This is a genomic window from Chitinophaga sp., from assembly GCF_035538455.1.
In the GTDB taxonomy this organism is placed as follows: Bacteria; Bacteroidota; Bacteroidia; order Chitinophagales; family Chitinophagaceae; genus Chitinophaga.
Genome location: NZ_DATLKJ010000023.1, coordinates 1 through 48025, shown reverse-complemented (window position 1 = coordinate 48025; position 48025 = coordinate 1). Strand labels below are relative to the sequence as shown.

The 48025-nt window shown below is 45.4% G+C and carries 38 protein-coding genes; 19 read left to right on the top strand and 19 right to left on the bottom strand.

The window, feature by feature from the left end:
- The 7 genes from VM802_RS02380 to lptB all read right to left on the bottom strand — a co-directional run.
- A partial coding sequence (locus VM802_RS02380) for a RagB/SusD family nutrient uptake outer membrane protein (protein ID WP_325527576.1) occupies positions 1 to 579 on the bottom strand: 579 nt, incomplete at its 3' end.
- A 24-nt stretch (positions 580 to 603) separates the two neighbouring features.
- Positions 604 to 3831 carry a TonB-dependent receptor gene (locus VM802_RS02375; RefSeq protein ID WP_325527574.1) on the bottom strand — a complete coding sequence of 1076 codons (3228 nt, stop codon included), beginning with the start codon at positions 3829 to 3831 and terminating at the stop codon, positions 604 to 606.
- Between the two features lie 188 nt (positions 3832 to 4019).
- Positions 4020 to 5132, bottom strand: coding sequence for a FecR domain-containing protein (locus VM802_RS02370; RefSeq protein WP_325527572.1), 1113 nt, complete (start codon positions 5130 to 5132; stop codon positions 4020 to 4022).
- Between the two features lie 117 nt (positions 5133 to 5249).
- Positions 5250 to 5807, bottom strand: coding sequence for an RNA polymerase sigma-70 factor (locus VM802_RS02365; RefSeq protein WP_325527570.1), 558 nt, complete (start codon positions 5805 to 5807; stop codon positions 5250 to 5252).
- A 202-nt stretch (positions 5808 to 6009) separates the two neighbouring features.
- Entirely contained in the window at positions 6010 to 6759 is a 750-nt protein-coding gene (fabG, locus tag VM802_RS02360; protein ID WP_325527567.1) for a 3-oxoacyl-[acyl-carrier-protein] reductase, read from the bottom strand.
- Between the two features lie 17 nt (positions 6760 to 6776).
- On the bottom strand, positions 6777 to 8312 hold the full coding sequence (locus VM802_RS02355) for a GH3 auxin-responsive promoter family protein (protein WP_325527565.1): 1536 nt from the start codon (positions 8310 to 8312) through the stop codon (positions 6777 to 6779).
- A gap of 22 nt (positions 8313 to 8334) precedes the next feature.
- Positions 8335 to 9096, bottom strand: a complete 762-nt coding sequence (lptB, locus tag VM802_RS02350; RefSeq protein WP_325527563.1) for an LPS export ABC transporter ATP-binding protein — start codon at positions 9094 to 9096, stop codon at positions 8335 to 8337.
- A 175-nt stretch (positions 9097 to 9271) separates the two neighbouring features.
- Here lptB and metF point away from each other — a divergent pair, with 175 nt between their 5' ends.
- On the top strand, positions 9272 to 10225 hold the full coding sequence (gene metF, locus VM802_RS02345) for a methylenetetrahydrofolate reductase [NAD(P)H] (RefSeq protein WP_325527561.1): 954 nt from the start codon (positions 9272 to 9274) through the stop codon (positions 10223 to 10225).
- 290 nt (positions 10226 to 10515) lie between these two features.
- Here metF and VM802_RS02340 read toward each other — a convergent pair whose 3' ends face one another.
- From VM802_RS02340 to VM802_RS02325, 4 genes are all read right to left on the bottom strand, one after another.
- Entirely contained in the window at positions 10516 to 11205 is a 690-nt protein-coding gene (locus VM802_RS02340) for an outer membrane beta-barrel protein (protein WP_325527559.1), read from the bottom strand.
- Between the two features lie 191 nt (positions 11206 to 11396).
- Complete coding sequence (locus VM802_RS02335; protein ID WP_325527557.1) at positions 11397 to 12017, bottom strand: porin family protein; 621 nt, start codon at positions 12015 to 12017, stop codon at positions 11397 to 11399.
- A gap of 162 nt (positions 12018 to 12179) precedes the next feature.
- Positions 12180 to 12893, bottom strand: coding sequence for a porin family protein (locus VM802_RS02330; RefSeq protein ID WP_325527555.1), 714 nt, complete (start codon positions 12891 to 12893; stop codon positions 12180 to 12182).
- Positions 12894 to 12998: 105 nt separating this feature from the next.
- Positions 12999 to 14411, bottom strand: a complete 1413-nt coding sequence (locus VM802_RS02325; RefSeq protein ID WP_325527553.1) for a redoxin domain-containing protein — start codon at positions 14409 to 14411, stop codon at positions 12999 to 13001.
- 85 nt (positions 14412 to 14496) lie between these two features.
- Between VM802_RS02325 and rlmD the strand changes: the two genes are divergently transcribed.
- From rlmD to VM802_RS02270, 11 genes are all read left to right on the top strand, one after another.
- The gene (rlmD, locus tag VM802_RS02320) at positions 14497 to 15912 is read left to right on the top strand and encodes a 23S rRNA (uracil(1939)-C(5))-methyltransferase RlmD (protein WP_325527551.1); all 1416 of its coding nucleotides are present in this window, start codon (positions 14497 to 14499) and stop codon (positions 15910 to 15912) included.
- 5 nt (positions 15913 to 15917) lie between these two features.
- The gene (locus VM802_RS02315) at positions 15918 to 16751 is read left to right on the top strand and encodes a rhomboid family intramembrane serine protease (protein ID WP_325527549.1); all 834 of its coding nucleotides are present in this window, start codon (positions 15918 to 15920) and stop codon (positions 16749 to 16751) included.
- 47 nt (positions 16752 to 16798) lie between these two features.
- On the top strand, positions 16799 to 17725 hold the full coding sequence (locus VM802_RS02310; protein ID WP_325527548.1) for a rhomboid family intramembrane serine protease: 927 nt from the start codon (positions 16799 to 16801) through the stop codon (positions 17723 to 17725).
- A 118-nt stretch (positions 17726 to 17843) separates the two neighbouring features.
- Complete coding sequence (locus VM802_RS02305; protein ID WP_325527546.1) at positions 17844 to 18911, top strand: endonuclease/exonuclease/phosphatase family protein; 1068 nt, start codon at positions 17844 to 17846, stop codon at positions 18909 to 18911.
- A 65-nt stretch (positions 18912 to 18976) separates the two neighbouring features.
- Positions 18977 to 20083: an endonuclease/exonuclease/phosphatase family protein gene (locus VM802_RS02300; protein ID WP_325527544.1), complete on the top strand. Its 1107-nt coding sequence runs from the start codon at positions 18977 to 18979 to the stop codon at positions 20081 to 20083.
- Between the two features lie 160 nt (positions 20084 to 20243).
- Positions 20244 to 21740, top strand: coding sequence for a cysteine--tRNA ligase (gene cysS / locus VM802_RS02295; RefSeq protein WP_325527542.1), 1497 nt, complete (start codon positions 20244 to 20246; stop codon positions 21738 to 21740).
- A 24-nt stretch (positions 21741 to 21764) separates the two neighbouring features.
- Positions 21765 to 22757, top strand: a complete 993-nt coding sequence (locus VM802_RS02290; protein ID WP_325527540.1) for a M28 family peptidase — start codon at positions 21765 to 21767, stop codon at positions 22755 to 22757.
- Between the two features lie 42 nt (positions 22758 to 22799).
- Positions 22800 to 23429, top strand: a complete 630-nt coding sequence (locus tag VM802_RS02285) for a DNA-3-methyladenine glycosylase family protein (protein WP_325527538.1) — start codon at positions 22800 to 22802, stop codon at positions 23427 to 23429.
- Between the two features lie 42 nt (positions 23430 to 23471).
- A complete protein-coding gene (locus VM802_RS02280) occupies positions 23472 to 24092 on the top strand; it encodes an alpha-ketoglutarate-dependent dioxygenase AlkB family protein (protein WP_325527536.1) in 621 nt (206 codons plus the stop codon).
- Between the two features lie 14 nt (positions 24093 to 24106).
- Entirely contained in the window at positions 24107 to 25006 is a 900-nt protein-coding gene (locus VM802_RS02275; protein ID WP_325527534.1) for a hypothetical protein, read from the top strand.
- Positions 25007 to 25109: 103 nt separating this feature from the next.
- Positions 25110 to 25808, top strand: coding sequence for a DUF4377 domain-containing protein (locus VM802_RS02270; protein WP_325527532.1), 699 nt, complete (start codon positions 25110 to 25112; stop codon positions 25806 to 25808).
- A gap of 92 nt (positions 25809 to 25900) precedes the next feature.
- On the opposite strand, the gene VM802_RS02265 is transcribed toward VM802_RS02270, so the two are convergent.
- From VM802_RS02265 to VM802_RS02250, 4 genes are all read right to left on the bottom strand, one after another.
- Positions 25901 to 26275 (bottom strand): IPT/TIG domain-containing protein, encoded by a 375-nt coding sequence (locus tag VM802_RS02265; RefSeq protein ID WP_325527530.1) that lies wholly within the window; start codon positions 26273 to 26275, stop codon positions 25901 to 25903.
- A gap of 227 nt (positions 26276 to 26502) precedes the next feature.
- Complete coding sequence (locus VM802_RS02260) at positions 26503 to 27933, bottom strand: anion permease (RefSeq protein WP_325527528.1); 1431 nt, start codon at positions 27931 to 27933, stop codon at positions 26503 to 26505.
- A gap of 15 nt (positions 27934 to 27948) precedes the next feature.
- Entirely contained in the window at positions 27949 to 29112 is a 1164-nt protein-coding gene (locus VM802_RS02255) for a porin (RefSeq protein ID WP_325527526.1), read from the bottom strand.
- 142 nt (positions 29113 to 29254) lie between these two features.
- Positions 29255 to 31417 (bottom strand): S46 family peptidase, encoded by a 2163-nt coding sequence (locus VM802_RS02250; RefSeq protein WP_325527524.1) that lies wholly within the window; start codon positions 31415 to 31417, stop codon positions 29255 to 29257.
- 217 nt (positions 31418 to 31634) lie between these two features.
- Here VM802_RS02250 and VM802_RS02245 point away from each other — a divergent pair, with 217 nt between their 5' ends.
- From VM802_RS02245 to VM802_RS02220, 6 genes are all read left to right on the top strand, one after another.
- Positions 31635 to 32075: a hypothetical protein gene (locus VM802_RS02245; RefSeq protein ID WP_325527522.1), complete on the top strand. Its 441-nt coding sequence runs from the start codon at positions 31635 to 31637 to the stop codon at positions 32073 to 32075.
- Between the two features lie 75 nt (positions 32076 to 32150).
- Positions 32151 to 32753, top strand: a complete 603-nt coding sequence (rnhB, locus tag VM802_RS02240; protein WP_325527520.1) for a ribonuclease HII — start codon at positions 32151 to 32153, stop codon at positions 32751 to 32753.
- 101 nt (positions 32754 to 32854) lie between these two features.
- Positions 32855 to 34351: an RNA polymerase factor sigma-54 gene (gene rpoN, locus VM802_RS02235; protein WP_325527518.1), complete on the top strand. Its 1497-nt coding sequence runs from the start codon at positions 32855 to 32857 to the stop codon at positions 34349 to 34351.
- A gap of 49 nt (positions 34352 to 34400) precedes the next feature.
- Positions 34401 to 35054: a hypothetical protein gene (locus VM802_RS02230; protein WP_325527516.1), complete on the top strand. Its 654-nt coding sequence runs from the start codon at positions 34401 to 34403 to the stop codon at positions 35052 to 35054.
- Positions 35055 to 35947: 893 nt separating this feature from the next.
- Positions 35948 to 36958: a recombinase RecA gene (recA, locus tag VM802_RS02225; RefSeq protein WP_325527513.1), complete on the top strand. Its 1011-nt coding sequence runs from the start codon at positions 35948 to 35950 to the stop codon at positions 36956 to 36958.
- Positions 36959 to 37564: 606 nt separating this feature from the next.
- On the top strand, positions 37565 to 38866 hold the full coding sequence (locus VM802_RS02220; RefSeq protein ID WP_325527511.1) for a GNAT family N-acetyltransferase: 1302 nt from the start codon (positions 37565 to 37567) through the stop codon (positions 38864 to 38866).
- 66 nt (positions 38867 to 38932) lie between these two features.
- On the opposite strand, the gene typA is transcribed toward VM802_RS02220, so the two are convergent.
- From typA to VM802_RS02205, 3 genes are all read right to left on the bottom strand, one after another.
- Positions 38933 to 40741 (bottom strand): translational GTPase TypA, encoded by a 1809-nt coding sequence (gene typA / locus VM802_RS02215; RefSeq protein ID WP_325527509.1) that lies wholly within the window; start codon positions 40739 to 40741, stop codon positions 38933 to 38935.
- A gap of 185 nt (positions 40742 to 40926) precedes the next feature.
- Positions 40927 to 43164, bottom strand: coding sequence for a patatin-like phospholipase family protein (locus VM802_RS02210; protein WP_325527507.1), 2238 nt, complete (start codon positions 43162 to 43164; stop codon positions 40927 to 40929).
- A 33-nt stretch (positions 43165 to 43197) separates the two neighbouring features.
- Entirely contained in the window at positions 43198 to 44256 is a 1059-nt protein-coding gene (locus tag VM802_RS02205; RefSeq protein WP_325527505.1) for a COX15/CtaA family protein, read from the bottom strand.
- A 199-nt stretch (positions 44257 to 44455) separates the two neighbouring features.
- Between VM802_RS02205 and VM802_RS02200 the strand changes: the two genes are divergently transcribed.
- On the top strand, positions 44456 to 44902 hold the full coding sequence (locus tag VM802_RS02200) for a hypothetical protein (protein WP_325527503.1): 447 nt from the start codon (positions 44456 to 44458) through the stop codon (positions 44900 to 44902).
- A 124-nt stretch (positions 44903 to 45026) separates the two neighbouring features.
- Here the strand turns inward: VM802_RS02200 and VM802_RS02195 are convergent, their stop codons facing one another.
- The gene (locus tag VM802_RS02195; RefSeq protein ID WP_325527501.1) at positions 45027 to 47972 is read right to left on the bottom strand and encodes a serine hydrolase domain-containing protein; all 2946 of its coding nucleotides are present in this window, start codon (positions 47970 to 47972) and stop codon (positions 45027 to 45029) included.
- Between the last annotated feature and the right edge of the window lie 53 nt (positions 47973 to 48025).

Sequence of the window (48025 nt, the reverse complement as noted above, 5' to 3'; positions counted from 1 at the left end):
CTTCTTGAGATCAGCAATGATCTGTGCATATACTTCCTTCACCGTATTACGTTTTGGCATGGCCGTTACATCATACTTCGTGATGATAGGTACCCCCAGGTTCGTTTCCGGGCTTTGTGTATATGGGCGGCCAAAACTTCTCACCAGCGAAAAATGTACAAATGCACGGATAAAAAGGTTTTGCCCTATCAGCTCATCTGTTGCCGCTGATTTCCCTGCCGGCATTACTTCCAGCAGGCGGTTACAGCCATTAACCGCTTTATACGCCATGCGCCACAGCTGCCAGGCATTGCCCTGGTTAGTGATATGACCATATGTATACGAGAAGAATAAAGGATCGGTAGTGGTTCCGCTCAGTGATACATCATCACTGGGAAACTCTCCCATTTGAAAATAATTACGGGTAAAATTCTCCTCTTTCAGTAAAGCATAGTTACCCGCGGTGGATGGTCCCCATTTGGATTCATCCTTCAGAACACCATCGTCAGGGATCGCGCTGTACGGCTCTTTCTTCAGTGAACAGGACGTTGCCAGCAACACCAGTGACAAACCGGCGAAATACTTTGATATATGTTTCATAATGATTTTCCTTTTTAGCACCTGTTAGAAATTGATTTCAAGACCAGCATACCATTTGGTACTGTATGGATATTTGGTTCCATTGATACCACGGTCGTCCACTTCAGGGTCAATACCCGCAAACTTGGTAGCAGTCCACAGGTTATCACCACCCACTGAAACCCTTACGTTGTTCACACGGATGTGATCCAGCCATTGCTTAGGCAGGGCATAACTCAGGTTCACGTTTCTGAGACGCAGGTAGCTGCCATTTTCCAGGAAACGGGAAGATGGTCTGTGCGAGTTCTTATTCCCTCTGATTACATATTTCGGATGCGTGGCATTGTCGCCGGGCTTCTGCCAGCGGTTCCACTGTTTGTCGAGCGCCATCATGTTGTAAGTGTTGTAGGCGCCGTCGTTGTCCATCAGCTCACGGGTGCTGTTATACACATCGTTGCCGGAAACGAATGCCAGGAAAGCACTCAGCTGGAAGCCTTTATAAGACCAGGAGTTACGCATACCGCCGAAGAACTTAGGCGTTGCAGAACCAACAATCTGTAAGCTTGCTTCATTATAGTTGTTGGTGGTAGTGCGGCCGGTTACTTTACCGTCTGCATCAGTAATCAGTTTTTCCCACAGCGGATCACCGTTTGCAGGATCTACGCCCACCCATTTACGCATATAGAAGCTACGCATGTCCTGGCCTTTCTGCAGAATGAAGTAGCCGCTCAGCGGATCTGTGATGTGATCTTTTCCACCATACAGGTCCATTACTGTATTCTTGTTGAAGCCAATGTTGAAATCTGTACTCCATTTGAATTCGCCTACGAGGTTGTCGGTACTCAGATTAATCTCAATACCCTTGTTACGAACGCTTCCTACGTTACGTGTAATGAAGCCGTAACCAGCGGTAGCAGGCAGCGGTACATTGAACAACAGGTCTTTGTTATCTTTCTGATAGATTTCTACTGTCAGATTAATTCTGTTGAACAGTCCGATGTCCACACCGATGTTCGTATTGTAAGCTTTCTCCCAGGACAGGTTAGGTACATCATAAACGCTGGGGTAAGCACCCGGGAAACCATTGTACTGGGTATTGATCGCATAGGCACCAATAGCACCATAGTCGCCGATTTCAGCATTACCGGTAGTACCATAGCTGGCACGTACTTTCAGATTGCTGATCGCCTTTATGCGCTTGATGAAATTCTCTTCAGATGCGGCCCAGGATACACCGAATGCATAGAAGTTACCATACAGCTGGTTCCTGCCAAATTTGGAAGAGCCATCTCTTCTGAAAGAAGAAGTAAAGTAATACTTGTAATTGTAGTTATAGTTCGCCTGTATGAAGTAAGAATTGAATGCCCTTTGCGTCTTGCCGCCGCCGATAGACATTGGCTGGGAAGCCGCGCCCAATACATCTTTACCAGGCAGGATACCCTTACCTTTTGCACTGATATCGCCTAGTTCCACTTGCTGGAACTCAGCGCCCGCCAGTCCGTCAATATTATGTACTTTATTGATGGTGTACCTTGCCTTCAACAGGTTAGAGCTGATGTAAGCGGTAGTATCCTGGTAGTAGTTATAGAGATTACCCTGATCATCAGCACCAGCAGAAGTTCTTACGTCACCGTTACTTTCTTCACGAATATGATAGTATTGTGCACGGTTGGTAGAACTGAACGACAACCATTTGGTGATGTCATACTCCAGTTTGAATAATCCTTCCAGTGCCTGCTTTTTGAATTTATCATAGTTATACTGCTGGTCGTACAGAAAGTTGCTCTTATCCCTGCCACGCCAGTTGCTTACATTCACCGGATTTACAGGTCTGCCCTGCGCATCGTACGGATTATCCCAGGGGAGATTAGTATAATACTGATAGAGTGATCCACCGGAATTATCCCGGTTGGTAGACTGTACACCTGCGATATTAACACCGATACGGAGTTTTTCATTGATGCTGTGATCAATATTCAGGCGGGCGCTGAAACGCTCCACACCAGTACCTTTCAGGATACCGTCTTCTTTATAGTAATTACCGCCAAGGTAGAATCTCGTTTTTTCAGATCCTCCACTGGCAGACAGTTCGTAGTTCTGCGTGGAAGCATTCTGGAAAGCCAGTTTCTGCCAGTTGGTATTTGTATTGCGGTAGGCAGGATCCAGTTTGGCTCCTGCAGCGGTTTGCAGATCATAATAGCTGGGGCCGTCCATCAGATGGAAACGACCGGTATTCAGTTTTGCAGTACCTACGTTAGTACGGAAGTTGATCTGTGTTTTACCGGCTTTACCTCTCTTGGTAGTGATAACCATTACGCCATTGGCAGCACGCGCACCATACAGCGTAGTAGCCGCAGCATCTTTCAGTACAGTAACGCTCTCAATATCACTAGGGTTAGGTAATCCGCCGATGATACCATCTACCACTACCAATGGAGCGTTACCTGCTGTAAGCGTACCATTACCGCGGATACGGATCACAGGCGCCGCAGCAGGATCGCCGGAGCTATTGCCCACAAATACACCGCTCACCTTACCCTGCAGCATTTTATCCACGCTGGTAGCCTGCACATCTTTCAGCTTTACAGCACTTACTGACTGGGCGGCGCCGGTGAGGTTTTTCGTGGTAGTGGTGGTATAACCCATTACCACTACTTCTTCCAGTTTCTTGGTGTCAGCTTCCAGTTTAATATTGATTTCAGAACGGTTGCCTGCAACAACCTTCTGGGGTATATATCCAATGAATGAGAAGACCAGCACACTGCTCTCGGAAGGGACCTGCAACGTATATTTACCGTTGGCGTCAGTAACGGCGCCAATGGTGGTGCCTTCCACAGCCACCGTAACACCCGGCAACGGATCATTATTACCCGCATCGGTAATACGGCCCGTGATTTTTACCTGCTGCGCACTTACCGGCGTAATCACCACCAGGTTGTTCTCGAGCACGCGATAAGTAACATTGGAGCTGGAAAAGAGCATCCCCAGCACATCATTGATCTTTTTATTCTTCACATCGATACTCACCGACTTGTTCAAATCGGCGAAATTCTCATTGTAAAAAAAGCGGTAATTACTGGAGTTCTCAATCAGTTTGAAAACTTCCCTTACGCTTTTATTTTCTGCATGCAGCTCGCTGATTCTGTCCTGGGCGTAGGCGGTGGCGGAAGCCTGAAGAATACTTCCACAGATCAGGAGTCCCGTCATTTTCATCATGAGCAATAATTTTCGCCTGGGGGCAAGAAATTCCGCCAGGTTTACAGTGGATTTCATAAACTTGTATAGATTTTAGTTAAACGGATAATTACGGTGAAAGCCCGTCGCAAAGGCTGTTCACCAACAAGTGATTTTCGTTGGATTGGGGTAAGTTGCATTACCCCAATTTTTTTAGTTGTTCATATCGTGCATGAATCTGTTGGTTTTACAGGTTTTAAAAGATGATTCATTGACATATTCCCCGTTTATTTACGGGCGTGCAAGGCATTCGCGTATTTTTCTTTCAGTTCTTTGTCCACGCTGAGCATTACTTCACCTTTATCTATGGTATAGGATAATGGTGCGGTAAGCTTTAGAATGTTTAATATCTGCTCCAGTGTCTCCTGTCGGAAAGTGCCGCTGAAGCGGTAAGTGCGCAGCTCGGTGTCTTTAAACACCACTTTTACATTAAAGCGTCTTTCCATGGTCACGGCCAGTTCATCCAGCGTTTGCGCCGATACGATCCAATTGCCGTCTTTCCAGGCTGTGTATATTTCTGTATTGTTCACTTCTCTGCTCTCAATAGGCACAGTGGCACTGCTGTCATCCGTTTTCTTTACGGCTGCAATCCCGGCATGCTCACCTTCTCCGGCCGGTTGCTTTTTATATATTACGTGTTGATGCGGCTTCAGCATCAGGTTGAAAGGACTCGCAGTCTGACTGCCATCAATCTTTACTTCACCATCCACCAGCGTAGTCACCACTGTTTTATCTTCGGGGTATGCCTTTACGTTAAAAGACGTTCCCAATGCCAGTATGTTCAGGTCAGAAGCATTGACAGTAAAGGGTTTCCGGGGGTTGGTCTGTACCCTGAAAAATGCCTCTCCTTCCAGCTTCACTTCTCTGCGTTGTTCATTATATGATTGAGCGTATTGTAATTTACTGTCGGCATTCAGCCACACTTCCGTACCATCAGGCAACTCAATCTTCGTGGTCGCTCCTTTGGGACTTGTTACGGTTACCAGTCCCTGACTACCTTTCTCCCCCTGCATCTTCCACCCATATACCAGAGCGCCACCCAGCGCAAATGGCAATAGGAAGGAGGCTGCTGCACGCAGGTAATTCCTCCACCGTCCCGTTTTTGCTACGGACGCGCCGGGAAGCTGTTGTACCAGCTTCTCCCAGGCTGCCGTATCATCATACACGCCTGATTTCGCAGTTGCCAACCAGGCATCACGCAGCCGCAAAAAATATTGCCGGTTGCCGGAATCCGCTGAAACCCAATGTTCCAGCTGCTTTTGCTCTTCCGGTGTCGCATTGCCTGACAGGAATTGCGTAATCAGGTTATCTATCTGCTCGTTGGAATAGTTAGGCCACATACTCTTTAAACATCTGGTAAGACAATTTTTTTTATCTGATAGGGTGACAAGCCAGGAAAAAAAATTTTACTTTTTTTTAATCTCTGTCCCAAACCCGCTCCTGTTAAGGATGTATTATTATTTCAATAATGGAAGCAGTTCGTCCCGCAGTTTTTGCAGTGCACGGGTCATTTGTGTTTTTACTGTATTGATGGAAATACCAAGATGACGGGAAATTTCGGGATAACTTAACTGTTCAAAACGACTGAGCCTGAATATATCCTGGCATTGCTGCGGTAGCCGGCTTACTGCCTTCTCTGTTATCATCTCCAGCTCAGCGCGCACAAGCTGCTCTACCGGCGAAGGCGCCTCTCCCAAAGTAAGCAAAGCGATACGGGATTCCAGCTGCTCCATTTGTTCACTGCCATATTGCACCTTTTCCCTGTTGCGCTTTATAAAGTTGAGACAGTTATTCTGTACAGCCCTGTAGAGATACGCTTTCTCAGACACCTGTATATTCAACTCACCATAACGTTCCCATATCTTCATGAAGGTATCCTGCACAATTTCTTCAGCTAGGTCATGCCTGTTTACAAAATCGTATGCAAAAGTGCACAGCGCAGCATAATGGCTCTTGAATAGCAGCTCAAAAGCAGACAGTTGATGGCGACTTATATTTATGGTTACTTCTTCCAAAGTATTCAGGCTCCTGCTGCGATATGGTATGGGCCAATAACACAGCCATTGTTCACTAAATATTCAGCAGCATTACTGGCCACAGACAACGAAAAGATACGACAACTTCATATCAATAAAAAACGCGGAAGAAAATAGCTTTTAGTTCATAGATAGCTAAAAGCCGTTTTCTTCCGCGTTCAATATTTTTTCCCAAACGGGCCTAAATGCACAAGCCTCCGCAGGCACTGATAGTCTGACCGGTAACGTAGCTGCTCATGTCTGATGCCAGAAACAGGCAAACGTTGGCGATATCCTCAGTTGTACCAAAGCGGCCCAGCGGGATCTGCTGTATATAATTGCCAGCGCCCTCACCTTCTTTCAGGTAATGCGTCATATCTGTTTCAATAAAACCTGGTGCCACAGCGTTGCAGCGGATGTTACGGCTGCCCAACTCCTTGGCAATAGATTTGGAAAATCCGATGATACCGGCTTTGGATGCGGCATAGCTGCTCTGGCCGGCGTTCCCCATAATACCAATCACGGAACTCATGTTGATGATACTGCCACTCTTAGCTTTCATCATGGGGCGGATCACCTGCTTGGTCATGTTGTATACGCTTTTCAGGTTGACGTTCATCACATCATCCCACTGGTCAGGGCTCATGCGGAGTAACAGATTATCTTTGGAAATACCGGCGTTGTTTACGCAGATATCTATCTTTCCGAACTCTTTCATTACTTCATTTACCAACACTTCACTTTCTTCAAAAATACCGGCGTTAGATTTATATGCTTTTGCCTTCACGCCCAATGCACTGAGTTTTTCTTCCAGAGCTTTTGCTTTTTCATCTGAGCTTACATATGTAAAGGCAACATTAGCTCCTTGAGCTGCAAATTTTAGTGCTATTGCTTCACCAATACCACGACTAGCGCCAGTTACAATCGCTACTTTGTTCTCCAGTAATTTCATGTTATAGTTGATAGGTTTTAAGCGTTCTTGTTATAGTTGGCCGCAAATTTCAGGATTTCCTCCAGGTAGTTACGGTCGTTATTTAATCTTGGTACCTTATGCTGTCCGCCCAGTTTGCCTTTGCTTTTCAGGAATTCGCAGAAAGTGCCTTCTGGCATCACTCTTACAACTGGAGCATGCAGGGCAATGTCTTTGTGCCTTTTCGCCTCATAATCGGAGTTAATGGATTTCAGCGTGTTGTCCATGATAGTTACAAAACGGCTCAGATCATCAGGGGCCTTTTCAAACTCAATGAGCCACTCATGACCACCATTACCTTTATCACTGAAATACACGGGCGCAGCAGTGTAATCATTTACCACAGCACCCGTTGCTTCACTGGCCTTTGCGATGGCAGTATCAGCATTCTCCACAATCACTTCCTCCCCAAACGCATTAATGAACGATTTAGTTCTTCCACTCACCTTGATACGGAAAGGAGTTAAAGATACAAACTGGATCGTATCTCCTACCAGATAACGCCACAAGCCCCCATTGGTACTGATAATAAGCGCATAGTTCTTCCCGGTTTCCACTTCCTGCAACTGCAGTGTACGCGGATTCTCCTTTCCCAGCTCCTCCATCGGCATAAACTCATAGAATATGCCGTGGTTCAGGAATAATAACAACCCTTCTTCTCCTATCACATCCTGCGCCGCAAAAAATCCTTCTGAAGCATTATAGGTTTCCTGATAGTGCATCAGCGGTTTGCGGATCAGTTTTGAAAACTGTTCGCGATAAGGCGTGAAGCTCACACCACCATGCATATACAGCTCCAGGTTAGGCCATACATCAGCCAGGTTATCTTTACCTGTAAGCTCGAAGATGCGTTTTATCAGTACGATTGTCCAGGTAGGCACACCGGCGATAGAGGTCACGTTTTCATGTATAACAGCATTGGCCATCCGCTCTATCTTTTCCTCCCATTCGTCCATCAGGGCTATTTCCAGGTCAGGTGTACGGATCATGTTGCCGTAGAAAGGCATGTTCTGCAACATTACTGCACTGAGATCCCCACAGTAAGAGTCACCATCTTCAGACAATTTATTCACCTGATGGCTGCCGCCGATGATCAGCGACTTACCTGTAAATACATCTGAGTCCGGGAAATTATTATAATAAAGAGAAATTACATCGCGGCCGGAACGGTAGTGGCATTCATCCAGGCTCTCAACAGTAACCGGGATAAATTTGCTTTTATCGGCAGTAGTACCGCTCGACTTGGCAAACCATTTAATAGGCGTATTCCACAGCACATTTTGCTGCCCTTCCATTGTACGCTGAATATAGGGCTTGATAGTATCGTATGTGTGTACAGGTACACGCTCTTTATACTCGTCTATCTTGTAAATCTTTGAAAAGCCGTGCTGCTTGCCAAACTCAGTATACTGAGCGGCGCTGATAAGGTTCTGGAATACCTGCTGCTGCACCTGCACAGGATATTGCATGAAATATGCAATGCGCCCCATGCGCAATCTTGCCAGTTGTGATATTGCAGGACTTAAAATTCTCATATAGGATGCTATAGAAATGGTTTTATTGTTTAGCTGCTTCGTCCAGGTAATTTTTCCGGCGCAGAATGAAATTCTGGCCAAGATACACTTTTCTCACCTGTTCATCCTCCGCCAGTTCTTCTGCTGTACCTGATTTCAGAATTTTCCCTTCAAACAATAAATAAGCCCGGTCCGTAATAGAGAGGGTTTCCTGCACATTATGGTCAGTAATCAGAATGCCGATGTTCTTGTATTTCAGTTTGGCAACAATTGATTGAATGTCTTCCACCGCAATAGGGTCTATACCTGCGAAAGGCTCATCCAGCAATATGAATTTGGGGTCCACAGCCAGGGCGCGGGCTATTTCAGTACGACGGCGCTCTCCACCACTCAATACATCTCCGGGGCTTTTACGCACATGCTGCAGCCTGAATTCACTCAGCAGGGATTCCAGCTTCTCCCGCTGCTCCGCCTTTTTGAGCTTGGTCATCTCCAGTACAGCGGCAATGTTATCTTCCACACTCAGCTTCCGGAACACGGAGGCTTCCTGCGGCAGATAGCCAATACCCATCTTCGCCCTTTTGTACATGGGCAATTTGGTAATGTTCTGGTCGTCCAGGTATACATTACCTTCATCCGGCTTGATAAGCCCCACCACCATATAGAAGGAAGTGGTCTTACCCGCTCCGTTAGGGCCCAACAGGCCGACTATCTCTCCCTGTGAGACCTCTACAGACACGTGGTTTACCACCGTTCTGTTGCCGTAACGCTTTACCAGCTGGTCTGTATGTATTCTTAATGCCATATGATCAAACTTAGCAAAAATAAACATTTCATTCACTTAGCCTAGTTATAGTTATCTTAAGATCAAAATTGATCTGATAATTGACCGGGGGATATATTATTTTTGCCCGCATAATTTTCATAGCAGGAATCTGGTTGAAACCAAACTACCAACATTCCACAAAGCCTAACCATTTATGAAAGTAATAGAACATATAGCTCAGGCAAAAGATACCCTGATCTCATTTGAAATCCTGCCCCCGCTCAAAGGTAAGAGCATTGACTCCATCTATGACCACCTTGACCCACTGATGGCATTCAAGCCGGCATTTATCAATGTTACCTATCACCGCAGCGAGCATATGTTCAAAAAGAAGGCTGACGGCTCATTTGAGAAGGTAGAGATCCGCAAGCGCCCAGGCACAGTAGGCATTTGCGCGGCCATCATGAACCACTACAATGTCGATGCCGTACCACACCTGATCTGCGGTGGCTTCAGCCGTGAGGAAACAGAAAACGCCCTGATTGACCTCGCCTTCCTGGGAATAGACAACGTGCTGGTACTGCGCGGAGACGCTCCCAAAAATGAAACTTTCTTCGAAGCAGACCCCCATGGTCATGGCTACGCCATAGAACTGCTGGACCAGGTTGTGCATATGAATAACGGTGTATACCTCGAAGACGACCTGCAGGGTGGGGTTAAAACCAATTTCTGCATCGGTGTTGCCGGCTATCCGGAAAAACACTTCGAGGCCCCCAACATGCAAACCGACCTCGGACACCTGAAAAGAAAAGTGGAAAACGGTGCGGATTACATCGTTACCCAGATGTTCTTTGATAACCAAAAGTTTTTTGACTTCGTAAACAAATGCCGGGAAATGGGTATTACCGTTCCGATCATACCCGGACTGAAGCCCATCACTTCCAAAAAACAGATGAGCATGCTGCCCCGCATTTTTCATGTAGATTTACCTACAGAACTCTCCAGCGAGATCCTGAAATGCAAAACAGATAAGGAAGTAGAACAAGTAGGTACGGAATGGCTGATACAGCAGTCTAAAGAGCTGAAAGCCTTTGGCGTGCCAGTGCTGCATTATTATACCCTGGGTAAACCGGGTGTAGTGAGAAAAGCAGTGGAAGCTATTTCGTAAGAATAAGAAGTACTTTTTCCAGGGATATGAAAGGGAAGGACAAAAGTCTTTCCCTTTTTTTGTTTTTGCTTTCTTTCATATAAATAAAAATGCCATCACGTAGAGACGTAGTGGCATATCCCTATAACTGTCACACTTTTAAATTAACTGTCCAATGATAATTATCTCCTTGAGGAGGCAACTTTCATAAATATGACGCACCCCAAAAAAATCTCCCCTACGTCTCCTCAAAAAAATAAAAAAGATCTTCCCGAAGGAAGATCTTTCATTATAAATAAATAATATGTTTCTCACCAATCCTCTCGATTGAACAGTATTCCCAGATTCACTCCCAGGTACCTGTTCTTAACATTATCCGTTCCTTTATCAATATCCATCAGCCCCAGACTGTAGTTAACCCCGAATGTCAGGTAACTGTTCAACTCCAGGCCGGCGGTAAAATTAAAACCCGCATCCCAGCGCCTGAGCTCCATATTGGTAGAAAAAATGTTGGGAGACCGCCTGAAGTCCAGCTGCTGTGTATTGCTCTGCAGGGTTTTATCTCCATTATATACAGACAATTCATAATCCCCCCTGATACTATAGGCAGCATAAGGCCCTGCTCCCAGCGCTACCCGGCCAAACCCCACCGGGATCTTGTAGATAAAATTCACAGGCAGTTCTATATATTGGAGCTTTATCTGCGACACCCCCGAATAAATAGCGCTGCCTGTCTGCTCCTTATCATATTTGATATTGGCTCCTTTCACAATGTAACTAACACCTGGCTGTATGTACCCCTGGGGAAAAACCGGGATATCCAGGTAAAAACCAGCCTGCCAACTGTTCAGATGAGAGGTATGGGACCGCTGGTAACCACTTCCAGCCGGCTTAGCATCCAGTAAAGCATTCACATAGCCTCCACGCAATCCAAAACTCACCTGGGCATTAACTATCGTAGCGAAAAACAACGCAAACGAAACAAGCATTAAACGTTTCATGATCCGACTCTAATGGGATTATTATTGTATACAGACAATTCAAAAGTTGGGACTATTATATCATCGTACATTCACAATGTTATATCACAATGGCTACTAACGGCGAAGCTAAAGAAAAGGTTTGTGAAAAAAATAAAAAAGACTACCCGTAAATACAGGTAGTCTTTCCATTAAAAAATATTTCTCAGCGGTTATTTTCCACCAAATTTATAGCCGACAGACACGCCAAAAGACGTGTTCTTAAAGCTACGGCTGTTACTGGTGTTATCAAACGCGTTAATAAGTCCCAGATCAGTATTCAGACCGAAATAAAGACCCTGCGGAAGTTCATAGCCGATGTTGATGTTTGCACCAGCATCAAAACGTTTCAGTTTCATCAGACCAGCTTCATCATCAAAAGCCTTTGCTTCGCCAGGAATATCTTTATACTTACCGCCAAGCCCGTAAGCTATATACGGACCTGCTGCCAGCACCAGGCGGCCACTTCCAACTTCAGGTTTGAACATAAAGTTGATAGGCAATTCGAGATAAGACAAGCTCAATTTTGTATTGGAGTTTTTGAATTTAGCACCCTTACCGGAGTATAACAGACCCGTTCCTATGTAAAATTCGTCAGCCAGCGGAATATCTACGGTAATACCCGCTCTTACATTGGTAATAAGTTTTGAGGTTTCTTTACCGGAACCCGATCCCAGAAGGTTCTTAACGGTTACACTGGAAAACTGCGGACCTGCAACGATACCCCATTTTGCCTGACCAAAGGAAAGGCTGGCTATCAATAAAGCCACAACAGATAATAATACCTTTTTCATGTGATGTGATGTATTTGAAGGATGAGAACCTGACGTTAACCAGGCAATAACGTCAGGTCCATAATGGTTTCAAGTCTAACTATAAATTCGCCTGTTTTTTTACTTGCCAGTAATTAAAACACTAAGGAAATTTCATTTGTTTAATACCCGGTCAGTATCTGATTATCTGCCTCCAAACAGATAACCTACTGATACACTGAATACACGGTTTTTATCCTTGTTGTCAGTGCTGTTATCCTGTCCGGAACGGATCTTGGCAAAACCAATTCCGTACTGTGCACTGATCAGGAAATTTTTGATCTCTGCACCTACCTGCACGTTACCGCCCCAGTCAAAGCGCTTGAACTTGTCCAAAGCCTTGTTAGGATCTCCACCGTTAAACGGGGTATCATCATCCCACTTGATATTAGTGGATGTGGTCACCGTTGTAACGCCGTTGTATACCTCATTTTTGAATTTACCGCCCACACCATAAGCAAAATACGGGCCGGCGCCGGCAAACAGCTTAACGGAAGGCCCTACAGGCAGTTTAGCCACAAAGTTCAGGGGAACTTCAATGTAGGAAGGATTCACACTTGTTTTAAGATAAGGGCTTGTTGGAGTTGCTCCACTCTTGGTTCCCGCATCTATTTTACTACCCTTTGTTGTATAAAAAACACCTGGCTGGAAAGACAAAATCTTAGGCACTAATGGCAAGTCTACAATAGCCCCCACATTAAAACCGGACAAACTACGGCTGTCTTTTGTGCCGCCAGAGTTATCAGTTGTAATGTTAGATAAATTCCAACCCCCTTTAATACCAACGCGAGCCTGAGACATAGCAGCAAATGACATGGTCAGCGCGGCGAACGATAATAAGATTGTCTTTTTAGTCATAAACATTTTTTTGGTCCGCAACCCTAAAGTCAAAGAGCATGCCAAAAGAATGTTAAACCCAATTACATATCTGATTATCAATAAGTAATATAAATGTTAATCTGATTATTTTTGCACCTTCGATGCAGTTTTCTTCGTTTCAGCGTGCTCAAGAAAATCTTGTAATTGTTCCACAGCAAGCCGCTTGGCCACTATCTTTTTCTTCTCATCCAACAAGTATATCACCGGAGTACTGTAAACATCATACAGCCGGCGGTAATTACTGGTAGATGCAGGGTCCCAGGCATGCACCCAGCCGGAAAGCTTATTTTCCTTAATAAATGCCAGCCATTGCTCATGTGTCCCCTCCGTTTTCACTCCGATCATAGCCACCCCTTTGCTCTTCCAGCTGGCTTTGTATGCTGAATCAAGCCGGGGAATCTCCGTTTTACAATGCCCGCAGGTAGGATCCCAGAATACCAATACCGTATACTTAGCCTGGGTTTTATACAGAGATACCGGTTTTGAAGCGGTGTCTTTCAGCTCCAGCGGCGCTGCCTGCTGGCCTATCAGGTTGGGCGCCAGTGCATAAGCCCGGCTCACAATCTTATTCAGTTGTTCGTCTGTAAGCCAATAAGCTTCTCCTGGAACATAATATTTCTCTACCAGGTGCACAAACACTGCATCCATACCCATATAGGGAGAGCTTTCATAATTGTAAGTAAGCCACCATAGCACATATTTAAACACTTCTTTATCCTTGCGGGTACGGGCTATAAGGGCGTCGCAGTCTGTGTTGATAGAATCCGGGTAGTTTACCACCAGCTGGGTGAAATACTTCTTCAGCTTGCCCTCCAGGATGGGAGTTCTCACAAGACGGGCACTGCTCAAATCCACGTCATCCCAGTAGTGGGCCTTAAAATACCGGTACGCAAAAGTAGAGTCTTCTCCAACTGGCTGCTTCGGAACCTCTGGCTCTTTCATCGCCCTGAAAATTGTAGCCAGTATGGTAGATGGATGTTTAGCGATAAAATCATTCCGGTAATCCTGTACCTTTTTACCCAGTTCGCGCTGCAGCGGCTGTACTTTAGCCGAGTCTTCTGCCGTACGGGCAGCCTTCAGCTGCTCCATAATCCCGGATGAAAGCGACTCCTGCGATGCTAGGAACTTGTTGTACTCCAGGAACAGATCATTATCCGCTGAATTTTTATACGCCGTTTTGCCGATCAGGTCAGCAGTATCAATAGATACCGCAAATACCTGTTGCTTGTCTATCAGTGTTTCTATATACCGTTGTTTTCCAGGCAGTACAATCAGATAGATACCTGGCAACAGTGGCTGTTTTCCCTTCAGCACAGCTTCCCCTGACGCGTTCACATCAGCAGAATCAGTGAGATAGGTGTTCTTACCCATGTAATTGCCCAGGAACAGCTTACCACTGTTATAATTCTTTAACCTGACTGTCAGTTGATAACCCTGCGCATGCAGGTGGAGCTGGATAACTAAAACTGCTATAAGCAGGAAAAATATTTTACGCATAGGATTTGGTAGCAATATGTAAAAATAAGGGGAAAAAAGATAATCAGTATATCCATTAACGCTAAATCCAGTTACCTTTGCAGCCGTGAGGAAAAAAAATGTTGTTTTAGAAAAAGTGCCTGTGTCCGGTTATGCTGCGGAAGGCAAGGCCCTGGCCCGTCAGGAAGGTAAAGTCATCTTCATTGAAGGCGGCGTAATACCGGGTGATGTGGTCGATGTTCGCCTGGGTAAAAACAAAAAAGACTGGGCTGAGGGCAAAGCGATTCATTTCCATAGTTATTCGGACAAACGCGTCCCCTCCTTTTGTGAGCATTTCGGCGTTTGTGGCGGCTGCAAATGGCAGATGATGCCCTATAGCCTGCAGCTTGAATACAAACAGCAACAGGTAACCGACCACCTGCAACGCATCGGCAAATTGAAACTGCCGGAAACCAGCCCTATAATGGGTTCTGCACATACAGTGCATTATCGCAACAAGCTGGAATTTACTTTCAGCAACAAAGCATACCTCACTAATGAAGAAATAAAGGCCAACAACGGGGAAATCCCGGTAAAGCCGGCATTAGGCTTTCATGTGCCCAAGTTGTTCGACAAAGTGCTCGACATCAACACCTGTTACCTCATGCAGGAACCAGTAAACCTGATCCGCAACACCATCAGAGAATATGCCCTCCGGCATGAACTTTCCTTTTACGATATCCGTTCACAGGAAGGCTGGCTGCGCAATCTGGTAGTGCGCCTCTGCACAACCGGCGAGATCATGGTGAACCTGGTGATACATCACGAAGACAAAGCCAACAGAGTGGCCTTGCTGGATCACCTGTTAAAAACAGTTCCGGCTATTACCACAGTACTGTACACCATCAATCCTAAGAAAAATGACTCCATATTTGATCTCGAACCCAAAACATATTCCGGCAAGGGATATGCAGAGGAAAAACTGGAAGATTTTGTTTTTAAGATAGGGCCTAAGTCTTTTTTTCAAACCAATACTTACCAGGGAGAAGCGTTATACCGGGTAACCAGAGAATTTGCAGGGTTGACAGGTACAGAAACAGTGTATGACCTATATTGTGGTACCGGCAGCATTGGTATTTTTGTGTCAAAGCAGGCCGGGAAAGTGATAGGTATTGAGCTCATCAAAGAAGCTATTGATGATGCCAAAGAAAATGCGGCCAGAAATAATATCAGTAACGCTGAATTTTTTGCAGGCGATGTTGTAGATATTTGTAATGATGCGTTTTTTGCACACCATGGGCAACCGGATGTGATTATTACAGATCCCCCACGGGCAGGCATGCACGAAAAGCTGGTGAATAAATTACTTGAAATTGCTGCACCCAAAATAGTTTATGTAAGCTGTAATCCCGCCACCCAGGCCCGAGACCTTGCTTTGCTGGACGAGTTATATACTGTGGAAAAGGTGCAGCCGGTAGATATGTTCCCACACACACACCATATAGAAAATGTGGTGCTGTTGAAGAAAAGAGTTAATAATTAGTAACGATGAACGAGTACAGGCCCGGAAAATTTCAGTTTTTACCCCTGGTGATCAAAAATCTGATGATCATTAACGGATTGGTTTGGTTGGTTCAGATGACCCTGCTGAAAAGATACGGATATGATATGAACGATCTTTTCGCCCTGCACTACTGGGGCTCAGAGCTCTTCAAACCACATCAGTTCATCACGCATCTGTTCATGCACTCCACTTCCAGTATCTGGCACCTGTTCTTTAACATGTTCACGCTCTGGATGTTTGGCGCCACCCTTGAAAACCTCTGGGGGCCTAAAAGATTTCTCATCTTCTACGTGATATGCGGACTTGGCGCGGCACTGTGCTACATGGGTGTACTCACCTATGAGAACATGACGCTCACCAAATATGCCAATGCATTCCTGCATGACCCCACCTATCAGAACTTTATACTGCTGGATAAGAAAATAGGATTGAGCGACGAAAGCACCAGTATTGAAGGACTAAAAGCAGCTTTCTCTTCACATCCGGATAATCCGGAAATAATAGAGATTTGCAAGATCTATGTCAAAGAATATGCAATCAGATACAGAAATATCCCTACAGTAGGGGCTTCCGGCGCTATATACGGTATTCTCTTCGGTTTCGGTTATCTGTTTCCGAATACTATTATCCTGTTTTCTTTCTTCTTCCCGGTGAAAGCAAAATATTTCGTCGGGTTCCTCATCCTCACAGAGCTTTGGGGTGGTATCCAGAATGCGCCCGGCGACAATGTGGCCCACTTCGCTCACCTGGGTGGTGCGCTTTTTGCATACCTGCTGCTGAAGGCCTGGAACAAGAAGAACCGCGCAGATTTTTATTAACGCGCTAGTGTATTAAGGCGTAAATTTGTATTGAAAATTATTGTACCATGCATGCGCTGGAAAAAGAGAAACTGCCTCACCTCTCTTTAGGAGAAGGACGAAATATGGTTACACAATTAATTGTTGTTAACCTGACTATTTTTGTTTTCCTGTTGTTCACGCTTGTTATTTACAAGATGGAAAACGTAGGAGAGCCCCGCTTCTATGAGGATATCATGTCCAGGCTCAGAATCCCGGCTGATCCTTCCCGGCTGCTCGTACGCCCATGGACACTGATCACCGCACTCTTTACGCATGTAGAAGTATGGCAGACCTTTACCAACATGGTATGGCTCTGGTGCTTCGGTACATTTCTTCAGCACATAGCCGGCTATCAGCGCATATTGCCGGTATATCTCTTCGGCGGTTTTATTGGTAACGTGTTCTATGTTGCAGGTATACAGGCTATACCAGCCCTGCACACCCTGATCCCGGCAGGAACCATCAGTGGCTCTTCTCCCAGTATCATGGCAATGGCTGCGGGCGCAACACTGATCGCCCCAAGGTACCGTATATTCCCGTTACTGGCCGGCGGTATCCCTTTATGGATCATCACGATTTTATATGTAGGCCTTTCTATAGGCACCAGCGTTTCTTCCTTAAATGGCGCAGCTTACCTGCTGCAGCTGGTCGGTGGTGCACTCGCCGGATTGCTGTTTATGTGGCAATGGAAAAAAGGCAACGACTGGGGCGCAGCCTTCAACAGACTGACCTTTAAATTAACACATGTTTTTCATCCCGCCTCCCAACAGATAAACCCCGATGATCTTACCAAAAATCTGGCAGGGGCAGGAGAATCCCATCCATTTAAACGCATTGGCAAAGTACCAGAACAACGCCTGAACGAAATACTGGATAAAATAAATGAAAACGGTCTTTCTTCTCTTACTCCGGAAGAAAAAGAAACGCTGTTGCGAGCCAGCAGTACAGATTGAAGGAAATATTAATGCCCGTATTTTGTTAAATACAGGTCATGTTTCATAACATACCTGCCAACACAGCTTCCACTGCATTTATAATCCCTAATTTCCGGTTCTCAAACCAGGAAACCCCATGTACAAAGGCATTTGCATACTATTGATTGTACTGTTGCTGCTAAGCGCTTACCTCCCCGTGCTCAATCCAGGTCAATACTGGCTCTCCGGATTTGCGTCTATGGCATTCCCTTTTATATTCCTGGCCTGCCTGGTTACAGTACCCCTTTGTTGGTTCTTCAGCAAAAGATATGCGTTACTCACATTAATTGCCGTGTTGCTTTGTTTGAAGCCAGCTACCTATACCTGGGGAACACATCTTTTTCACAATAATGCAATACCAGCCAGCAGCGGCGTTTTCAGCATTATGACCTACAATACCAGCAGTATGGGGTTATCAGCATATAAAACGGATACTGTTGTCCGCGCTGCCGTATTTGATGTCGTAGCTGGCGCCAACCCGGATATTCTTTGCCTGCAGGAATTCTATACCAATGATGATCCCGGGAAAAGATCCCATCATATCGACAGCCTGAGGCAAATAGGGAAATACCCTTATCACTACTTTACCTGCGACTGGGTTAACTGGAATACCTGGTATTACGGACTTATCCTGTTTTCCCGCTACCCGATTGCAGCGGCAACAACAATCCCTTGTAATGAAACCGCTGTAGGCAGTGGCAAAAGCTTTCTTCAGGCAGATCTGGTAGTACATGGGGATACGATAAGGGTACTGACAGCTCAATTTATCTCGTACATGTTCTCCCGCGATGATATAGATAACTTGCTGCATCTCCGGTCGTGGGAGATACTGACTAAAATGCGGCAGACTTTTATCCACAGATCGCACCAGGCCGTGCAGCTGGCTGCGCTGGCAGCTGCAAGCCCATACCCTGTAATTATCTGCGGGGATCTCAATGATACACCGGCATCCTTTACCTACATGACCGTGAGCCGGGGCCTACAGGATGCCTTTCTGGTAGCGGGTGCCGGCTGGGGGCGAACCCTGTCATACCTCTCCCCCTCCCTTCGCATAGATTATATACTTCCCAATCCTTCTTTCCGGATACATTCCTGCGAGGTGCCACAACCACAACGTTCCGAGCATTTCCCTGTTATGGCCCGTCTGTCATTGAAAAAACATTAACTTTATTCATTCAACAAAGAGGATACACGTTGCGATTTTTAAGATTATTTACGAAAGGCTTTTTTGTGATCATTAACTTCGCCGTGGTATTACTTTTTCTGGCAGCATGCACGGCGCCTTATATTTCGCCTGCATGGTTTTGGCCCATCAGTTTTATCACGCTGGCATTTCCGTTCCTGCTGTTGATATTGGTGATCTTCCTGATAGGATGGCTGTTTTTCAATTATCGCTATGCCTTATTATCGCTGATCGCTATTCTCCTGGGATGGAAGTCCATTAGTGCTTTCGTGGCTTTCCATATGCCTTCCGGTAACATCCCTGCCACTACAGCGGAGAGCATTACCGTAATGAGCTATAATGTAAGCCAGTTTGGGCTCTATAGAGAAAGAGACAGTAAGTATACCCGGCAGGCTATGTTCGCCTTGATAAAAAAACAGGAACTGGATATCGCTTGTTTTCAGGATTATTATACCTCTGAAAAGAAAAATGATTTTAATAACCGGGAAGATATTTCCAGGGAGATGAAACTGCCTTACCGCTTCTTCTCCAGCGATTTCAACCGGGATGGGATGCAGCATTGGGGATCAATTATCTATTCCCGCTATCCTATCATTGCATCCGATAAGGTGAAGATGAGTGATGGCCCGCTCAGTGAAAGTCTCATATACGCCGACGTTGTGAAAGGCGATGATACTATCCGGGTGGTCAACATGCATCTGGAATCTTACCGCTTCAATGAAAAAGACTATAAAGCCATCCGGAAGATAAAGAACCAGGAAGATACCGGCCTTATTGCCACCAAGAGCATCATGCAAAAAATGCGGGAAGCATACATCCGCCGCAGTCAGCAGGCGGATATTGTGGGCGGTTTTATCCGCCAGAGTCCCTATCCTGTAATAGTTTGTGGCGATTTCAACGATACGCCGGCATCATACACCTATTTCACGATCAAAGGCAACCTGCAGGACGCCTTCCTCCAGAAAGGACTGGGCGTAGGACGTACCTTTTCCGGCCTTGCACCTACGCTGAGAATTGATTATATTTTTGTCAGCAAGGACTTTAAAGTAAACAGCTTCCGGAGAATAAGCTCCGATCTGTCTGACCACTATCCTGTAATCGCAAATATAAGCCTTGTAGGCAGCGGCCTTACAGAAGTACAAGTAAATAAATAACTGTAATTATTATGAAAATATTAAATACCTTCTTCTCTGACCGATGTTGTTGCCCGACTTTTAATGTACGTCTGAAACAATATTTATATTTGCCTTCCACCAATAAAAAAACGGATGTTCCGTAGAGGTGAAAGTCCCACGGCCATTCTAATTACAGCATATGTCAGAACTTAAAATATACAACTCATTACATCGTCAGAAAGAAGTATTTAAATCACTGCATCCCGGCCATGTAGGCATGTATGTGTGCGGACCTACTGTTTCCGGAGAATCCCACCTGGGCCATGCCCGTCCTTATATAACCTTTGACGTAGTATACAGATACCTGCAATTCCTCGGTTATAAAGTACGCTATGTGCGCAACATCACCGATGCCGGCCACTTTGAAGAAGAAGGCCGCGCAGCAGAAGATAAGATCTCCAAAGGCGCCGTACTCGAAAAACTGGAGCCAATGGAGCTGGTACAGAAATACACGAATCTGTATCACTGGGCCATGCTGCAATTCGGTAATATTGAACCAAGTATAGAACCTACCGCTACCGGTCATATCATTGAGCAGATCGAGATGATCAAAAACATCATGGAAAAAGGATATGCCTATGAGGTAGACGGCAGTGTGTACTTTGATGTGAAAAAATACGCCGCAAATTATGACTATGGCATCCTGAGCGGCCGTGTACTGGAAGACATGCTTGAAACCACTCGCGAACTGGAAGGACAGGATGAGAAACACAACAAAGCGGATTTTGCACTTTGGAAAAAAGCCCCCCCCGAGCATATCATGCGCTGGCCCAGCCCATGGGGTGAAGGCTTCCCCGGATGGCATATCGAATGCTCTGCCATGAGCGCAAAATACCTCGGCACCCAGTTCGATATACACGGTGGCGGTATGGACCTCCAATTTCCCCATCACGAATGCGAAATCGCCCAAAGCGAAATTGCGCACGGCGAACTAATGGCCCGCTACTGGATGCACAACAATATGATCACCATCAACGGACGTAAGATGGGTAAGTCTTATGGCAACACCATCAAGCTCACCGAAATGTTTACCGGTGATAATCCACAGCTGGAAAAAGGCTATAGCCCAATGACCATCCGCTTCTTTGTTCTGCAAACACACTACCGTGGTACACTCGACTTCTCCAACGAAGCACTGCAAGCCACAGAGAAAGGCCTTCAACGTTTGTGGGCAGCATATGAAACCCTTCAGAAACTGACCTACAGCAGCAATGGCCAGCCGGTTAATGATGAATTGGACAAACAGGTGCAGACGTGGTGCCTGGAATGCCCCGAATTCATGAACGACGATTTCAATACAGCCAAAGTACTAGCCAACCTGTTTGAGCTGGTACCGGTTATCAATTCGCTGAAAGGCGGACAGATAAAGATGCATGAGATCAGTGAAACCAGTTTCCTCCTCCTGCAACAGACCTGGAAAACATACCTGATAGACATACTGGGCATACAACAACCAGCCGCAACAGGCGATGATGATAAACTAAACGGCGTATTGGAAATGCTGATCAGTATGCGCAAGGAAGCAAAGAACCGTAAGGATTACGCTACCTCCGACAAAATCCGGAATGAGCTGTTATCCATCGGCATACAGCTGAAAGACGAGAAAGACGGAAGTGTCTCCTACAGCATTCAATAATTTCAAAAATATTCAGGAAAAATAATGCGTAACGCTTTTATGATGCTGACAGCGCTGGCCCTGGTGGCCAGCGCCTGCCAGCAGGGCAGCAACACAACGGAAAATAACGCCGATAGCACCGGCGCCAGTAAAGTAGCAAAAGTGGAGGTCCCCGTACCCGCATTTAATGCCGACTCCGCCTACGCCTATACGGAAAAACAGGTAAGCTTCGGCCCCAGGATTCCCAATACACCAGCACAGACAAAATGTGCCGAATGGATGATTGGCAAACTACGCTCCTGGGCAGACACCGTATATGTGCAACGTACCACTGTCACCGGCCCCAAAAAAGTACAGCTGCCATGTATCAACGTTATCGCCAGCTTCAATCCCCAGGCCAAACAACGTGTTTTATTGCTGGCTCACTGGGATACCCGCCCCTGGGCGGACGAAGATGCGTTTGACAAAACCGGAAAGCTGGACGGCGCTGACGATGGCGCCAGCGGGGTAGCCGTATTAATGGAGACAGCTCGCCAGTTCCATCAGCAAAAACCGGAAGCCGGTATCGATATTCTGCTGGTAGATGTAGAAGATTATGGTGTGAAGGAAGATGAAAACTCCTTCTGCCTGGGTACACAATACTGGGCAAAGAACCCGCATGTAAACGGCTATAAAGCTAATTACGGCATCCTCCTGGATATGGTGGGCGGCCGTGGCTCCCAGTTCTATATGGAAGGATCTTCCCAACAGTATGCCGCAGGACCACTGAAAATGTTCTGGGACGTAGCCAACAAACTAGGCTATTCCGATTTCTTCAGATATGAGAAGAATGGCGGCTATATCACAGACGACCACATTTACGTAAACACAATTGCCAATATTCCCACTTTCGATGTCATTGCATTCCAGACCAATGGCGACTTTGCTCCGCACTGGCATACGCAGAACGACAATATGAGCGTAATCGATAAAGGTACGCTCAAAGCCGTAGGACAAACCATCCTGCAGGTCGTTTACGCGCAACCGTTTAATTACTAACGGCTGACGTAAGGGAGTATCAACCAAGCAAAACCTCAGTTTATGCCCAAACTATCGGCTGTCCCCGTGGATTACCACGCACATCTCAGCAGGGATAAGAAACTGCAGAAGATCATGAATGGCAGATTAACGGAACTGCCAATACGAAAAAACATCTGCCTCAAACTGATCGGTTCTATCATGAGCCAGCAGCTGTCAACTAAGGTAGCAGACGTTATCTACAGCCGTTTTCTACAGCTGTACAACGGCAAGGAGCCAACTCCCAGACAGATCCTGGATACGCCGGCTACCACCCTTCGCGGCATTGGCCTTTCCAATGCCAAGGTAACCTACGTACAAAACGTGGCCACCTTTGTACTGGCTGAAAAGATCACAGACAGCAGATTGATGAAAATGCATGATGAAGAAATCATCACCTATCTCACCCAGATCAAAGGAGTAGGACGATGGACCGTAGAGATGCTGCTGATGTTTTATCTGGGTAGAGAAGATGTGTTTGCAGTAGATGACTGGGGCTTGCAACAGGCCATGATAAAGATTTACAGACTTGATCCCACCGACAAAAAGCAACTCAGGCTAAAACTGAAGGAGATCTCCGGCAAGTGGTCCCCTTTCCGCACGCATGCATGCCGCTACCTGTGGGCATGGAAAGATAATGAACCGAATCCATAAACATTGCATGTACATTGCGTACCTCTTTCCTAACTTTGTATCATGAGCATGCAGGGAAGTTTTTTTGAAGAGCCTTCTTCTGGGAAAGAGATTATTTTGAAAGATGGAGAACTGGCTTACTATCCGCAGTTTATCAATGCGGAGGAAAGCGATTTTCTGATGCAAACTTTGTTAAACACTATCAACTGGAAACAGGAATCCCTGGTCATGTACGGAAAAAAAGTACCGTTTCCCAGATTGATGGCTTGGTATGGTGATTCCGTCGCCCCTTACAGCTTCTCGGGTAACACATTCATTCCGCAACCCTGGACCCGGGAACTGCTGCAGATCAAAAACCGAATCGAACCTGTTGCTGGTCAGACTTTTAACAGCGTATTGTTGAACCTGTATCGCAGTGGCAATGACTCTATGGGGTGGCACGCAGACGACGAACAAGAACTTGGCCCAAATCCTGTTATCGCTTCCATGAATTTCGGTGCAACCCGCCGCTTTCTCTTACGTTATAAAACCGATCATCACCTGAAGTATGAAATCGCACTGCAACACGGATCCCTCCTCATTATGAAGGGCACATTGCAGCAATACTGGGAACACCAGGTACCCAAAACCGCCATACAGCTATCCGGGAGGGTGAACCTCACCTTCCGTTTTATTCACCCGTAAACCATATACCTGCTATGAACACCCTTGTTTTATTAATCGGAAATGACATCAATAACATTTCCAGCGGACAAAGCTGGAAGGACTTGCTGCAGGATATTATAACCTTTTGCCATACCGGAGATAGCGTGGTAATAGATGATAAAAAACCATTCCCACTCCTGTACGAAGAAATATTCCTGACCGCCATCAGAAGAGGGAAGCTCAGGGAAAAAGACCTGAAAGCATTTATTGCCATCAAAGCCGCAGAAATAAAAGGCAATGAAATACACACAGCCATTCGTGCGCTGAAACCCGCACATATACTCACAACCAACTATGAGTTCACCCTTGAAGGGAGAACGCCATACGAAAATACCAGTGTCATCACTGAAAAATTCTACAGTATCTTCAGAAGATACAAACTGGATGACATCACCTACTGGCATATTCATGGCGACTGCCTCAACCCAATGAGCATCAATCTCGGTTTTGAGCACTATGGCGGCCAGTTACAGCTGATGCGGAACTACGTGGTTAGCGGCACTTTCTATTCCAGCAAAGAGGTACCCAAGGCCTCCTTACTAAGACGTATACACGCCAAACAAGTGTACAACCACTCGTGGATTGACCTGTTCTTTACTCAGGACGTCCATATATTCGGACTTTCACTCGACTTTGTGGAAACAGACCTCTGGTGGCTGCTCACCTATCGTGCCCGCCAGAAATTTCATCACAAAAACATTCCCGTACCCAATAATATCTATTATTACATACCGGAAGAATATATGCTCAGCGCCAAATTCAAACTGGACCTACTGGCTGCAAACGATGTAAACATAATAAGTCTTCCCGGCAAGGATAAATTGAGTTATTACAAAAAAATCATTCAAAGCCTCGACAAACAAACTGATCGCTCATCACAGAAAAAAATGTAAAATCTGTAACATTCCTCATACTGGCAGCGTTTTTGCAAACATAATCTTCAAACAGACGTAAACCACTACGGTCCCTCTGTTGTTATTAAACTAAATTGATATTATGTTTTTAGAATTAGCATTATCGCTGGTTACAGCCTTTACAACACCTGTACAGAAAAAGCAAACACCCAAAACGCAGACTATTTATATAAAAGAATCAAAGGAACCGTGCACAGGGGTGGCGCCAATGGAATGCCTGCAGATAAAGGGGATCAAGGATTCTGCCTGGTCAAACTTTTACACCAACATTGAAGGATTTAAATACACTCCCGGTTATCGATACAAATTGGTAGTAAGGATCACTACCATTAAAAATCCCCCTGCCGACGGTTCTTCCTTAAAATACACGCTGAAGAAAATATTGGAGAAGAAAAAGATCAATACCGCCGCAACAGACAATAAACGCCAGTGGACATTCATTGCCAGCAAAAAATGGGGTCTCATCAAAATGGAAGACAAAGTACTTTCAGACTCAAAAATATGGATCGAATTTGACCCCGCTGCTAAACGTTTCTATGGCAAAGGCGGTTGTAACAGCATATCCGGCGGTTATGATACTTCCGGCGACCTGCTTACATTCAAAATGGCCATTAGTACCAAAATGGCCTGCATGGAAGAAGGCATCATGAAACGCGAATCCGAATTCCTGAACCATATCACTGAACAAACTTTCAGGTATGACGTGGCAGATCAAACACTCAACCTCTACAGAGATGGAAAAATTATACTGATGTTTGGTATGCAGGAAAAAGGGAAATAATTATTTACTACGCAAAAGATAAGGCCCCCCGCTATAGCGGGAGGCCTTTGTTTTTAATAAAGCTATGGTATATAACAATTAAACGCCTGCTATTAAAAAGCCTCTTCGGCCATATCCTTCAAAGCTGCTACCAGCTTACGTTTGGGATTATACTGAAATAACATGGCATTAGAGATATTCTCTCCTACCGTTACAACCACAGGTACAGTATCCGCCTTCTGTAAAGGCACCTGTACCAACAGATAATCTGCAGTCGCCTGCATTACCTGTGCAGGAACTTCGCCAAAAATCACCTTATTGGCTCCTTTCTCATCACTGAAGCCGTGACCTTTGATCATCAGGTAATTACCTGCATTTCCTGTCACAATAACTACATTTGAATCTTTCTCTCCGTCGTTTGAAGTGCACGCGGACAATGCTGTAAATAACAGCGTCAGGGCCACTACAAACATTCTACAATGTTTCATTTTATTTTTCTTTTTGGGGGTTGGGCAACATAACCCTTGTTACAAATAATACACCGGGGTTAACACCATTGCACGTTGCAACTCAGATCAGCAACAGTATTATTCGGTCTTAAAAACGGATGCAAATTTACACACAATCTTTCTGAAAAAAAATTTTAAATCAACATAAATAAAAAATCCGTACAACTACGTATACGGATATATGAAAAATAAACTGCCGCAATATATCACCAGATCCCCAAAACCTTCCACCAACCTGCTCCTACGCCCATCCATATAAGTATAAACGCAATGCTCAATACAAATCCACATTTCCACCAGTCTTTCAGATCAACATAAGTGCTTCCGAAAAATACCGGCGCAGGACCATGCCCGTAATGCGTGAGCGTACCAAAGATACCTCCGCAGAAACCCAGTACCAACGCCAGTAGTGTACCTGGTATACCCACCGAAATGCCTACAGCCAGGAATGCCGAATACATCGCCGCTACATGCGCTGTAGCACTCGCAAAAATGTAATGACTATAAAAATATACCAATACGATAATGGGGAATGCTACCACCCACTGCATATTTCCTACCTGCTGTTTTATTACATTACTGAACCAGGGAATAAACCCCAACGAATTAAGAAAACTCGCCATCATCACCAATGCAGAAAACCATACAATAGTATCCCAGGCCCCCTTCTCCGACTTTACATCTTCCCACGTCAGCACCTGCGATAACAGCAGGAACACCAACCCAATCAATGCAGTAGTCGTAGCGTCAATACCAAACAAATCTCCCGTAATCCATAGAAACAATAGTATTACAAACGCCAGCAGCATAAACCATTCATGCTTGTGCACCGGCCCCATTTCCTTCAGCTTTTCCGCAGCCATTGCCGGTGCATCACCAGTGGATTTCAGTTCCGGGGGATAAATCTTATACAGAATATATGGCAATGCAATAATAGACAACACGGCAGGTACTACCGCAGCCACAAACCACGACATCCATGAAATCTCAATACCCAGATTCCTCGCAAACTTCTGGCACATGGGATTGCTCGCCGTCCCCGTCAGAAACAATGAAGACGTAATGAGATTCATATTATAACTGCTGAGCGTAAGATAGCTCCCCAGTTTGCGGTGGGTAGACTCGTCTTCCGGCACAGACCCAAAGTTCATGGCCATAGATTTCATGATAGGATATATGATACCTCCACCTCTCGCAGTATTACTGGGCACCGCGGGAGCCAGTACCAGGTCTGCAAGCCCCAGGCCATAGGCCAGCCCCATAGAGCTACGGCCAAATATGCGGATGAAAAGATAGGCTATCCGCTTCCCCAGTCCGGTTTTGATAAACCCTCTCGCTATGAAAAATGAAATACCGATCAGCCATATTACCTTATCACCAAAACTGCTCAACGCCAGTGTTATAGATTTACCCGGATTACCCGGCGCCAATACCCCACTCAATGCTACCATTGTAATCGCGATCATGGACATCGTTCCCATAGACGCAGCTTTCAGGATAATACCCAGTATCGTCGAGAGAAATATGGCCAGCAAATGCCAGGCGTCTGCCGTAACACCCTCCGGCGCAGGAATAAACCATATAATAACACCAAAGACAAGTGTAATAAGCAGTTGTGGATATTTAATCTCTTTCATATCTGATAACAGTTTTTATAATCTGCACTGCACCTGAACAATCATCAGGTTACTGTTGTGGGTTTTGGTTCCGGTAATATCCTTATCGTAATTATCGATCTGCATGCCCAACTGTACACGGCCGCCATAGTCCTTCAGGAATGCCAGGCTGATCATAGGAATGTAAGTACGCCGTGAATTACCGGTATGTTTGAAATCCTCATTAAAATACTCATACCGCATAGAAAACTCAATGGAAGTGAGCTTATGGTAGTTAATCTTATAACGGAAATTAGGCAGCACATATACCCCATGCATCTGGTACTTACTAACAGGGTCCGCTCTCAGACTGTCCGGCAGCGAGTAGTAATATTTGTGATTGTTTCCCTGCTTGAATTCTGACTGGATCTCGAGGTCCCATTTAGGCGCCAGGGGAATCACACCCGATACATCTACCCCAAACGCATATACGTTTTGTTGCTTTACAGCACCAAAGCCGCCATTGAGGCCCACCGACAGCTTACTCATATCTCCGAACTCCAGCCTGGCTGTTCCCAGCTTGCCATTGTCATCGTCGGAGATCTGGTTGCGGTTATTACCGTTGACTACAGATAGCGCATATTTAACAGGCACCGTTCCAGTTTTATTGAACGCGCCAAACATAGAAACACCCACCTGAAAACTCTGCCAGCCATTACTGCCAAAGGAATAATACTGATTGGAAAAATCCATGGATTTGATAATATCCACCGGATACAGGTCTTCCAACCCAAAAGATGGCCGGAACTGACCAACCATAAAGTTCACCGCGTCATTCCAACGATAGGATACATAGGCGTTTTCAAGCACCTTCCCTTTGGGGTCGCTGCTGAAATCAGCCAGGTTTACCAGTACCGCGGCAAGAAACCGGTCGCTCACCTGTGCTTTCACCTGCAAACGCGCACGCTTCAGGCTGAAACTGTTACGCACTACTTCCTTTTCACCCGGCTGATGAGTACCATTCACATCCACATCCCGGTTCAGGGACAGCGTATAGCGGGCCTGGAATACACCACCCAGCGTTATTTTCTTGAGAAAACCGTTTACTTTTTTAACTGTGGAGTCGTTAACTGTACTGTCTTTAACAGGGTCATTCAGGGCATAAGCCGCAGTACCGGCAAGCAGAAAAAGGGTTAGTGATAGTAGCTTTCGTTTATGCATGTACGGTTGTTATGTAACGAGGACGAGCTCTCTCTTATCAGCATAACAACCCCGGGGAGGAAATGTTTCGAATCGGTGACTTTTAGATTTTGTGATGTAGGAATTTTAAAATTCCTACATCACAAAATTCAAAAATCTCAAATTATTTGATGAGCTTCAACTCATTGACAATATTCTTTGCACCACCCAGCTTTTCGATGCACCATAGCACATAACGCACATCCACACAGATAGTACGGTTGTACTCAGAGTCGAACTGGATCTTGTGACTCAGCGCCTCGTAGTTTCCATCAAACGCCAGACCAATCAACTCACCGTTAGCATTGATAACGGGAGAACCGGAGTTACCGCCGGTGATGTCGTTGGTAGTGATGAAACCAACCACTACATCATTACGCTTCGCATCTTTATACTGACCGAAATCTTTCTTTTTATAGAGATCAGCATAGTTCTCAGGCAAATCGAATTCATAATCACCGGGAACATATTTCTCCAGCACGCCTTTCATAGTAGTTACATAATCATAAAAAACGGCGTCACGCGGAGAATACGGTTTTACCTGGCCATAAGATACACGCATAGTGAAGTTGGCGTCAGGATACCTGTTAGCATTAGGCTGCATCTGCATGTTGCCTTTCAGGTATTCGCGGCCAAGGTCATTCACTTTCAGGTTGAACTGGGTGTATAATGGCAGGTATTTACCAGTATAGTTTTTGATGAATGTGCTGGCATAGGCAAATACCGGGTCATTCTGCAGGGTTACAGCGTCCGGGTTGGCAACAAATGCTTTCCATTTTGCATCATCCAGCAGTAGGGTGTTAGTCATCAGAGATGCTGCCCACAGGCGGTAAGTATTTTCATCATCCAGGCTGCCGAACTTATTTTTCAATGCATCGTAAAAACCGACAGGTTGCTGATCTTTAGGGATGTCTGTATAGAACATACGGCAGGTTGCTGCGAGAATTTTCTGATCGCTGGGTTTATTTTCGCCTTCGAGGAAAGCAGTACGCGCTTTCTCAGCAGCCTCTATAGCCTGAGCAGCGGCATTTTTGGCTGCACCGGGTGTCACCAGCGCTTTCTCTACCGCCATCAATGTACCTGCGTATGCAGCAAGCGGAGAACCGAGGATACCTTCGGTCAGGTATACACGATGTTTAGTATATGGTGTCCAGGCTTTATAAGCCGCCTCATATTCGCTGAGGATATTGGAAAACTCAGGTTTACCCTGCGCCCATTTTGCAAAGGCTGCTTCCTGCTGTTGCTTATCTTCAAGCACGTGGTGCAGTTTCAGCTGTTTGGTTTCGCCGTCAAAGAATTTCCAGTAGTTCGCAATGCTGGCATAAGAAGATGCCAATTGCAATTTTACCGCAGGGTCTTTGATCATCTGCTCCATCATGGCTTTCAGCCTTACATCACGCAGGTTCACCAGCGAAGGGTTTTCAATTGCTGTTTTCAGCTTGATGCCGTAAGAAGTTTCATACCTGTTGGTACCTCCAGGGTAACCAAAGATCATGGCGTAATCATTTTCCTTCACCCCTTTGATAGATACAGGCAGGAAGTGCTTAGGCTTCAATGGCACATTTTCAGCAGAATAAGGAGCTGGCTTGCCATCTTTACCTGCATATACGCGAAAGATGGAGAAGTCACCGGTATGACGGGGCCATTCCCAGTTGTCAGTATCTCCACCAAATTTACCCACACTTTCCGGAGGGGTACCCACAAGACGGATATCTTTATAACGCTCATAAACAAACAGCAGATACTGGTTGCCTTTGAACATAGGCACTACCCTGCCCTCGTAACCAGTGTTGGCAGTAGCTTTAGAGATAATATCACTATAGGCCTGCTGTTCTTTCTGTACTCTTTCTGCACCGGAAAGATCTTTCAGGGTTTCCTCCATCTGTTTGGTCACATCGTCCACTCTAACGAGGAACTGTACAGAAAGCTGGGAAGAAGGAATCTCTTCCTGCTTATTTTTGGCGTAGAAGCCATTCTTCAGGTAATTGTGCGCTACAGTGCTGGCAGCAGCGATGGCGCCATATCCGCAGTGGTGATTGGTAAAGATCAACCCTTCATTACTCACAATTTCGCCGGTACAACCACCGCCGAAAATAACAATTGCATCTTTCAGTGAGGCTTTATTAATGCTGTACAATTGGTCTTTGGTGAGCTTAAGTCCTCTTTTCACCATGTCATTGTACGTTTGCTGCCCCAATAAATAAGGCAGCCACATGCCCTCATCCGCTTTTGCCCATTTAATATTGACACAAAGCAGCAAGAGCAAAACCATTAAATTTTTTCTCATATAAAATCAGGTTTTGTTTTTGGACCTCAAACCTAGCTATTTTTTCTTTAAGGAACAGAATCTACGGGCATAATGCCTGCTTCTTTACCCGGAAAAATCTTCCCGGGAATAATCATATGAGCACCCGGCGCAAAAAATGGAATATGTTTTGATAAGGGGCTTAAATAGTGTATGTGCCAGATTTTACTTGTACGCTAAAAACATAAATACCAGAACTATGAAAAAGATATGCTTATTATTGGGGGTGACCGCTTTTTTCGCCTGTAACGAAAGTAAAAACCAGCAGGATAAAAGAGATGACATCAAAGAAGACGTAACCAAGGCGAAAGAAGACATTAAATCTGCCATTGAAAATACCGGCGATTATCTTACTGAACAGAAAAAGCAGGCCGAAGACGCCATTAATGAGCGGATTCGGGAAATTGATCAAACCTCCGCAGAGCTCAAAAAAGAGGGCACCGAGAAAAGTGAAGCCGCCCGCCGGAAACTTGAAAGCTTGAAAACCGAAATGCGGAAAAAAATGCAGGACATCAAAGCCAGCAGTGAAGCCACCTGGGATAGCACCCGCAAAGCCAGTGATGAGCTGATGCGCAAGTCTGACAAGGAGTGGACTGATTTCAAGCAGGACTTCAAGGATTTGTTCAAAAAAGACAGCTGACAGCCTTAAAATTCAGGGTGCCTTGTTCCATGAACTTTATTCTTGTAATTTTACCCGTCTTAAACAAATTTGGATTTGCTACTTTCTCATTATCAGGATATATTACTGGAGGCGGGCTGTGATGAAGCCGGAAGAGGGTGCCTGGCGGGCCCCGTATTTGCCGCAGCGGTGATTTTACCACCGGGTTTTAAGTTGCGTGGACTGAATGATTCCAAACAACTTAAAGCTGAAGACAGGACCCGGCTCAGGAAACTGATAGAGGAAAAAGCACTGTATTACGCAGTGGCCAGTGTAGACAACGTGGAGATTGACAAGATCAATATATTAAAAGCTTCCTTCAAAGCCATGCATCTGGCTCTGGAGCAGCTGAGGCAGCAGCCTGAGTATATTATTGTAGATGGTAACCGGTTTCAGGCCTATGGCAATACGCCACATGCCTGCATTGTTCAGGGAGATGGCAAATACGCCTCCATAGCTGCCGCTTCCATCCTAGCCAAAACGTACCGGGATGAATATATGCAAAGCATACATGCCGACTATCCGCACTTTGGCTGGAATGAAAACAAAGGCTATCCGACCAGGCAACACCGCAACGCTTTGCGTGAATTCGGCGAAACACCCTTTCATCGCAAATCATTCCGCCTGCTACCTGAACAACTGGAACTGGATCTGGGATAGCACCTGTATCAGCTATAGCTTAATTCATTACCAAAAGCTAACAGCCAATTACAGACTGCTATTCACTTACTTCTTAATTTTGCCCTGATAGGGATTGGATTATGCTAAAGCAGACTCAACAGCAAAAACTATTACAGAAACTTTCACCTCAACAGATTCAGCTAATGAAGCTGTTGCAGGTTCCTACTGTCAATCTGGAAGAAAGAATAAAAGAAGAACTCGAAGAAAACCCCGCACTGGAATACGGAGAGGAAGCACACGAAGACGAATTTAAAGAACAGGAAGATTTTGACGCAGCAGGAGAAGAAAATGAAGACGACGAATTTGATCCGGATGGCAGCGAAAGCGAATATGACAACATAGATATTTCAGAATATGTGAGTGAAGGAGACGATGATGTGGCAGACTATAAACTGAGAGACGACAACTACCCGGATCCGGACGAGAGCAATAAAACAATACCCATCCGGGTTGAAACATCCTTCCATGAACATCTGCTGGGCCAGCTCGGCATGCTGGAACTTGACGAACGTCAGAACGCCCTTGCCGAACATATCATCGGCAGCATTGACGATGACGGCTATCTGCGCAGAGAAGTAAGCGCCATAGTGGATGACCTCTCTTTCTCCCAGAATATTGAAACAACAGAAGAAGAAATACAGGAACTGATCAGGAGAATCCAGGAATTTGATCCTGCCGGTGTTTGTGCCACTGACCTGAAACAGTGCCTGCTGTTGCAGCTGAAGAGAAAATCACAGGAAGATGAAGGCGTTCATACCGCCTATCTTATCCTGGAAAACTACTTCGACGAGTTTACCAAAAAACACTACGAGAAAATACAAAAGGCCCTTAGCCTGAGCGATGAAGCCCTCAAAGCCTCCATCAATCAGATTATCCGCCTCAATCCCAAGCCAGGAGGTAATTACGCTACGCTCAACAAGGCGGAAAGCTACGTATTGCCCGACTTCTTTATTATCAATAACGGTGGCAAGCTGGAATTGACCCTCAACTCAAGAAACGCCCCGGATCTGCGCATTTCAGGCGGTTACCGCGAAATGCTGAGGGAATACGATCGTGGCGATAAGAAAGATAAACGGCAGAAAGAAGCGGTACTGTTTATCAAACAGAAAATAGACGCCGCCAAATGGTTTATAGACGCCATCAAACAGCGTCAGCATACTTTGTTATCTACCATGGAATCAATCATGGACTATCAACGTGAGTTCTTCCTCACCGGTGATGAAACCACCATGAAACCCATGATCCTGAAAGATATTGCAGACCGTACGCAGCTCGACATTTCCACTGTAAGCCGTGTGGCCAACAGTAAGTATGTACAAACGGAGTTTGGTACTTTCAAGCTGAAATTTTTCTTCTCAGAATCTCTTTCAACAGACAGCGGAGAAGAAGTTTCTACCCGTGAAGTGAAAAAGATCCTGTCGGATCTGATAGAAGCGGAAAATAAACGCAAGCCGCTGAGTGATGAAAACCTCACTAAAATGTTGCAAGACAAGGGTTACAACATTGCAAGACGTACAGTAGCCAAATACCGGGAGCAGTTGAATATTCCTGTAGCCCGTTTACGTAAAGAACTATAAGAAAACAAGAATGCATCAGGCAATATCAGGAAAGGACAAACAATTTCAGATGGAACCGGATTTCTCACCCGCGGCACGTTCTGTGGCCCAGGTGGTGTCCTATATTACGCATCCCTTATTCATTCCTTTGCTGGTAACCTTCCTGGTACTGCAGTCAATCCCTGAATATATGGTGGCTTTCAAGCCCCTCACCAAGCGATTTCCGTTTGACATGCTCTATTTCAGGGTAGGTATTATCAGTCTTTTCTTCCCGATGCTGACGGTACTGCTGGCAAAATCACTGGGCTTTATTTCTTCAATTTATATGAAGGGGCAGAAAGACCGTATTATTCCCTACGTAGCCTGTACAATTTATTACTTCTGGGCTTTCTATACTTTCTTACAGGAAGGCCGTGCACCGAAGTTTTATACAGCATTTTTCCTGGGTATCTTCCTGGCTATTTCAATTTCTTTCGTTACCAATATTTTCATCAAAACGAGCATGCATACAGTTGGCTGGGGAGGCGTTATAGGCTTTCTGTTGTCACTGATGTGGGGAATGCATATGAATGTATCTACTCCGCTCGTTATTACGTTCTTTGTGGCTGGCCTCGTGGCCACCGCGAGGATGGTATTACGCGCCCACTCTCCTGCTGAGATCTACACGGGCTTTTTTATCGGGATTATCTGCCAGCTGGCGGCCTGCCGGATACTGGTTATCTGAATTTTTTCAGGAGCTTATTTTAATTGGGGTCTTACCGCCATTCTACGTTCCTTGCCCGGCTCTCTTCTCTTTCAGAAGGAGTAGCTTGCAAGGAACGGGGGAACAAGGAAATTAGAATGGCGATAAAAAGTTTTTGGGGTTTACCGTTACAGCCGGGATGCTTCTTGCCGATGATCCCCTGTAGCATGGATGCAAAGGCCGTAAGGCAGGTTAACAAACAACTAACAAACTGTGCATGGGTTAACTTCTAACAACTAAACTTGACATCACAAAAGTCCGATTTTCTACATTGACACTCAAGAGTATAACTACGCTTTTTTAAAAAGCAGTAGTTTCCCTTGCATTGATTTTCAACATTTTTTGAGGCTTTCAGACCTTCTTGTCTTCCTTTCATCAGGCTTCAATAGCTGTACGATACCCAGCACATCTGATCCAACCATCCAGACACTACCATTGAATAATATTCAAATCCAGTCTTATATATATTAATATAATCACACATTCTCAGGAGATGTCCGCATCAAGTCCACCTTAACTCCCTATCAAGTCCACGTATACTCCCAGGATACAGTACTGATGCAGGCTGTAGGACTGTAATATATCACGGTAGAACTTCTTTCAGGAGCTATTTCTAAGCTATCTTTCATCTTTTTCAACTTGATCCGTGATTACGCACATTCAATGCGTAACACCCCTGGATCTTTGTTTTGCCATTGCGGGTTAACCCCTTGAAACAATATTCAGAGAAGCAGTTGCATGACCGGCTACTATTTTTTTTAGCATACTTAAAAATAAAATGCTAAAATTTTTAGGAAAATAGAAAAATAGGTTATAATTTAGCAAACCGATTGTGATTCGCTTTTCGTTTAAATTTGTAAAAAACACGTAATTATATGTCTACAGCAAATACAGAAAAACTGAAGGCTCTCCGCCTCACAATGGATAAGATTGAAAAAGATTTCGGCAAGGGATCAGTGATGATGATGGGAGAAAAAGCCGAAGCACCAATGGAAGTCATTTCCTCTGGTTCCCTGGGTCTTGACATTGCGCTTGGTATTGGAGGCTTTCCAAAAGGAAGGATTATTGAAATATATGGTCCTGAATCATCCGGTAAAACAACCGTAGCTATACATACTATTGCAGAAGCGCAGAAGAAAGGTGGTATTTGCGCTATTGTGGATGCAGAACATGCTTTCGATAGCAGCTATGCAAAACGACTGGGTGTGGATGTAGACTCACTGTTGATATCTCAACCAGACCACGGTGAGCAGGCACTTGAAATTGCCGACCGTCTTATCCTGTCTGGTGCCGTAGATGTAGTGGTGATAGACTCCGTAGCTGCGCTGGTTCCTAAAAGTGAACTGGAAGGCGAAATGGGTGAAAGCAAAATGGGCTTACAGGCCCGTCTGATGTCTCAGGCACTGCGTAAGCTCACCGCCACCATCTCCAAAACCAACTGCTGCTGCATATTCATCAACCAGCTACGTGAAAAGATCGGTGTAATGTTCGGTAACCCCGAAACAACTACTGGTGGTAACGCCTTGAAATTCTATGCATCTGTAAGACTGGATATCCGCCGCATCAGCCAGATTAAAGATGGAGATGAAGCAATCGGTAACCGTGTTAAAGTGAAAGTAGTGAAAAACAAAGTAGCTCCTCCTTTCCGCCAGGCCGAATTCGACATCGTATACGGCTATGGTATCTCCAAAACCGGTGAGATCATCGACATGGGCGTAGAATACGGTATCATCCAGAAGAGTGGCAGCTGGTTCAGCTACGATTCCAATAAACTTGGCCAGGGCCGTGATGCAGTAAAACAGCTGCTGGGCGACAATCCCGAACTGGCAGCTGAGATAGAAGGAAAGATCAAAGTGAAAATTGCAGAGAAACAGGAAGAAGCATAACCAAGGTAGGTTTAAGCTACTACTACTATCGCAATTGACACTGCCACCAATTAATAATTAACACAAGTTCTTTGTTATGTGATTCCGGTGCATGTTGTTAGTCATTAACATCAGGTAACCGCTCTAATCTAATAAACACGCTAATCTGGTCTCCGGTACATTAGATAAGAAATCACAATTGATATGTGACGGTTCGGCCAACAACAGTGATGTTCAGCCAACAATAATGAGCCTATAACAAAAAAACGAGGTCATGATACCATGAATACATATGAAAATATGTGTTGGATATCTATTCATTATCTCAAACTGTTCATCATCACAAATAAGACGTGGAGACGGTTTAGCATATTAATATTAACATAGAACATACTTATAGACACAGTTTTAGTATACATATATACATAGAAGTTAGTTTTAGTAAGCATTGGGTTAGTATGCACATCCCTGCCTTTTCCTGGGCGGGGATTTTTTATTATTTTGATGTAGAATGAAGAGACCTCCGTATACTGAAGACATCTTCTTATTCCCTTTATTTGTAAATACAAAGCTGGCTATTGTGATATAGAACAGGAATCCAAACACCATTCTATAAAAATGTTTTCAATGACAACCTCTCCTTCTTCCCATCATGTACTCCCGGCCGGTGCCACACAGCTGCAACTTGAACAGTCTGTGGCCGACAATCACCAGGAACTTTTCTGCCTTGGCGCTACTGCACTTGCAGGGGAGATAAAAACAATCAATGATATCACCTGCACATACGCCGGAGCAGATATAGAAGCCATGATATGTTTCCCCGGAGCCGGCATCGCTGACAACAGCCTACCTCTGGACGAAATGATGACTTATTATCAATCACATCCTCCCCACTCTATCAGATACTGGTCACTCGCAGCAGCTACTACTCCACTCCTCAACGCACGTCTCCTGGCCCGCGGTTTTAAGCCCAGCTGGCCGCCATACTGGATGGCGCTTGACCTCGCAACGATCAATGATCAACACTCCCTGCCTGAAGACATCCAGATAAAAGTTGCCGACAATCCCGAACATCTCAGAATTAAAGATCTCCCTTACTCCGATGGAAACTCCACCATTCCAGAAACACTTCGGGTAAAATTTCCTGAGCGCACACAACGATTCATCGCTGTCAGGAAAGAAAAAATCATCGGACATAGCGAAGTTTTTTTCACAACCGGAGAATATGGCAATGCCGGCATATATAATGTCGGGGTTATCCCCACCGAGCGGGGAAAAGGTGTTGGCAGGGCCGTTGTTATTGCTGCATGCAAATTTGCCCGTCAACACGGCTATAACTATGCGGTACTAAATGCAACCGGACAGCGCATGTATGAACAGATTGGATTTCGGTGGATAGGCAGCGGAGCCACCTGGCATATCGGGAATTTCACCACCTCGGACTTACCCGCAGCAGGTGACCCACGCATACATTGGGCGGAGGCAGTAGGCACAGGCAACCTGCCCGCACTGAAGGAACTATATCGGCAATCACCATCCGCAATAGATACCCCCGTAGCCAACGGTATGACGCTTATACAGCTGGCCGCTCATTGCGGGCAGGCACATACTGCAGAATGGCTTATAGAGCATGGCGCACGATACAATGTTCTGGATGTATGGGACCTCAATATGAAAGATAAAGCTGCTGCCCTCCTACATTCAGAACCGGAACGGGTAAATACATTATATGACGACTGGCTGCAAATCACACTTCTGCATATTGCAGCAGAACGAAACGACACAGCACTCGCCCAGCTGGCATTAAGTGCACACCCCGATCTGAGCATCCGGGATAAATTCTATAAATCCACGCCGCTGGATTGGGCAGGACATTTCGATAGAAGAGAAATTATACAACTGATTAAAAAATACGCTTCCGGCAAGTAAAAAGAAACACCCGTTCAGGAAATCTGAACGGGTGTTTGCAATCACTAGTTAGTATCTTACCAAAAACTAAGCTTCAGCCTTCATGCTCTTTGCATTTCTCTTACGTTCTTCCTCATCCAGGATGGTTTTACGCATACGGATGAAGTTAGGTGTAACTTCAATGCACTCATCATGCTGGATGTATTCCATACATTCTTCCAGCGTCATCAGCGTCTTAGGTGCAATGTTGGTAGCAGCATCACTTCCGCTCGCGCGCATATTCGTGAGCTTCTTACCTTCATTCGGATTCACCACCAGATCACCAGGTTTATTGTTTTCACCAATGATCATACCTCTATATACTTCTTCTCCTGGATCTACAAAGAAGAAACCTCTGTCTTGCAGTTTATCGAGAGAGTAACCTGTAGTTGTTCCTGCTTCCTTTGCGATCAACACACCGTTGTTACGACCAGGGATTGGTCCTTTCCAAGGCTTATAATCATTGAAACGGTGCGCCATTACAGCTTCGCCAGCGGTAGCAGTCAGCATCTGCGTACGCAGACCAATCAGACCGCGGGAAGGAATTTCAAATTCCAGATGCTGCATTTCACCTTTAGTTTCCATGATTAGCATTTCACCTTTGCGACGGGTTACCAGGTCAATCACCTTGCTGGCGAATTCCTGAGGTACGTCCACCACAAGGGTTTCATATGGCTCGCATTTCTTATTGTCAATATGCTTAACAATTACCTGAGGCTGACCAACTGTCAGCTCATACCCTTCACGGCGCATGGTTTCGATCAGAACGCCTAAGTGAAGAATACCACGGCCATATACCATGAAACTATCAGCACTATCCGTATCAAGTACCCGCAATGCCAGGTTCTTTTCAGTCTCTTTCATCAGGCGGTCACGGAGGTGACGGGAAGTAACAAACTTACCGTCTTTACCAAAGAAGGGAGAGTTGTTGATACCGAACAACATGTTCATGGTTGGTTCATCCACGCTAATGATCGGCAATGCTTCCGGAGTTTCAGCATCAGCGATAGTATCACCGATATTGAAGTCTTCTATACCTACAACTGCACAGATATCACCGGCAGTAACTTCCGTAACTTTTCTCTTACCTAACGCTTCAAAGATATACAGCTCGCGCACTTTCTGTTTCTTGATAGTGCCATCAGCCTGCATCAGGCTCACCCACTGGTTTTCCTGGATAGAGCCGCGGGTTACTTTACCTACTGCAATACGACCCAGGAATGAGGAGTAGTCCAGAGAAGTAATCTGCAGCTGCAGGTTACCATCGTCCACTCTAGGTTCCGGAACATACTCCAGGATACCATCCATCAGCGGAGTGATATCTTCGCTGGGAGTTAATGAGCTGTTGAACCAGCCATTCTTGCCAGAACCGTAGAAGGTTGGGAAGTTCAGCTGCTCTTCATTAGCATCAAGGTTGAAGAATAATTCGAATACTGCATCATGTACTTCATCAGGACGGCAGTTAGCTTTATCCACTTTGTTGATAACCACAATTGGCTTCAGGTTCAGCTGTAATGCTTTCTGCAACACGAAACGGGTCTGAGGCATAGGGCCTTCAAACGCATCCACCAGCAGGATCACACCATCCGCCATTTTCAATACCCTTTCCACCTCACCACCGAAGTCGGCGTGGCCTGGAGTATCGATCACATTGATTTTGGTTCCCTTATATTCTACAGACGCATTCTTACTGAAAATGGTAATACCTCGCTCTCTTTCAAGATCGTTGTTATCCATGATCAGTTCGCCGGATTCCTGGTTAGCCCGGAATACGTTTGCCTGGTGAAGAATTTTGTCAACCAGGGTCGTTTTACCGTGGTCTACGTGTGCAATAATTGCAATATTACGAATGTTCATATGTCTAAATCTTTAGCTATCAGCCATTAACAATTTTAGCGCTAATAGCTACAAAAAGAAGGCGCAAAGGTACGAAAACCTGACGAGAATGAAGGATTCCAGCTTTAAATAAATGTAACCATTTGGTCACTTGTGAAAAGCGACTCACTAAACACTGACTATCAACACCTTACATTGGAAACTAACTAGTAATAATGCCTGATTAGTTTAACTACATAATCTAACGCACTCTGGTTGGCAGGATTATCAATGGCATGGGCAATATCGAATTTTTCGCGGGAAGTAAGATGCCAGGACAACGCTGCAGCTTTATCCTGTTTCTGCGGTACATATTGAAAAATGATGCGGTGAAACTTATCAGGGAAATATCCTTCCATATAATTTACAAGATCATCCTGATCAAAATCCTGCATTGCGCTCCAATGCTGCTGCATAGTAAATAGTGGCTCAAACAGCAGATCCCCAAGGTCTTTGCTTTTCTTGATAGGAGCAATATCATTCTTACGGGTATCTCGGATCTGTATGTATACCACACCACTGGTATTTTCATTGATCCATTTGCTGAAAGTATATAGATAGCGCAGGGTGGTCTGTTGCCCGAAATTATCGCGGATGCCTGCATCCATCACATCCACAATGGGAGTGCTTGGCAAAAATGAATTGGGCAGTACATAAGGGAAAGTGGCACACATGCGTATCGCACTGGTGATGCGCAGATTCATCGCATTCTGCCCCGCAAAATATTGTGTAAAATCAACACCATCAATATCCCTGACCTGCCGTGTAGGGTACAGATACTGCGGGCTACAGAGGTAACTGATCGGCTGAGGTGAAATCATCAGCCGGCGGCCATCTGCATTGATCGTGGCATTCCATATCAACATAGGGATCTCTGCATCCTGCTCTGGTTGCTGGTAATCCTTCAACGTTTTATCCAGCACGCTATCTGTATTCTGATTCAGCTGCATTTCAAAGGCATAGCCACGGTCTCGCGCATATCGATTGTTTCCCAACTGAAAGCTGCGCCAAGGTGTTATAAAGTCATTTACTGCCAATGCGCTGAAAACAGAGTTCAACAAATCCTGTGAGACTTTATCCACATACCTCCGATCTAATACATTTATCTGCCTGCCCTTGCGCTGTTCATAATATAACTCCCGGAAATAACTGCCTCCAAGCATCCCTCCTGACGCGCCCGTCATCAGTACAGTATGTTTCATCAAACGGCCTTCCAGCATGCTGTCCAGCCGTTGTAATACATTTACAGTCCAGGTAGCTGAGCGACTGCCACCACCACTAAAATTCATTACTATCAATGGTGGCTTTTTGTCGGCAGGAAACCCGGCCCTCCATTTTTTGAGGATGCCCAACGTCTGCTCTTTGTCTGCATCGCTTCTTTCTTTTGTAAAGAACCGCTGCAGTGCATCCACACTATATTCCGGACGTTCCTTCTTCTGACGGTAATTCAGACCATATGCTTTATTGCGGTTATCCACCCAATCGTGCTCCACCATCCAATTCAGACCGAACATAAACACCAGCAACACCGGTATGGACCACGTCTGCAACATGTAAGAATAGGCTCCGGCTACACCTATCAGGAATGCAAAAAATATCAGCACACTGGCGCCCGCGGGAATCCTGAACACTTCGTAATCCATCATATAGGCCAGTATCACCAGGAAAACGAGGGCGCAACCCACAGTGATCATGGCGGCAAAATGATGTTGCTTGAGAATGCTGTCCAGGTAATGTTTATTGTAGTGATCTACATTACGGGCGCGACGAATACGCCAGGGAGTTGTAAAGTAGTTGTGTACAGGGAGGGCATTTTCATCTGGCTCTTGTGTGGGCTTCAATATCACACGTAAAAAATTCCGTGGGTTACCAAAACGCTTCTCCAGACGTCTGCCTATATTTTTATCTGCGTTAAAAAAATAAAAGAAACAAAAGAAGAATACGAATAAGGCTCCGCAGATAAAACCTTCTCCCAGCAGGAGTATGTCGGGCAAGCTACTCAACTGCTCATAACGTTGGTACTCCCATCCCCGGTATAGCAGGCACAGAAAAAATGCCAGCGGAATGATGGAGTTATTCAGGCAGTATTTGAAAAAAGGTTGTGCTGTAGTGGCCAGAAACTTGAACCGGCCTGTATGAAGAATGAATGTAGTGATCTGCCAGCTCATGATAAACATGCCAGTGGCGAGTCCCAGGATGCCAGTACTATAAAAGTTTACTTTGCCCAGGTATTCTGGTGCGAGGTATAAGGCATCACCGCCAAATACTTTGGCGAATCCTCCGTTGATAGTGCTGAAAAGAATAACCCAGAAAAGAAGCAATACCTGGTATTTTCTGAAATGCAGCAACAAAAGTTGTATAGGGAAGGAATAGTAAATTTTTATCAGTAATAACTTCACCTTCATCAGACGATTATTACAGATAAACTTACGGAATAATTACGAATTCCGGATTCCCGCTTTACCTCTACTGAGGTATAATGTCCATACAAGTGAGAGCAACAGCAGCATGCCAACGCATTGATGCAGTATACCATATGATACAGGTATTTTTGTCTGGCTACTAAGTAGTGTGAGCACTCCCAGCAATACCTGCAGCAGTACCAATACTAGCGGCAGATAGCGGGTACCATGCAACAGACTGCTGGCAGGCACTTTGCCAGCTTTCCACCACCACAGGGCAATCAGCACTGTAATAACATAAGCCAGTCCGCGGTGAATAAACTGAATGGTAATAGGATTGTGTGCGATGTCTGTAAAGAAGCCCCCCTGTGAAAACATCCCCGCAGGCACCCAGGTTCCATTGATATCAGGCCAGGTATTGGCATTGAGCGCGGCGTGTAAACCTGCCATGAATGCGCCAAACACCAGCTGTATCGTTACAATTACCAATAGCCATACATTGAGCCTTTTCAGTGACACAACTGGCAATACTTCTCTGTCAGGAACACTGATTTTCAATGCAAACCAGAATGTATAGCACAGCAACACCAATGCAGATATAAAATGTACAGCCAATCGTATGTGGCTTACATATAGGTTTTCGTCGTTCAGACCGCTCTTCACCATAATCCAGCCAATCGCACCCTGAAGGCCGCCCAGTATAAAGAGTACAACCAAAGGATTGACCATGCTCTGGTTGATCTTCTTCTTTACAATAAAGTAGATAAATGGGATAATGAATACAAACCCGATTAACCGGGCCCAATCGCGGTGCAACCACTCCCAGAAATAGATAAACTTAAAATCAGATACTGTGAAATGATTATTTATATACTTGTACTGAGCAATCTGTTTATATCCGTCAAACGCTTTCTGCCAGGCCGCTTCATTCATTGGAGGGAAAGCGCCAAGCAATGGCTGCCACTCAGTGATCGATAACCCGGAACCGGTAAGACGGGTAATGCCTCCCAGTAAAACCTGTATTACCAGCATGCCCACGCCTATATACAACCAGATGGCAACCGGGCGGTTATTTTTAATGTCTACTGCTTCCATATTTAATAGCTACTGCTTCCATAAACGCTGCAAAAATAGGGATGAAAGCCGAACAAATCCTCACATTATTTTAACAAAGGCGTAATATTCTGTTAATGCAAACGTCGGAGCTTTGCGTCGACAAATTAAAACGGTTCCATTGTATTAGCTAATACGGCCCAGATTAAAAAAATGCACAACACATTAAAAATATAATGTCATGAAACACTTACGTTTTGTTTTAGCTCCCAAAACAGCAATCATTGTATTAACAACTATTCTTTTCCCTTTTCTGCAGAGCGTTGCACAGGAAAATGTATTTGCTTACAATGCCAGCAGGTTTGTGAATGAGAAACCAGTAGCGGAAGCAGCAAAAAAATCTTTCAGCATTAAACTTGCACAACTGGATAAAGATTCACTGCTTTTCAAACTTTCCGTTGAAAATCCGGCAAATGAAAAGATCACGCTGTACATTAAAGACAACTACAATAATGTATTGCTCCGTGAAACACTGCCTGCTACTGCTACATTCGAAGCTCGTTACAACCTGCAATCCCTCGAAGATGGCCAATACACTTTCGAGATCAGGAATGGTAAAAACAAACTGGCAGAGAAAGCCATCGGCATCAAAACACAGACTATTGTAAACAGGAACGTATCCCTGTAATTACAGCGTTTTCATAATGATACAGCTGCAATAACAAGCTATACTTTAAAGCCACAGACCCGTTATGGAAAATATTCCTTAACGGGTCTGTGGCTTTTTACCTGTAGTTACAATAGTTTCCGGGCTACTTGGATACCATTGCTTCATAGAGCACGTCCATCATCTTGCCCCTTGTATTCAGTGCGGATATTTTCGTATTGGCGCCACCGTTAGGATATACCCGGTTGCTCAGGAAGATAAACACCAGGTTGCTCGATGGGTCCGCCCAGACACAGGTGCCGGTAAAACCGGTATGTCCGAAAGTAGCTCCTGACACATACTTGGCGGGATATGGCTCGCGCCTTGCGTTATTGTCTTTTTCCGGTTTGTCGAAGCCAAGACCACGGCGGCTGATTCCGCTGTTATAAGCAGTGAACAGTTTCACCGTTTCAGGCTTAATGTATTGTACACCATTGAAACTTCCGTTATTAAGCAGCATCTGCATAATAACACCAAGGTCATGGGCATTTGAAAACAGACCAGCATGGCCGGCTACGCCGCCCAGCATAGCTGCACCTGGATCATGCACATCGCCACGCAGCAGCTGGTTCCGGAAAAAATGCTCTTGCTCCGTAGGTGCAATCACTTGCAAGGGAAATCTTTCTGTAGGTAAGAACCCGGTAGTGGCTAGTCCCAGCGGCTTATAGAAGGTATTGTACACATAGGTATTTAGCTTGTTACCGGTAAGCTGCTCCACGATCTTCCCGAGGAAAAGGAAGTCGAGGTCGCTGTATACATAGCCTGGATGGGACGTTACTTTACTATCGAGTATCTTCTTCCAGATAGAGTCGACATACCGGTGATCCATATACATTTCTTCCGCGACCCTTATAGCGTGTAAAGAATCCGGATCACTGTGGTATAATATTGTATCCGCATATCCGTCTGGATAGAGCGTTTCTTTGTAAAAAGGAATAAATGGCACCAGGCCGGCCTGATGCAACAGAATATCGCGGATCTTCAATCCGGCTTTATCAGTACCTTGTACAAAGGGCAGATAGCTACCCAGGGGCGCATTAAGATCGATACGGCCTTCGTCGTAAAGACGCATAATAGATAATGTGGTGGCGCAGACCTTTGTTACTGATGCAAGGTCATAAATGGATTGTGGTGATACCGGCTCCTGCTTATTATATTCAAAATGACCGAAGCAGCGGTTATATATCACTTTACCGTCTTTCATCGCCAGCACTTCGCAACCGGGAGCAGCGCCGCGGGAGATCATTTCATTAGCCAGTCCATCGATTTTGAGTAACGTCTGTTCGTTCATGCCGACTTCTGCAGGAGCAGCGACAGGCAAATTCGTATATTTATTTATGTTATAAGTAATGCCGGTGCCCGATGGCAGCCCCGGGCAAACAGTCACAGGGAGCTTTCCTTTCGGAGCCAGCTTGCCGAAGAGGATATCAGCAGCAACCCTCTGGGTAGTGCTGTCGTCTTCATAAGCTGCGATAGTGGCCGGTGCATCACACCAGTACTGCAATGCATATGGATTGCCGAATACTACGGTTGCAGAAGGCAGCTCTTTCTGTAACTGGCTCACAATCAGCCTTTGGGCGAGAGAGAGTCCAAAGTTGCCGGCGGGGCGGCGACTGAAATTGTGCACACTGATGATAACAGCTTTGTAATCGCGCTGGATACGTGACGCGATCGGTGCTATCTGTTCTACTGACTGCCTTGCCGTAAAAATGAATGCATCGGTACTTGGCTTATATGCTTTCACGGCGTCGATGAAGGTATTGTTCACATCAGCCCCCACAGCAACCACAGCCAGTTTTTGCTGAGTCATTGCCGGCGAAAAAGGTACGATGTTTTTGTCGTTCTTTACAAGTGTGAGTGCCTGTTCTGCGATACGGCGGCGCAACTGATCCGTCATTGCATTCAGATCTGCTGTGATATTGGCAGTATTGATCCGTTGAGGTTTCCACAGGCCCAGATCATACTTGGTGCGCAACACTTTTTTCACGCGCTCATCTACTTCTGCCTGGCTTATCTGTCCTTTCTTAATCGCTTTCCTGATGGCTGCCACACTACCTTCTGCAGTGGGTGGCAATATCATCAGGTCGTTACCTGCCAGCAGAGATTGCAATGACTCCTGACCTTTGCTGTAGAATTTGGCAATACCTTTCATTTCAAGCGCATCGGTAACCACGAGACCTTTGAAACCAAGTTCATTCTTCAGCAGGTCATTTACCGCCTTATAGGAAATAGATGTTGGTGTATTGGACTTTTTGTCGATAGCCGGTATGTAAAGATGTGCGACCATTACCGAACCAACGCCTGCTGCAATAGCCTCGCGGAAAGGATATAACTCCAGCGAATCCAACTGCTGACGTGTTTTATTGATAGAAGGAAGATCGAAGTGGGAGTCCACATTGGTATCGCCATGACCCGGGAAATGCTTTGCACAGGCCATAATACCGGCGTCCTGCATTCCTTTGATCGTAGCAACGCCCATCCGTGCTACCTGGTATTTATTTTCGCCGAAGGAGCGGTCGTTGATGACAGGGTTATTGGGATTGTTGTTTACATCCACATCCGGGGCAAAGTCGAGATGTATGCCGATGCGTTTGCACTGTTCGCCAATTATGCGGCCGGCTTCATATGCCAGTGCGGTGTCTTGTACAGCGCCAATCATCATATTGCGGGGAAGAGAAATAACGCTGTCCAGGCGCATGCCTAATCCCCATTCGCCATCTATGGCCACCAGTAGAGGAACTTTGGAAATAGACTGATAGTAGTTGGTAAGATTAGCCTGCCGTACAGGACCGCCCTGGAAAAAGATAACGCCCCCGACTTTATTGTCCTGGATATCTTTCACTACGGCGTTGATGTGGTCCTGGCCCAAGTTAGAGTGGGCACGGATCATAATCAGTTGTGCGATGCGTTCGTCTGGTGTCAGCGACTGGAAAACGCTATCGGCCCATTGTGATGCTTTGTCTTGTTGCGGCAGATGAGTTTGTGTGCTATTCTTCTTATGTTTCTTCCGGATGATATTGTCAGTGGGTTTTGAAATCGCGCTTCCTGTCATAAGCATTCCGGAAAGTCCAACAATCAATAAATGTTTCCTCATGTCATAAACTT

Coding starts and splice junctions, on each gene's coding strand:
- VM802_RS02255 (WP_325527526.1), bottom strand. CDS start 29,112: ATGCATAAACGAAAGCTACTATCACTAACCCTTTTTCTGCTTGCCGGT.
- recA (WP_325527513.1), top strand. CDS start 35,948: ATGTCTACAGCAAATACAGAAAAACTGAAGGCTCTCCGCCTCACAATG.
- rpoN (WP_325527518.1), top strand. CDS start 32,855: ATGCTAAAGCAGACTCAACAGCAAAAACTATTACAGAAACTTTCACCT.
- lptB (WP_325527563.1), bottom strand. CDS start 9,096: ATGGCATTAAGAATACATACAGACCAGCTGGTAAAGCGTTACGGCAAC.
- VM802_RS02210 (WP_325527507.1), bottom strand. CDS start 43,164: ATGAAGGTGAAGTTATTACTGATAAAAATTTACTATTCCTTCCCTATA.
- VM802_RS02355 (WP_325527565.1), bottom strand. CDS start 8,312: ATGAGAATTTTAAGTCCTGCAATATCACAACTGGCAAGATTGCGCATG.
- VM802_RS02230 (WP_325527516.1), top strand. CDS start 34,401: ATGGAACCGGATTTCTCACCCGCGGCACGTTCTGTGGCCCAGGTGGTG.
- VM802_RS02280 (WP_325527536.1), top strand. CDS start 23,472: ATGAGCATGCAGGGAAGTTTTTTTGAAGAGCCTTCTTCTGGGAAAGAG.
- VM802_RS02245 (WP_325527522.1), top strand. CDS start 31,635: ATGAAAAAGATATGCTTATTATTGGGGGTGACCGCTTTTTTCGCCTGT.
- VM802_RS02250 (WP_325527524.1), bottom strand. CDS start 31,417: ATGAGAAAAAATTTAATGGTTTTGCTCTTGCTGCTTTGTGTCAATATT.
- VM802_RS02260 (WP_325527528.1), bottom strand. CDS start 27,933: ATGAAAGAGATTAAATATCCACAACTGCTTATTACACTTGTCTTTGGT.
- VM802_RS02370 (WP_325527572.1), bottom strand. CDS start 5,132: ATGTGGCCTAACTATTCCAACGAGCAGATAGATAACCTGATTACGCAA.
- VM802_RS02330 (WP_325527555.1), bottom strand. CDS start 12,893: ATGACTAAAAAGACAATCTTATTATCGTTCGCCGCGCTGACCATGTCA.
- metF (WP_325527561.1), top strand. CDS start 9,272: ATGAAAGTAATAGAACATATAGCTCAGGCAAAAGATACCCTGATCTCA.
- VM802_RS02305 (WP_325527546.1), top strand. CDS start 17,844: ATGTACAAAGGCATTTGCATACTATTGATTGTACTGTTGCTGCTAAGC.
- VM802_RS02290 (WP_325527540.1), top strand. CDS start 21,765: ATGCGTAACGCTTTTATGATGCTGACAGCGCTGGCCCTGGTGGCCAGC.
- fabG (WP_325527567.1), bottom strand. CDS start 6,759: ATGAAATTACTGGAGAACAAAGTAGCGATTGTAACTGGCGCTAGTCGT.
- VM802_RS02200 (WP_325527503.1), top strand. CDS start 44,456: ATGAAACACTTACGTTTTGTTTTAGCTCCCAAAACAGCAATCATTGTA.
- VM802_RS02220 (WP_325527511.1), top strand. CDS start 37,565: ATGACAACCTCTCCTTCTTCCCATCATGTACTCCCGGCCGGTGCCACA.
- VM802_RS02285 (WP_325527538.1), top strand. CDS start 22,800: ATGCCCAAACTATCGGCTGTCCCCGTGGATTACCACGCACATCTCAGC.
- VM802_RS02195 (WP_325527501.1), bottom strand. CDS start 47,972: ATGACAGGAAGCGCGATTTCAAAACCCACTGACAATATCATCCGGAAG.
- VM802_RS02275 (WP_325527534.1), top strand. CDS start 24,107: ATGAACACCCTTGTTTTATTAATCGGAAATGACATCAATAACATTTCC.
- typA (WP_325527509.1), bottom strand. CDS start 40,741: ATGAACATTCGTAATATTGCAATTATTGCACACGTAGACCACGGTAAA.
- VM802_RS02265 (WP_325527530.1), bottom strand. CDS start 26,275: ATGAAACATTGTAGAATGTTTGTAGTGGCCCTGACGCTGTTATTTACA.
- VM802_RS02335 (WP_325527557.1), bottom strand. CDS start 12,017: ATGAAAAAGGTATTATTATCTGTTGTGGCTTTATTGATAGCCAGCCTT.
- VM802_RS02270 (WP_325527532.1), top strand. CDS start 25,110: ATGTTTTTAGAATTAGCATTATCGCTGGTTACAGCCTTTACAACACCT.
- VM802_RS02310 (WP_325527548.1), top strand. CDS start 16,799: ATGCATGCGCTGGAAAAAGAGAAACTGCCTCACCTCTCTTTAGGAGAA.
- VM802_RS02205 (WP_325527505.1), bottom strand. CDS start 44,256: ATGGAAGCAGTAGACATTAAAAATAACCGCCCGGTTGCCATCTGGTTG.
- VM802_RS02375 (WP_325527574.1), bottom strand. CDS start 3,831: ATGAAATCCACTGTAAACCTGGCGGAATTTCTTGCCCCCAGGCGAAAA.
- VM802_RS02340 (WP_325527559.1), bottom strand. CDS start 11,205: ATGAAACGTTTAATGCTTGTTTCGTTTGCGTTGTTTTTCGCTACGATA.
- VM802_RS02325 (WP_325527553.1), bottom strand. CDS start 14,411: ATGCGTAAAATATTTTTCCTGCTTATAGCAGTTTTAGTTATCCAGCTC.
- cysS (WP_325527542.1), top strand. CDS start 20,244: ATGTCAGAACTTAAAATATACAACTCATTACATCGTCAGAAAGAAGTA.
- VM802_RS02315 (WP_325527549.1), top strand. CDS start 15,918: ATGAACGAGTACAGGCCCGGAAAATTTCAGTTTTTACCCCTGGTGATC.